General features: G+C 67.4%; 31 protein-coding genes. 14 read left to right on the top strand and 17 right to left on the bottom strand.

Features of this window, described 5'->3' with window-relative positions:
* Positions 1 to 228: 228 nt before the first annotated feature.
* The 4 genes from ADBZ6K_RS24460 to ADBZ6K_RS24445 form a co-directional block, all read right to left on the bottom strand.
* Entirely contained in the window at positions 229 to 1,428 is a 1,200-nt protein-coding gene (locus ADBZ6K_RS24460; RefSeq protein WP_526351584.1) for a cation:proton antiporter domain-containing protein, read from the bottom strand.
* Positions 1,429 to 1,526: 98 nt separating this feature from the next.
* On the bottom strand, positions 1,527 to 2,072 hold the full coding sequence (locus ADBZ6K_RS24455; protein ID WP_526351582.1) for a class I SAM-dependent methyltransferase: 546 nt from the start codon (positions 2,070 to 2,072) through the stop codon (positions 1,527 to 1,529).
* Between the two features lie 25 nt (positions 2,073 to 2,097).
* Entirely contained in the window at positions 2,098 to 3,942 is a 1,845-nt protein-coding gene (locus ADBZ6K_RS24450) for an acyl-CoA dehydrogenase family protein (RefSeq protein ID WP_526351580.1), read from the bottom strand.
* Between the two features lie 406 nt (positions 3,943 to 4,348).
* Complete coding sequence (locus ADBZ6K_RS24445) at positions 4,349 to 4,543, bottom strand: DUF1059 domain-containing protein (RefSeq protein ID WP_526351578.1); 195 nt, start codon at positions 4,541 to 4,543, stop codon at positions 4,349 to 4,351.
* Positions 4,544 to 4,746: 203 nt separating this feature from the next.
* Here ADBZ6K_RS24445 and ADBZ6K_RS24440 point away from each other — a divergent pair, with 203 nt between their 5' ends.
* Complete coding sequence (locus tag ADBZ6K_RS24440) at positions 4,747 to 5,466, top strand: HAD-IA family hydrolase (protein ID WP_526351576.1); 720 nt, start codon at positions 4,747 to 4,749, stop codon at positions 5,464 to 5,466.
* Positions 5,467 to 5,699: 233 nt separating this feature from the next.
* Positions 5,700 to 6,848 carry a M23 family metallopeptidase gene (locus ADBZ6K_RS24435; protein WP_526351574.1) on the top strand — a complete coding sequence of 383 codons (1,149 nt, stop codon included), beginning with the start codon at positions 5,700 to 5,702 and terminating at the stop codon, positions 6,846 to 6,848.
* 9 nt (positions 6,849 to 6,857) lie between these two features.
* Here ADBZ6K_RS24435 and ADBZ6K_RS24430 read toward each other — a convergent pair whose 3' ends face one another.
* Both ADBZ6K_RS24430 and ADBZ6K_RS24425 read right to left on the bottom strand, forming a co-directional pair.
* Positions 6,858 to 7,736, bottom strand: a complete 879-nt coding sequence (locus ADBZ6K_RS24430) for a universal stress protein (RefSeq protein ID WP_526351590.1) — start codon at positions 7,734 to 7,736, stop codon at positions 6,858 to 6,860.
* 189 nt (positions 7,737 to 7,925) lie between these two features.
* Positions 7,926 to 10,235 carry a Tex family protein gene (locus ADBZ6K_RS24425; protein WP_526351588.1) on the bottom strand — a complete coding sequence of 770 codons (2,310 nt, stop codon included), beginning with the start codon at positions 10,233 to 10,235 and terminating at the stop codon, positions 7,926 to 7,928.
* 246 nt (positions 10,236 to 10,481) lie between these two features.
* On the opposite strand from ADBZ6K_RS24425, the gene ADBZ6K_RS24420 reads away from it, so the two are divergent.
* The 3 genes from ADBZ6K_RS24420 to ADBZ6K_RS24410 all read left to right on the top strand — a co-directional run bounded on the left by ADBZ6K_RS24420 (position 10,482) and on the right by ADBZ6K_RS24410 (position 12,046).
* Positions 10,482 to 11,090, top strand: coding sequence for a hypothetical protein (locus tag ADBZ6K_RS24420; RefSeq protein ID WP_526351572.1), 609 nt, complete (start codon positions 10,482 to 10,484; stop codon positions 11,088 to 11,090).
* Between the two features lie 190 nt (positions 11,091 to 11,280).
* Positions 11,281 to 11,643, top strand: coding sequence for a hypothetical protein (locus tag ADBZ6K_RS24415; protein WP_526351570.1), 363 nt, complete (start codon positions 11,281 to 11,283; stop codon positions 11,641 to 11,643).
* A gap of 49 nt (positions 11,644 to 11,692) precedes the next feature.
* Positions 11,693 to 12,046, top strand: a complete 354-nt coding sequence (locus tag ADBZ6K_RS24410) for a hypothetical protein (RefSeq protein ID WP_526351568.1) — start codon at positions 11,693 to 11,695, stop codon at positions 12,044 to 12,046.
* A 54-nt stretch (positions 12,047 to 12,100) separates the two neighbouring features.
* On the opposite strand, the gene ADBZ6K_RS24405 is transcribed toward ADBZ6K_RS24410, so the two are convergent.
* Positions 12,101 to 14,338, bottom strand: coding sequence for an NADP-dependent isocitrate dehydrogenase (locus ADBZ6K_RS24405; protein WP_526351566.1), 2,238 nt, complete (start codon positions 14,336 to 14,338; stop codon positions 12,101 to 12,103).
* A gap of 429 nt (positions 14,339 to 14,767) precedes the next feature.
* Here ADBZ6K_RS24405 and ADBZ6K_RS24400 point away from each other — a divergent pair, with 429 nt between their 5' ends.
* Positions 14,768 to 15,352 carry a VldE C-terminal domain-containing protein gene (locus tag ADBZ6K_RS24400; protein WP_526351586.1) on the top strand — a complete coding sequence of 195 codons (585 nt, stop codon included), beginning with the start codon at positions 14,768 to 14,770 and terminating at the stop codon, positions 15,350 to 15,352.
* A 172-nt stretch (positions 15,353 to 15,524) separates the two neighbouring features.
* Positions 15,525 to 16,901 (top strand): alpha/beta hydrolase-fold protein, encoded by a 1,377-nt coding sequence (locus ADBZ6K_RS24395; RefSeq protein WP_526351564.1) that lies wholly within the window; start codon positions 15,525 to 15,527, stop codon positions 16,899 to 16,901.
* Positions 16,902 to 16,917: 16 nt separating this feature from the next.
* Here ADBZ6K_RS24395 and ADBZ6K_RS24390 read toward each other — a convergent pair whose 3' ends face one another.
* The 3 genes from ADBZ6K_RS24390 to ADBZ6K_RS24380 are packed head-to-tail and all read right to left on the bottom strand — an operon-like array spanning position 16,918 to position 21,150.
* Entirely contained in the window at positions 16,918 to 18,912 is a 1,995-nt protein-coding gene (locus ADBZ6K_RS24390; RefSeq protein WP_526351562.1) for a tetratricopeptide repeat protein, read from the bottom strand.
* 1 nt (position 18,913) lies between these two features.
* Positions 18,914 to 19,852 (bottom strand): glutamate ABC transporter substrate-binding protein, encoded by a 939-nt coding sequence (locus ADBZ6K_RS24385; RefSeq protein WP_526351560.1) that lies wholly within the window; start codon positions 19,850 to 19,852, stop codon positions 18,914 to 18,916.
* Positions 19,852 to 21,150 carry a GlnX family signal transduction membrane protein gene (locus ADBZ6K_RS24380; RefSeq protein WP_526351558.1) on the bottom strand — a complete coding sequence of 433 codons (1,299 nt, stop codon included), beginning with the start codon at positions 21,148 to 21,150 and terminating at the stop codon, positions 19,852 to 19,854. Before ADBZ6K_RS24380 ends, ADBZ6K_RS24385 begins: the two co-directional genes overlap by 1 nt.
* Before the next feature lie 309 nt (positions 21,151 to 21,459).
* Between ADBZ6K_RS24380 and ADBZ6K_RS24375 the strand changes: the two genes are divergently transcribed.
* Genes ADBZ6K_RS24375 through frdD form a run of 5 tightly spaced genes read left to right on the top strand, consistent with a single transcriptional unit; the run spans position 21,460 to position 24,988 of the window.
* Positions 21,460 to 21,693, top strand: a complete 234-nt coding sequence (locus ADBZ6K_RS24375; protein WP_526351556.1) for a hypothetical protein — start codon at positions 21,460 to 21,462, stop codon at positions 21,691 to 21,693.
* Between the two features lie 9 nt (positions 21,694 to 21,702).
* Positions 21,703 to 23,451, top strand: coding sequence for a fumarate reductase (quinol) flavoprotein subunit (frdA, locus tag ADBZ6K_RS24370; protein ID WP_526351554.1), 1,749 nt, complete (start codon positions 21,703 to 21,705; stop codon positions 23,449 to 23,451).
* Between the two features lie 45 nt (positions 23,452 to 23,496).
* Entirely contained in the window at positions 23,497 to 24,240 is a 744-nt protein-coding gene (locus ADBZ6K_RS24365) for a succinate dehydrogenase/fumarate reductase iron-sulfur subunit (RefSeq protein ID WP_526351552.1), read from the top strand.
* Positions 24,237 to 24,629 carry a fumarate reductase subunit C gene (locus ADBZ6K_RS24360; RefSeq protein ID WP_526351550.1) on the top strand — a complete coding sequence of 131 codons (393 nt, stop codon included), beginning with the start codon at positions 24,237 to 24,239 and terminating at the stop codon, positions 24,627 to 24,629. Before ADBZ6K_RS24365 ends, ADBZ6K_RS24360 begins: the two co-directional genes overlap by 4 nt.
* Entirely contained in the window at positions 24,626 to 24,988 is a 363-nt protein-coding gene (frdD, locus tag ADBZ6K_RS24355) for a fumarate reductase subunit FrdD (protein ID WP_526351548.1), read from the top strand. Before ADBZ6K_RS24360 ends, frdD begins: the two co-directional genes overlap by 4 nt.
* A 48-nt stretch (positions 24,989 to 25,036) precedes the next feature.
* On the opposite strand, the gene ADBZ6K_RS24350 is transcribed toward frdD, so the two are convergent.
* From ADBZ6K_RS24350 to ADBZ6K_RS24340, 3 genes are all read right to left on the bottom strand, one after another.
* Positions 25,037 to 25,597: a hypothetical protein gene (locus ADBZ6K_RS24350; RefSeq protein WP_526351546.1), complete on the bottom strand. Its 561-nt coding sequence runs from the start codon at positions 25,595 to 25,597 to the stop codon at positions 25,037 to 25,039.
* Positions 25,594 to 26,178 (bottom strand): hypothetical protein, encoded by a 585-nt coding sequence (locus ADBZ6K_RS24345; RefSeq protein ID WP_526351544.1) that lies wholly within the window; start codon positions 26,176 to 26,178, stop codon positions 25,594 to 25,596. The genes ADBZ6K_RS24350 and ADBZ6K_RS24345 overlap by 4 nt, the downstream gene beginning before the upstream one ends.
* A 280-nt stretch (positions 26,179 to 26,458) precedes the next feature.
* Positions 26,459 to 27,874, bottom strand: a complete 1,416-nt coding sequence (locus ADBZ6K_RS24340) for an amino acid permease (RefSeq protein ID WP_526351542.1) — start codon at positions 27,872 to 27,874, stop codon at positions 26,459 to 26,461.
* A gap of 285 nt (positions 27,875 to 28,159) precedes the next feature.
* On the opposite strand from ADBZ6K_RS24340, the gene ADBZ6K_RS24335 reads away from it, so the two are divergent.
* Complete coding sequence (locus tag ADBZ6K_RS24335; protein ID WP_526351540.1) at positions 28,160 to 28,450, top strand: hypothetical protein; 291 nt, start codon at positions 28,160 to 28,162, stop codon at positions 28,448 to 28,450.
* A 45-nt stretch (positions 28,451 to 28,495) separates the two neighbouring features.
* Positions 28,496 to 30,250: a fatty-acid--AMP ligase gene (locus tag ADBZ6K_RS24330; RefSeq protein WP_526351538.1), complete on the top strand. Its 1,755-nt coding sequence runs from the start codon at positions 28,496 to 28,498 to the stop codon at positions 30,248 to 30,250.
* A gap of 21 nt (positions 30,251 to 30,271) precedes the next feature.
* Here the strand turns inward: ADBZ6K_RS24330 and ADBZ6K_RS24325 are convergent, their stop codons facing one another.
* The 4 genes from ADBZ6K_RS24325 to ADBZ6K_RS24310 form a co-directional block, all read right to left on the bottom strand.
* Positions 30,272 to 31,336 carry a hypothetical protein gene (locus ADBZ6K_RS24325; RefSeq protein ID WP_526351536.1) on the bottom strand — a complete coding sequence of 355 codons (1,065 nt, stop codon included), beginning with the start codon at positions 31,334 to 31,336 and terminating at the stop codon, positions 30,272 to 30,274.
* Positions 31,333 to 32,364, bottom strand: coding sequence for a 3-oxoacyl-ACP synthase III family protein (locus ADBZ6K_RS24320; RefSeq protein ID WP_526351534.1), 1,032 nt, complete (start codon positions 32,362 to 32,364; stop codon positions 31,333 to 31,335). The genes ADBZ6K_RS24325 and ADBZ6K_RS24320 overlap by 4 nt, the downstream gene beginning before the upstream one ends.
* On the bottom strand, positions 32,361 to 35,111 hold the full coding sequence (locus ADBZ6K_RS24315) for an aminotransferase class III-fold pyridoxal phosphate-dependent enzyme (RefSeq protein ID WP_526351532.1): 2,751 nt from the start codon (positions 35,109 to 35,111) through the stop codon (positions 32,361 to 32,363). The genes ADBZ6K_RS24320 and ADBZ6K_RS24315 overlap by 4 nt, the downstream gene beginning before the upstream one ends.
* Positions 35,108 to 44,005: amino acid adenylation domain-containing protein (locus ADBZ6K_RS24310; protein WP_526351530.1), on the bottom strand; the 8,898-nt coding region annotated here is incomplete at its 5' end. The genes ADBZ6K_RS24310 and ADBZ6K_RS24315, both read right to left, overlap by 4 nt.

The raw sequence follows: 44,005 nt of genomic DNA, 5'->3' as shown, positions 1-44,005 counted from the left end.
CAGCCGGTGGTCCAGCGCGGGTTGACGCCGGCGCAGGGTTTCCAGCCGGTCGAGCACGGTGAGTTGCTCGGGGTGGGTCAGGGATTGCAGCGGCAACGCGCCCAGCGTGTCGAACGCCGCATCCAGCGCGTCCAACGCTGTCACCGCCGCCACCAACTCCATACATCGAACACTAGTTCGAGGGTCCGACAAATCTGGCTCTGCACCGCGGTCATCGGACCGCCGCGCTCAGACCGATTCGTACCGGTGCGCCAGGCGGATCCCCAGCGGCGCGGAGATGCTGTGTAGCAGCAGGCTGAGCGTCACCGCGATGACCGTGATCTGGATGATGAGCGGCCCCTGCCCGATGTTGCCTGTGCCGATCACCAACAACCCCAACACCAGGGTTCCGATGCCGCGCGGCCCGAACCATCCCATGAACAGGGTGCTCACGGCGGGCATCCCGGTGCCGGCCAGGGCGATGGCGACCGCCACGATCCGCGCGGCGAACAGGGCCACGAGCGCGAACACCACCGCCCGCCAGTCGGCGTCCCGCCACGCAGGGATGACCGCCGACGCGCCCAACAGCGCGAACACCAGCAGTTCGAGAAGCTGACCGGCGGAATCCGACACCTGCATCGCCATCCGGTCCCCCGCCTTCGCCGACACCATCGAGAAGGTCAGGCCGCCGACGAACGCCGCGACGAACCCGCTCGCGTGCAGGTGCTCGCCCGCCCAGAAGCAGGCCAGCGCCAGGGCGAGCGTCGCCAGTTGGGCCCAGGTGTCGCTCATCCAGCCCTTGGCGCGGGATCTGGTGATCGCCAGCGCGCCGGTCAGGCCGATGACGGCGCCCACCGCGACGGAGACGAAGATCATGCGGAACGCGAACTCCGCCCAGTGCGCCGCCGCGCTGTCCACCTGCAGGGAGGCCAGGGCCAGGGCGGCGAACAGGCCGGCCAGGGCGAATCCGTCGTAGAACCCGCTTTCCACCGACAGCGCATGCCGGACACGTTCGGGAATGCGGTGATCCTCGATCAGCGCGTCGATCAGCGCGACCTCGGTAGGGGCGACGATGACCGCCAGACACACCGCCTCCCACACCGGCAGGACGGGCAGCAGGAGCAGCGCCGTCGCGGTGCCGAGCGCCACTGAGACCGGGATGCCGATGATGAGCAGACGCAGCGACACCCGCCGCCCCCGCCGCAGCGCACCCAGGTCCAGCCGGGCCGCCTGGTTGAACAGGATGACGGTCAGCGCCACCTGCGCCAGCACGGTGAAGCTCTCGGTGTCGGGGTCGATGTCGATCAGACCCAGGGCGTCCGACCCCAGCGCCATTCCGGCGATGACGAATATCAGGGCCGGGGCGAGGTAGCTGCGCCGGACGACGTCGGAGACCACCGCGTAGGCGAACACCGCGAGCGTGAGGACGAAGACAGTCTCGCGGTGCACGGCCGCGCACCTGCCTTCCGGAGTCGCCACAGTGGTTCGGAGTGACCCATGTTCGCACCCCGGGACCGAATGTGCGCACCGTTGCTGACCGGCGTGCGTCAGCCCCTTGCCAGCAGCCAGGCCTCGCCGCCGCCCTCGCCTGCGGTGATGACGGCGAGCCCGGCGAATGCGGTCACCAGTTCGCCTGCGGCCACCCGAAACGGCCCCGGGCCGGCACCCACCTCGCTGAGCACCGTGATCGCCAGCAACCCGCCCGGTGCCAGCCGGCCGACGATCGCCGCGTCGAGGCGGGCGTCCCGGAACCGCTGGCACACGATGACGTCGACGGGCGGCCCCGGGGGAAGCCCGTCGTCGAGATCGACGACACCGAACCGGCAGCGCTCGCCGACACCGCTGCGCCTGGCCAGGTCCCGCGCCTGGTCGACGGCGACCCGCGAGATGTCCACCCCCCACACATCCAGGCCGCGGCGGGCCAGCCACACCGCCCCCAGCCCGCGCCCGCAGGCCAGGTCAAGGGCCCGCCCCGCCGTCGGGAAAACCTCGGCGAAGGGGGCGAACACCGGTGGCGGGCCGTCGGAACCCACCACTGCCGGCGCGCTGCCCGCATATCGCTCGTCCCACCGGGCGCGGTCCCGCTCCGCCACCTCCTCCACCCTCCGGAGCCGGGCCTTATGGCCGCATCTCGTATGCGCCGTCGTAGGCCTTCACACGATCCCAGATCCGGCCGAAGCGGTCCGCGTCGGGCACCGGTTTGCGGATCGTGCCCAGCGCCCAATCCTGCTGGGCCTGAGTCGAACTCGGCTTTCCGTGCAGCGCGACGGCGTAGCCGCTGAAGTCGCGGACCTGGAAATCGAAGATCTGGTCGATCAGGTCGGCATCGGTGGCGGGGTCCAGTCCCCTCAGCGCGGCCTGTTCGAGGATCAGTTGCCCGTACACGATCAGCGAGAACAGGTGGCCCACCGTCAACAGGAAGTCCAGGTCCCGCTGCTGCTCGGCGTCGGGCGCCGCGGTCAACAGGAATGTCCTGAACGCCTGTGCCTGCTCGAAGAACTTCGCGACATTGGGGATGCTCGCGTGCTTCTCATACACCGGCATCCAGTCCGCGAACTGCACCTTCCCGGCCCCGCGTGTCGGTCCCTGATCCCAGAGAAACACGTCGTCGGTCGGGTCATCGCGGGTGGGGATGTCCGGATAGGTGAGCGGGTTGAGCATGTAGTTCGGCATGAACTTGAGCACCAGGCCGACGTTGACGTGGACCGTTCCCTCCAGCCGCGGCAGGGTGCCGATCAGCTGCGCGACCTCACGGAACATCGTGTTCTTCTCGTAGCCTTTGGCGGCGATCACGTCGTGCAGTGCGCGCAGCACGGTCTCGCCTTCCATCGTGACCTTGGCCTTGGTCATCGGATTGAACAGCAGGTAGCGACGGTCCGCCTGGCTGGCGCTGCGGAAGTAGTCCACCGCGCGCCTGCTGAACAGCTTCATCGCGGCCAGCCGCGCGTAGGAGTCGACGAAGTTCGCCCGCACGTGGGCGAAGTCGGTGACGCGTTTGCCGTAGAGGATTCGGTTATGGGCGTGCGTGATCGCCTCGTGGAAGGCGTGCTCGGCCATCCCGATCGACGCCGAGCACAGGTTGAACTTGCCGACATTGACCGTATTCAGCGCCGCCGCAAAGGCTTCCACGCCGGTGTGCAGGATGTCCTCGGCACGCACCGGATAGTTGTCCAGGCGGAACGTGCTGACGTATATCTGCATGTGCACGACGTTGTCGACCAGGTGGTAGTTCTCGTGCCTGCTGTCGGCGACGAAGAACACGTACGCGTCGTCGCGCCCGGCGTCCGCGACGACATTGTCGCGCCGGCCGAACACCGACACCATGCTGGCGACGTTTCCGTTGCCGATGTAGTACTTCTCCCCCGACGCCCGGTAGAGGATGCCGTCGGCGCGATCCTCCTCACTCGCGGGTGACAGGACCATGTCGGTGCTGTAGACGTCGGCGCCGTGCTCGCGTTCGGACAGCCCGAACGCCATCACCTCCCCGGCGTCCAGGTCTCGTGCGGCCCTGCGCTTGGCGTCGACGTTGGCGCTCTGCCAGATCGGCCCGAGGCCCAGGATGGTGACCTGCTCGGTGTACCAGTAGGTCAGCCCGTAGAAGCCGAGGATCTCGGCGAGGGCGGCGTTACGCGCACCGTCCCACCGCTTGCCCCCTTCTGCTTCCGGCCGAGTAGACGCAAATGCACCGGTTTCGGACGCAATTCGGGGACTTTCGCGTCTGCTCGGCGAGTCTGGCGGGGCCATCTCGGACGGGGTGAGGAAGGTGGCGAACAGCTTCTCGCGCTTGACGAACTCGACGAAATCGGCGGGCCATTGCGCGGCCAGGTCGTCATCGAGCAACCGCTTCTTGCCCCGGCTTTCGAACCAGTCGATGGTGGCCCGCAGGAGCCGCCGCGTCTCGGGGTCGAACTCAACCGGGTCGTAGGTGTTCGGATTGAAGAGCAAGCCGTCCGTCTGCGTCATGGGACCTGCTTACCCTTCGCGCGCCGCGCGATCGACGCCAATTGCCGAAATCGCAAGGTTGAGCCGACTACGCTCAGCCCGAGCGACCTCGCACGAGGGAAGTTCTTGCGATGACCCGCGTCCACGGATTTCACCGCATCGGTCGACGTCGGCGCAGGCCGCGCCATCTTCGCGGAGTGCCGCGGCGCGGGATCGCCGACCGTCGTGCCGATCGCCGGGAAGGGCAACGGCGCCGAGGACTGGCTGCAGACCTCGCCCACGGCTCACCGCACTCGGCGAATCCCCGTCATACGTCAGCGCGGGCGCACTGGCGAACTGGGACGCCGACAACACCGTGACGTCCGCTCAGGTGCGAGAGGGCGTGCGGGTGATCGACGCCTTCGACAGGTTCGGCGTGAAGGCTCCTTTAGAGCGCCGAACCGACCTCCTCGGGTTTGAGCAGACCTTCGACCGCTGAGCGGAGCTCCTCCGAATCGGTGTGGCCGTGCGACGAAATCGCATGCGCGACCGCGGCTTTGACCACCTCATCGCGTTCACCGGCGATGGTCAGTGTGCAGTTGATCTCATTGGGCTGGTCACGGCAATCGACGACGTAGCGCATGATGACGGCCCTCCTTCGTGACGTGGTCATTGTCCCGCGCGGTGCCTGTGCGCCGCGGGGTTTCCGGCACGGCCGATCGCGGATCCCGCCCGATGAGCGCGTTCCGTACCTTTATGGTGTGGCTGGGCACACCGCGCGCCAGCCGCCCCAACTCGACACGTCCTGACTACAACACGTCCTGACCACAACACGGAGGCAGCACCGTGAACCTCGCCGACTACGACGCGTTGAGCTTCGACTGCTACGGCACGCTGATCGATTGGGAGAGTGGGATGCTAGCCATCCTGGCGCCGTGGGCCGACGAGGTGGGACTCGACCTCACCGCCGATGGGTTGCTGCTGGCCTATGGCGACAGTGAGGCCGCCGTCGAGCGGGAGAGCCCCACCGCGCTGTACCCGGCGGTACTCGCCGAATCCTTCCGGCGGACCGGAGCCGCACTGGGTCGCAGCGTCTCCGATGAATGGGCCGACAGGCTCGGCTCCTCGGTGCCGGCGTGGCCCCCGTTCCCCGATTCCCATGAGGCGTTGGTGTCCCTGGGCGAGGACTACAAGCTGATCATCCTGTCGAATGTGCACCGCGAGGGTTTCGCCGCGAGCAACGAGCGCCTGGACGTCGCGTTCGACAGGATCATCACCGCCGAGGACGTCGGCGCATACAAGCCGGCGGCCAACCATTTCGCCGCGCTCGATGCCGCGCTGGCCGACTACGAGATACCCAAGGGGCGACTGCTCCATGTCGCGCAGAGTCTGTTCCACGACCATGTGCCCGCCAAGCGACACGGACTCGCCTCGGTGTGGATCAACCGCCGCCACGACCGCACCGGGTTCGGCGCCACCCCTGAACCTGCGGAGGAGTTCAGCTACGGGCTGGAGTTCCCGTCTATGGCGGCGTTCGCCGCCGCCGCTCGGGCGGCACGTACCTGACCGAAACACCGTGACGGGACCGGCGCGCCGAGTAGCTTCGGTCGAGTAACCGCCGGCGTGTCCGCGGTCGCTCGACAAAGGCGGGTGATCACACGATGTGGTGTCGCACCAGTCGAAACCCGGTCCCGCACAACCGGCTGCCGGCCAGACGCCGGTGTGTCGTCGTCATCGCGCTGACGGTGTGCGGGCTGGCGCTGCCCTCCTGTTCTAACCCGCCGGCCCCGCCGGCGGCCATGACCGAATCGGTGGCCGAATCGGCGCCATCCCCTGCTGCAGGCCGGCTCAGCCCGTTGCTCGACAGCGCGCTATCCGCTCCGCGTTGGTTCACCGGCAGCGACGGCAAGGTCCGTCTCGTCTACGAGCTGCTGCTCACCAACGTGGTTCCCGCCGGCATCACGCTCGCCGCGGTCGAGATCGACGACGCCGATTCGGGCGCGACACTGATACGGCTGGCCGGTGACGAATTGCGGAAGGCTACATCACCGGCGGCAACCCCGGATATGCCGACGGACGTGCTGCCCCCGTCGTCGGTCGGCGTCGTATGGCTGGATATTCCGCTCGGCGACACGGCCGTTCCCGCGGCGGTCAGACACCGCATCACGATCGACCCGCCGGCCGGGATGCCACCGTCGGGAATCGCGCTGACCTTCGACGGGGCGACGGTGCAGGTGGACCAGCGGCTGCCGGTGACGATCGCTCCACCGCTGGCCGGGGCGGGGTGGGCCGCCCTCGGCAGCTGCTGCGACGGACCCCACCGGCGCGCCCCTTATCCGATCGACGGACGCTGGTATCTGGCGCAGCGGTTCGCGATCGATTTCAACCAGCTGGATTCGGACAATCGGCCCGGCGTGGGTGATCCCTTGTCTCCCAGCAGCTTTCCCACGTTCGGCCAGCCGGCGTACGCGGTGGCCGACGGCACCGTGGTGGTCGCGGTCGACGGCAATCCCGATCTGCGGGTCGACGAGACCCGCGAGGAGCCGACACCGGCCAATGCCGGCGGCAACCGGGTGGTGATCGACATCGGCGACGGGCGCTTCGCCGTCTACGCACACCTGCACAAGGACAGCATCTCGGTGCGCGTGGGCGATCGCGTCACCCGAGGGCAGCACATCGCCGATGTGGGCAGCTCCGGCACGTCGGGCGGACCGCATCTACATTTTCAGGTGTGCGACCGACCGTCGGTGGTCGAGGCGGACGGAATGCCCTACGTATTCGACTCATTCGAGCTCACCGGTCAGACCCCACCCCTGGCTGACGTGCTGCCCTACTACGACTCCCTGGAGCCGATTCCCATCGCCACCACCAGAACCGGCCCGCGCCGCGACGAGCTGCCGCTGGGGAGCGATGTCGTGACCTTCCCGGCCGTCCGCAACGGCGGGTAGCCGCGGGCGTCAGCCCCGGCGCGCGACGATCACCGGGATTTGGCAGGCCTGGGTGACCGCGGCGCTGACCGAGCCGAGGAGTTGTCCGGTGCGTTCGCCGTGGCCGCGGGTTCCGACCACCACCAGCTGCGCGGATTCGGCCTCCGCGATCACGTGCTGTGCGGGCTGGTCGAACACCACGACGCGGCGCACCCGCACGTCCGGGTAGCGCTCCTGCCAGCCGGCCAGTCGTTCGGCGAGCGCTTCTTCGGCCGTGGGCCGGGCAGTCGCCCACTCCGGTTCGTGGATGCCGAACGGGTCGCTGTCGCACCACGCGTGCACAGCCACCAATTCGACTCCACGCCATGAGGCTTCGTCGAACGCCAACGCAGTGGCCAACTCCGAGACGGGCGACCCGTCGATGCCCACCACCACAGGCGCATCGTCGTGCGGTACCTCGTCGTGGATGACCGCGACGGGACACCGCGCGTGATGAATCATCGCCGTGCTGATCGACCCGAACGACACCCCAGGAAGCACGGTCCGGCCGCGCCTGCCCACGACTATCAACCGCGCCCGGCTCGACAGGTCGACAAACGTGGGTACGGGTGCGCCGATCACCACACTGGTTTCGATGCGTACGCCGCCGGCGGCTTCGTTGGCAACCTTCGCAGCCTCGTCAACCAGGCGCCGGGCGTGATACTCCTGTGCGCGCCGTAATTCCGATGGGGCGGGACCGGTCCAGCTGATCAGCGACGAATCCTTCAACGCCGGTGCGGTGGCGTGCACGATGGTCAGTTCGAGGTTTCGCATCAACGCTTCGCGGGCCGCCCAGCGCACCGCCGCGGCGGATGCGGCCGATCCGTCGTATCCCACCACGACGCCGAAAGGCGCCGATTCGTTGGACATTTCACTCCCCTTACGCTCGTCGGGCGGTGTCACCACCAACGCATGATGCGATGACACGCCGACAACGCTGGGGTCTCGCAGCCAGTGTAGGCATTCGCCCTGTGCGGTGGAACGAGGCGAAGTTCCCAGAATCGGTGGCCGAAATGCCCTATCCGAGGCCTCTTCTGGTGGGTGGATCCGGCCATCGGCTCATCGCCCGAATCCCGCGTCCCGCAGCGCCTGGGCCATCGAGCCCGCGGGAGGGTTCGGCTCACGGCGACCGGTGTTCTTGCCCCGGTCGGGGTTTCGCCGATCGCCCCGGTTGCCCTTGGCGCCACCACCGGCGGCGGCTGGACGTTCGGTCCGCTTAGCCTGGCCCCGCGGTGGCGCGTCACCCAGGCGCAGGCTCAGCCCGATGCGTTGACGCTCCACGTCGACGTCCACCACCTTCACTCGCACCACCTGCCCGGACCGGACGATCTCATGCGGGTCGGAGACGAAGCGGTCGGCCATCGCCGAAACGTGCACCAGGCCATCCTGATGGACCCCGACGTCGACGAACGCGCCGAACGCGGCGACGTTGGTGACCACACCCTCCAGCACCATGCCGACGTCGAGGTCGGCAATCTTCTCCACCCCTGCGGCGAACGTGGCCGTCGTGAAGGCGGGCCGTGGATCCCGGCCGGGCTTCTCGAGTTCGGCGAGGATGTCGGTGACCGTCGGGATGCCGAACCTGTCGTCGGCGAAGTCGGCGGGGCGCAGCATGCGCAGCGACCGCTCGTCGCCGATGAGTTCGGCCAGCGTCAGACCCGACCGATCCAGGATCCGCCGCACCACCGGGTAGGCCTCCGGGTGGACACCGGACGCGTCGAGGGGATCGTCGCCGTCACGGATTCGCAGGAATCCCGCGCATTGTTCGAATGCCTTGGGCCCCAACCGCGGAACGCCCATCAGTGCGCCACGGTTGCGGAACGCACCCTTGCTGTCGCGGTGGGCCACGATGGCTTCGGCCAACGACTCCGAGATCCCCGACACCCGCGCGAGCAGCGGGACCGACGCGGTGTTGAGGTCCACCCCCACCGCGTTCACGGCGTCCTCGACGACGGCACCCAGGCTGCGCGCAAGCGTGCCCGCCGTCACGTCGTGCTGATACTGCCCGACCCCGATCGACTTGGGCTCGATCTTCACCAGCTCGGCCAGCGGATCCTGCAGCCGCCGCGCGATCGACACCGCCCCGCGAAGCGTCACGTCGAGGGCGGGCAGCTCGCGCGCGGCATACGCCGACGCCGAGTACACCGACGCGCCCGCCTCGCTCACCATGGCCGTGGTGGGAGCGGCGGCACCGGCGGCCCTGATGTCGGCGATGAGTTCGCCGGCAAGGGCGTCCGTCTCCCGTGAGGCGGTTCCGTTTCCGACAGCGATCAGCTCGACGCTGTGGCGGGCGACGAGCGCAGCCAGCGTGGCCTTCGCCGCATCCCACTGCTTCTGCGGCGGATGCGGATAGATGGCGCACGTGTCGACGACCTTGCCGGTGCCGTCCACGACGGCGACCTTGACACCCGTACGGAAGCCGGGATCCAGCCCGAGCGTCGTGCGCGCACCCGCAGGCGCCGCGAGCAACAGGTCCTTGAGGTTCTTGGCGAACACCGCCACCGCGTCCTCCTCGGCGCGCAGCCGCAACCGCACCCGCGCGTCGACCGCCGCGGACACCATCAGCTTCGTGCGCCAGGCCGACCGGACGGTGGCGGCCAGCCAGGGGGTCGACGCGCCCGTCGCGGCGACGTTGATGCCGAGCGCCTGGGCGATCATGATCTGGTATGCCTCGTCGTCACCGCTGTCGAAGGTCAGCGAAAGGGCCTCTTCCTTCTCGCCGCGCATGACGGCGAGGACCCGATGCGACGGCATGTCCCGCAGCGGTTCGGCGAATTCGAAGTAATCGCGGAACTTCTGTGCCGCAGCACTTTTCGCTACGTCCTCCGACCATGGCGCCGTCCGCACCGAACCCTCGGCCCAGAACTTCTCCCGCACGGCGCCCACCAGCTCGGCGTCCTCGGCGGCGCGTTCGATGAGGATGTATCTGGCCCCTTCGAGCGCCGCGGCGGCGTCGTCGAAACCCTCGCAGACGTACTCGGCTGCGGCCTGCTCGGGGACCAGCGCCGGGTCGGCCAGCAACCGGTCGGCCAGCGGCTCCAGCCCGGCCTCCCTGGCGATCTGCGCCTTGGTCCGCCGCTTGGGTTTGTAGGGCAGGTAGATGTCCTCGACGCGCGACTTGGTGTCGGCGGCCATCAGCGCGGCGGCCAGGTCGTCGGTGAGCTTGCCCTGCTCCCTGATGGAGGCCAACACCGCCGCCCGGCGGTCATCGAGTTCCCGCAGATACCGTAGCCGCTCCTCGAGGGTCCGCAGCTGGCCGTCGTCGAGACTTCCGGTGGCCTCCTTGCGGTATCTGGCGATGAACGGAACGGTCGCGCCCTCGTCGAGCAGCCGGACGGCGGCGGCCACCTGCGGCTCGGCGACGGCCATTTCCTCAGCCAGACGGGCGTTTACGGATTTGAGTGCATCACTTCCGGTCACATTGCAGGACCCTACCGAACGCGGCTGACAGCGGGCCCGCGTGCGCCCGCATCGCGCCCGCAGCGAACGCCGACTTCTGCGTCCCGGTCGTCGTCACCGCCGCGACCACAGCCCTGATGCGGATCTCGGCGCCGCGCCTGAGCCCGATACCGTGACGGCGTGCCCCTGCAGAATCGGGTGGATCCGGCCGGCGAGTTGATCGCCGCCGACGCCAGGTGCATGTTCATGGGCAATCGTGGGGTCCTGCACGACGAGAACAAGCGGATCGTCCGCCGTTCGCTCAACCTCGCGTGGCTGATCTGCCTGCTCGAGTTCAAGGGCCGCAGACGCACGCCGATGACCCCCAACCGCTACACCGAGCTGTTCTTTCTCGACGAGGCCGTCGCGCTCGCCGCGGGCCATCGGCCCTGTGGTGAATGCCGCCCACAGGACTACCGCGCCTACATCCACGCGGTGAATGCCGGCAGCGACGACCCGATCGCGGGCGCGAAGGATCTCGACAGGCGGCTCAACGCCTCGCGGCGTGAGTCGCACAGACCTGCCGAGATCCGCACACTGCCCGACGGTGTGTTCATCGTCTTGGGTGACACACGCTTGCGGGACTACAGGCTCATCTGGAAAGGCGCACTGCATCGCTGGTCCCCGGGAGGTTATGCGGACGCCGTCGCGCTGGGCGATATCGCAGCCGAGCCGGCGGTGCCGATCACCCCGGAGCTGTCGGTGCTCGCGCTGCGGCACGGCTACCCGGTACGGGTTCATCCTTCGGCAGGCGAGCCCGAACCGCATCACCGATCGCGCGCGTAGTCGAGTACCTGCGCCGGCACCCCTCGGGCGGACGTCAGGGCTGGAGGGTGACCCGCACAGGGCCGGTGATCGGCCGCCCCAGACCTCCGGCGACCGGAAAATGAGGTAGTCGACTACTGCTTTCCTCTTCGCCGGCTCGACGCACGCTGATAGCGACAGGTTCGATCAGCTCGTCCAGAAGGTGGAGGCAATGGAAGCCGCAGTGGTAGCCCAGCGACCGACAGCCGAGATCGATGAGATAGCCGCGGCGGCGCCGGTGCGGGTCAGCGAAGGCGACCGCGACGTCCCACCGCCCGTCACCGAACACGAAACCCCGCGCGCCGCTCGCGCGGCCGCGCCCGTCCTGCCGGGAACGGTGGTGTTCGTCCTGGTTCTCGTGTTCGTCGTCCTGATCGGCATGCTCGCGCCGCGGATTCTCGGCAATGCCACCTATGCACCGTTGCCCACGGGAACGCCCGCAGGAACGCCCGCAGGAACGTCCGCGATATCGGTCGCCACGATCTGCCCGACACCGGACGGCTGCGCCGGCTGGGGGCCGCGGCGGTGCTGTTGAGGCGGCGGCCCACCAACACGAGACGACGCACCAGACGGATGGAATTTCGATGCTCAACATTTCGGCGATCAACACTTCGATGCTCAACAAGGTATGCATCGCCGCGGTCGTCGGCGCATGCGCAGTGCTGACCAGTTCGATACCGGCCCAGGCCAATCCGGCGACCCCACTGCCGACGATCGAGTCCTCGGCAGCTCAGCTGTGCGAATCGATCACCGGCAACCCCACCTCGGACGGGGTGGTGGACGGGATGATCCGCGTGTACGACCGGGGACTCGACGAGATGGACGGCGCACTAGTGCTCATCACGGCGATACACCACGTCTGCCCGCAGCATGAAGGACTGGTGATGGGCGTTGTGAATCCGATCGCGGCCGACGAACTGTGCGGCAAGCCGACCTGACCCACCCGGCGCTCCCTGCGCAGGAGACACCGGGCGGGATCGTCCGTCAGGCGGTCAGCCTTGGGCCGCCGCCAGGGCCTCGTTGAAGGTCTTGCTTGGCCGCATCACGGCCGAGGTCTTCTCGCTGTCCGGTTGGTAGTACCCGCCGATGTCGACGGGCTCCCCCTGCGCCTCGGCGAGCTCGGCGACGATGGTGTCCTCGTTCTCGGCCAGCGCCTTGGCCAAAGGCCCGAAGTGCTCGGCCAGTTCCGGATCCTCGGTCTGCGCGGCCAGCTCCAGCGCCCAGTACATGGCCAGGTAGAACTGGCTGCCGCGGTTGTCGAGCTCACCGGTCTTGCGCGACGGGCCCTTGTCGTTGTCGAGCAGCTTCCCGGTCGCGGCGTCCAGCGTCTTGGCCAGGATCCCGGCCCTCTTGTTGCCGGTCTTGAGGCCCAGGTCCTCCAGGCTGACGGCCAGAGCCAGGAATTCGCCGAGCGAATCCCACCTCAGGTGATTCTCCTCGACCAGCTGTTTGACGTGCTTAGGCGCGGACCCGCCGGCGCCTGTCTCGTACATCCCGCCGCCGGCCATCAGCGGAACGATCGACAGCATCTTGGCGCTGGTGCCCAGTTCCAGGATCGGGAACAGGTCGGTGAGGTAGTCGCGCAGGATATTTCCGGTGACGGCGATGGTGTCCAGGCCCCGGATCAGCCGTTCCATCGTGTACCGGATCGACCGCACCTGCGACATGATCTGGATGTCGAGGCCCTCGGTGTCGTGATCCTTGAGGTACGCGTTGACCTTCTTGATCAACTCGTTCTCATGGGGCCGGTAGGGGTCCAGCCAGAACAGCGCGGGCATGCCGGAGTTACGGGCCCTGGTCACGGCCAGTTTGACCCAGTCGCGGATGGGTGCGTCCTTGACGATGCACATCCGCCAGATGTCGCCGGCCTCGACATTCTGGCTGAGCAGCACCTCACCGGTGTCGATGTCGACGAAATTGGCGACGCCGTCGGCGGGGACCTCGAACGTCTTGTCGTGTGAGCCGTACTCCTCGGCCTTCTGCGCCATCAGGCCGACGTTGGGGACGGTGCCCATGGTGGTCGGATCGAACGCGCCGTTGGTCTTACAGAAGTTGATCATCTCCTGGTAGATCCGGGAGAAGGTGGACTCCGGGTTGACCGCTTTGGTGTCCTTGAGCTTGCCGTCGGCGCCGTACATCTTGCCGCCGGCGCGGATCATCGCCGGCATCGACGCGTCGACGATGACGTCGGAAGGCGAATGGAAGTTGGAGATGCCGCGCGCCGAATCCACCATGGCGAGTTCAGGCCGGTGCTCGTGGCAGGCATGCAAGTCGTGGATGATCTCGTCGCGTTTGGTCGCGGGCAGCGACTCGATCTTGCTGTACAGGTCGGACAAGCCGTTGTTGACGTTGACGCCCAGCTCGTCGAACAGCTCCTGATGCTTGGCGAAAGCATCCTTGTAGAAGATCTTCACCGCGTGCCCGAACACGATGGGGTGGCTGACCTTCATCATGGTGGCCTTGACATGCAGGGAGAACATCACTCCGGTTTCGTAGGCGTCCTGCATCTGCTCTTCGTAGAAGTCGCAGAGCGCCTTCTTGCTCATGAACATCGAGTCGATGACGTCGCCGTCGTTCAGCGATACCTTCGCCTTGAGCACGATCGCCTCGCCGTCGGCTGTCTCCAGCACCATCTTCACGTCGCGGTCGCGGTCCAGCGTCATCGACTTCTCACCGTGGTAGAAGTCGCCATGCCTCATGTGGGCGACGTGGGTGCGTGAGGCCATCGACCACTTGCCCATGCTGTGCGGGTGCTTCTTCGCGTACTCCTTGACCGCCTTCGGCGCCCGGCGATCCGAATTGCCCTCGCGCAGAACGGGGTTCACCGCGCTACCCAGACACTTGGAGTAGCGGTCCCGCAGCGACTTCTCCTCGTCGGTCTTGGGGTCGGCCGGGTAGTCGGGGATCGCGTAGCCCTTGTCCTGCAACTCCTTGATCGCGGCGAGCAGCTGCGGCACCGAGGCGCTGATGTTGGGCAGCTTGATGATGTTGGTGTCGGGATCCTGGGTGAGGCGGCCCAGCGCGGCGAGATTGTCGGGAACCTTCTGCTCGTCGGTGAGGTAATCGCTGAACTCGGCCAGGATGCGCGCCGCCACCGAGATGTCACTGGGCTCGACCTTGATACCCGCAGGCTCGGCGAATGTCTGGATGATCGGCAGGAAGGAGTACGTCGCAAGCAGCGGCGCCTCGTCGGTGAGGGTGTAGATGATGGTCGGCTGATCGGCGCTCATGTGGCTGTACTCCCGCGTCAGTGTCGGTCCGGTATTCGAGAAAGCTCCGCGTTGTAACGACGGCTTACACTATCGCGTCGCCGTCCGCGGCATGCGCCGCACGTAGCTGGGCGGTCTCATCGAGAAAGCGGGCGCGGCACCTCGACCGTTCGGCGCACGTCGTCGGGCTCGCGCAATCTTCGCGCGCCGACTTCCGCGTGGCCTGTGACGGTGCCGATTGCACGACCATCATGCAGACGCCGGCGGGCAAGCCCACCGCGTTCCGGCGGTCGCGGACGCACCGGACTGCAGGCTCGCGATAAGGAGATCGTGAAGTTTGCCGCAGATCCACCACCGCGCCCTTACAGTGCTGTCGTGGGCGCAAAGGGGCCGGCACGTGGCAGGGGGCGCTGGTTGGCTCTCGGGGCGTCGCTGGTCGTCTCCGCGGCGATGTTCTACGCCCAAGTCGTCGAGGTCCCGTGCTGCGCTGAGGACCGGGCGGTGGCGCGCACAGACCCCCGGCCCGCGCCGTCGAGCACCCCGGTGCCCGCCATTCCCGCGGAGGCCGATCTACTCGCGGCGAGCGTGCCCGTCGACCCCCGGATCTTCCAGTTGGAGTTGCCCCCCGGCGTCGCGCCGGAGGGTGGTCTACAGATCAGGACGATCTGGGCGGCCCGCGCGATCAGCGTGATGTTTCCCGAGATCACCACGATCGGCGGCTACCGCCAGGATCCGCTGCGGTGGCATCCCAACGGCTTGGCGATCGACGTCATGATCCCCCGGCACGGCACCGAGGAGGGAATCGAGCTCGGCAATCAGGTGGCCGGGTACGCGCTGGCCAACGCGAAACGCTGGGGCGTTCTGCACGTGATCTGGCGGCAGGGTTTCTACCCCGGCGTCGGCGCCCCGAGTTGGACGGCGGACTACGGCAACGAGACCGCCAACCACTTCGACCACGTTCACATCGCCACCACCGGCGGCGGATACCCGACCGGGCGGGAGACTTACTACATCGGGTCGATGACGACGAAATGAACCCTTCGCGGGTGTCCCCGAACGCCCAATCCGCAAGTCGCGCAACACCTGAGCCGACCGTGGCCGGCGTCGGGCAGCGATCGTCCAACCGGGAGAACCATCCCGAACGCGCGATTACATCCACGACGGCAATCGGTCGTTTACAGTGCTGAAACACCCGGAGGAGTGAACGATGACCAGAACACATACGGTTGCCGCGGGGGAAACGCTGTCGGCACTTGCGTTGCGCTTCTTCGGCGACGCCGAACTCCATCGGCTGATCGCGACCGCCAGCGGGATCGCCGATCCGAACGCGATCAATGTGGGGCAACGGCTGATCGTGGCCGACTACAGTCGCTACACGGCCGCCGCGGGTGACACGCTCTCGGGATTGGCCAGCCGTTTCTACGGCGACGCGGATCTGTCGTGGCTGATCGCCAAGGCCAGCGGGATCGCCGACGCCGCCACCGTCAACGCGGGCCAGCCGTTGATCATCCCGGAGATCACCCGGTACCGGGTGGTCGCCGGCGACACGCTCTCGGGGTTGGCCACGCGTTTCTACGGCAACTCCTCGTTCTATCCCCTGATCGCCTCCGTCAACGGCGTCGCGGATCCTGCCGCAATCGACGTCGGGCGCGAGTTGGTCATCTTCACCGGGCGCAGTGACGGCTTCGGCCTGAGGATCGTCGACCGCAACGAGAACGACCCGCGTCTGTGGTACTACCGGTTCCAGACGTCCGCCATCGGCTGGAATCCCGGTGTCAACGTCCTGCTTCCGGACGACTACCGCACCAGCGGGCGGCGCTACCCCGTCCTCTACCTGCACCACGGCGGCAATGACGATTTTCGCCAGTTCGATTTTCTGGGCATCCGCGGCTGGACCGCCGGCAAGCCGATCATCGTCGTGATGCCCGACGGCGGGCACGCGGGCTGGTGCTCCAACCCGGTCACTTCGTTCGTCGGCCCGCGGAACTGGGAGACATTCCACATGGCCCAACTGCTGCCCTGGATCGACGCCAACTTCCGGACCTTCGCCGAGTACGACGGTCGTGCGGTCGGTGGGTTCTCGATGGGTGGCTTCGGTGCGCTGAAGTACACGGCCAAGTACTACGGCCACTTCGCCTCGGTGAGCGCCCATTCCGGCCCGGCTAGTCTGCGTCGCGATGCCGGCCTGGTCGTGCATTGGGCGAATATCACCTCGGCGGTCTTGGACCTGGCCGGCGGCACCGTCTACGGCGCGCCGTTCTGGGATCAGGCCAGGGTCACCGCCGACAACCCGATCGAGCGGATCCCCAGCTACCAGAACAAGCGGATCTTCCTGGTCGCGGGCACCAGCCCGGACCCGCTCAACTGGTTCGACAGTGTCAACGAAACCCAGGTTCTCGCCGGCCAGCGGGAGTTCCGCGGACGCCTCAGTGACGCAGGCATTCCGTGTGACGCCAACGAGGTGCCCGGCGGCCACTTCGTGCGGCCCGAGATGATGATCCGCGACATCGACGGCATCATCGCGCGGCTGCGACCGGCGGCTCGCGTGGCACCGGCCACCACGCCACCGGAAGTGGACCTGTAACTGGATGGAGTTCGGCTCACATCCAGCTCGGCGGCCTGATCGAGTTCGCCAGGTCCACCAAGCTGTAGCGGTGTCGCCGTCGTGGCGAATGCCGCGCCAGTTCCCGCAGTGCGTCCTCGATGCCCGCGCGCAGGCCGTGCTCGTCGAACGGGTGCCCGCCGATCGGGTCCGGCGCGGCCACCGCTCCGGACCGCAGCCAGTCCAGTGCGGTGGCCAGGACCAGCGCACGGATCTGGACGACGCGCGGCTCGGTGTCGGCGAGCTTGCCGACGCGGCTCGCGGCGTCGCGCAGGTCGGCCTCGACGATCTCGGTCAGCGGACGCCCGCCGACGAGGATCAGCGCCGACGTCAGCTGCGCCTCTCCGTAGTGCCGGGACGTCAGGGGCACCTTGTCGAGCACCGTCAGTGCACCGGTGCGATCGCCACGGGCGACCAGCAGGCGAGCCAGGCCGAACGCCGCGCTGACGATGGAATGGTCGGTGCGCCAAAGGGTTCGGTAATTCTTCTCGGCGCACCGGGTCAGTCCTTCGATATCGCCCGGCGTGTCGCTGTCGAGCTGCAGTTCGGCCGTCGCCGCCACCGCCAGCTTGGGAGCGGCTTCACCAGGCAGCGCGGCGACGACTCGTTCGAAACATGCCCGCGCCGCCTTGGGTTTGCCGGCATCCAGGGCGGTGACGGCGTCCTCCCAGTCCATCCGCCAATCGCTGTCCGGATCATCGGCCGGTGCTGGGGTGGGCAGCGCGCGGGAGACACCGTCGATGCTCAGCCGGCTGCTGTGTCTGCGGCCGTCGCTCAACACATCCGTTGGCCGCAGCGCCAGATCGGCACCGAAGGTCGAGTGCGGCGCGCTGAACAGCACCGATCGCCGCGGGCTGGGCAGACCCGTCTGCTCGGCGAGGACTTCGTGCAGCACTCCCCTGCACTGGTTGGCCATCTCGTCGGCGGATGAGAATCGTTGCGCGGGAAGGGGGTTGGTCGCACGGATCAGCAACCGGTAGAAGGACTCATACCGCTCGAACAGCGCCACTTCGTCGCGGCCCGGGAGCGTCTCGATATGGCGGTCGTCGGTCAGGTCGACGGTCAACGACGCCAGCGTCCGGCCCACGGTGTAGATGTCGGTGGCGATGGTCGGTCCGGTCCGCACGATCTCGGGTGCCTGAAATCCCTTGGTGCCGTAGATGTATCCGAAATCACCGATGCCCGACACCGCGCCCATGTCGATCAGCTCGACATTGTCCTCGGTGAGCATGATGTTGTCGGGTTTGAGGTCGTTGTACACCAGGCCCAGCGAGTGCAGGTAGGACAGCGCGGGCATCACCTCGAGCACGTAGCCCAGCGCCTGCTCCACCGCCATCATCGGCTGAGGTTCACCCTCGGGTGTGGCCGCCCGCTGTTTGGCGAGCACCGCCTGCAGCGTGGTGCCGCCGATGTACTCCATCACGATGTAGCCGATCGGGCGGCCGTCGAAGCCCGGGTGCTCGACGAAGTTGTAGATCTTGACGATGCCGGGATGGTTCACCATGGCGAGGAATTGACGTTCGGCGACCGCGAGGGCCTTCGCTTGCTCGCCGCCGGGCTGCAACAGGCCCTTGAGCACCACCCAGCGGTCGCTCACGTTGCGGTCGATCGCCAGGTAGATCCAGCCGACCCCGCCGTGCGCGATGCACCCCCGGACGTCGTACTGCCCGGCGACGAGCTCACCGGGCTCCAGTTGCGGCGAGAAGCAGAACAGGGCGCCGCAGTGCGGGCATACGCCCTCGCTTTGTCCCGGCTTGCCGTTGGACCCCCTACCCACCGGTCGTCCGCAGCTGGCGCACATCCGTTTCGCTTCGGCCAGAACGGGATTGGTGAGGATTGCGCTCGCGGGCTCGATATCCGCACTGATCGGGATCTCGACCATGCCGTCGCCGATGAGCCGCCGGCCGGTGCGCAACCGGGCGCGGGTGCCTTCGATCTTGACCGGCTCCGATTGCGTCACCAGGACCGCGCGGGTGCCCTCCTCGCCCGACATGTCAGTCCCGGTACTTCGGTTCAGGCGGGTTGGGCGCAGGTCCGAGGACGGTCAGCCAGGTTTGGTATAGCGACAGCCATGTCCCGTCTCGACGCATCCGGTCCAGGCTGGCGTTGACCGCGCGGACCAGATCCTGCTGGTCCCGGTTGACACCGATTCCGTAGGGCTCGGGTTCCAGGCTGGGGCCGACGATGTGTAGGTTGGGATCCTGGACGGCGAGGCCCGCGAGGATGGAGTCGTCGGTGCTGGCCGCGTCGGCCTGGCCCTGCTGCAGCGCGACCAGGCAGTCGTCCCAGTTCGCGGCGCCCAACAGAGTTGCCGCGGGTGCGATCCGGCCGATCGTGGCCAGTGACGTGGTGTCCAGTTGTGCGCACACCCGCTTGCCCGCGAGATCGCCGGGACCCTGCACCGGCGAATCCTTGGGCACCAGCAGGCGCTGGCTGGCCTCGAAATAGACCGTCGAGAACGCGATCTCCTCGGCGCGGGCGCAGCTGATGGTCATCGCGTTGACCACGACGTCAACGGTCTGGTTCTTCAGCGAATCGAGGCGATCACCCGACGTCAGGAGCCGGAATTCGACCTTGTTCGGATCGCCGAGCAGATCCCTGGCGAGTTCGTGGGCGATGTCCACATCGAAGCCCTGCAACTCCCCCGAGGCGGGGTCGCGGAAGCTGAACAAGTTGGTGCTCTGGTCGAGGCCGACGATCAATCTGCCGCGCCTGCGAATCGCCTCGACCGCTGGGCCCGCATCGGTGGACGGTCGCAAACTCGCGGTGGCGTCACAGCTCTCGACGGGCGCGCCGAGCGCCGAGGGGTTCATCACCGTGCCGCTGGGCAGCGGCAGGGTGGTCCGCGACGGCGACACCTCGACCAACGGCTGCACGGTGGCGCAGCCGGCGAGCAGCGCCGCGGCAAGCAGGTGCAGGGCAGCGGCACGCATCAGTGGTACTCGCTCAATCGGGGTGCGATGCCAGCGGCGACGGCCAGTGCGGCGATCACGCCGAGCGCCGCCGCACCCGCAGGAAGCAGGTTCAGTGCGGTGTACGCGCGGGTGATCCCGTCGCGCTGCCGTTCACGCAGAACGGCGATTTCGTCACCCAACGCGGTATTGAGCGCGGTGAATTGGGCCGTCGAGTGCTCGGGGGCGTCGTCGCGGGCTATCGCGACGGCGCCGGCATAGTCGCCGCCGGTCAGCGTGTTCTTGAGTGTGTCGTGTGAGCGGATCCAGTGCTGCAGCGCCTCTTTCGCGCCGCCCACCGGGCGCTCGTCGAGCAGCCACCCGATCTGCGCCGTGCGCTCGCCGAATCGTATGTCGGAGTAGGGATCCGAGCCCCGGGAGAGCAGTCCGACGATCTCATCGGCGCGGGCCTGCTGGGCCAATATCCGCGCGGTCACCGCCGTGTCAAGCGGCTCGCCGCCGTGCGTCCGTGCGGCGGTGGCGGCGTGCGTCGACACCAGCCCTGCGACGATCAACCACACCACGAGAACCGCCATCAGCAGCGACGCGAGCAGCAGACCCGGGTTGAGGCGTCGACGGCTGCGCCGGGCCAGAAAGACCTGAGCGAGCACCAGCGACACGAACACCACTGCGGCGCAGGCGATCACCACGGGTGACAATCGGGTGGAGTCGCCGGCCGCCATGACGGTGTCGGACTGGCTCCGGTACAACCGTTCGGCGGTCGGCAGGAGGGAGCTCTGCATCAGAGAGGACGATTCGCTGAGATAGGTGACGCCGACGGGATGCCCGGCGCGGTTGTTGGCGCGGGCAGTCGCAAGCACCCCGGTGTAGAGCGCCAATTGGTTGGACAGATCGGTGAGCAGCGACAAAGAGTTGGCGTCGTTGGGCGCGACTCCGTTCGACGCCGTCACCAGGCCTGCGGATGCCTGTCCGATGGCGGCGTCATACCGTTCGCGGACTTCCTGCGGATCGATTCCACCGGCGAGGAACCCGTCGGCGGCGGTCGTGTTGGCGAAGGACAACGCACCGTAGATCCGTTGTGCGGCGTCGGCCAACGGCTCGGTGTGCGTCCGCAGGGTCTCCAGCCGCCCGCGCTGATCCGACACCGTCTTCGACGCCACCGCTCCGACGGCGAGCAGCGCGACCACCAGAACGACGGCGAGCAGCGCCAACCGGCCCGGGGTTGATCTGAGGAAGTCGTGAACAGGCCGCTCGGCTTCCTCCTGATCGACGAGGACGGACTCGTCGAGAGTGTGCGTCCTGGGTGAGCCACTGTGCACTCGACATCACCTCGTCGCAGTTGACCCCGGACAGTGACCGGGCTCCATCCAACGCGGATTGACCGCACGGTAGCCCATCGGCAACCCGCTGCGCGGGGAGTTGGCCCACTCGTTATCGGCTCGCGTCGGGGCTCCCCGCAGCCGCGCACCACGCAACACGGGGAGCGACGGCCGTTCGGTCCGGAAGTCACCCGTCGCCGGGGCCGTCTGACCGCCAACCGCATCCACACAATCGCCCGCGCGTGATCCGGTGCGCGCATATCCTGGTGTGATCTAGATCACTCGCCTGATCCTCGAGGAGGCGGGACCATGGCCGCGATCACAACGCACTTCACGAAGCAGAAGGCGCCCTGCGGGCACACGGCAGAAGGCGATCGCCACGTTGAGACCGACGACGACGGATTCGCCTATGACGATTTGACGTACTCCTGCGGCTGTCGTGAGAGCAGGCACATCTACCACGACGGATGCGTCCGCATCAGAACGATTCGGCACGACGGCAAAGTATTGACAGACGAGCACAGTGGCGATCACGAGGCGTGAGCCGCAGCCATGACGGCGACAACCAATGTCCACAATGTTGTGGTGATCGGCGGCGGCGGCGCAGGCCTACGCGCCGCGATCGCGGTTGCCGAGGCGAATCCCCGGCTGAGCGTGGCGATCGTGTCCAAGGTCTATCCGATGCGCAGCCACACCGTGTCGGCAGAAGGCGGGGCAGCCGCCGTAGCCGGTGCGGATGACAGTCCGGACGAGCATGCGTATGACACCATTTCGGGTGGCGACTGGCTATGCGACCAGGACGCGGTCGAGGCGTTCGTGGTCGAGGCCCCCCGGGAATTGTTGCAGCTCGAGCACTGGGGCTGCCCGTGGAGCCGCACGCCCGACGGGCACATCGCCGTTCGGGCATTCGGCGGAATGAAGAAGCTGCGCACCTGGTTTGCCGCCGACAAGACTGGATTTCACCTGCTGCACACGCTCTTTCAGCGTGTCCTCGCGTATCCGGATATCGTGCGCTACGACGAATGGTTCGCGACGACCTTGCTCGTCGAGGAAGGCAGGGTAGCCGGTCTGGTCGCCATCGAGCTGGCGACGGGGCGGATCGAGACGATCCTCGCGGATGCGGTGATCATCTGCACCGGTGGATGTGGGCGAGTGTTTCCGTTCACCACCAACGCCAGCATCAAGACCGGGGACGGAATGGCCCTCGCCTTCAGAGCGGGCGCACCGCTGAAGGATATGGAGTTCGTCCAGTACCACCCGACCGGACTGCCATTCACCGGAATCCTGATCACCGAGGCGACTCGGGCGGAGGGTGGCTGGTTGCTCAACAAGGACGGCTACCGCTATCTGCAGGATTACGATCTCGGCGAGCCAACGCCGGAGCCGAAGCTGCGCAGCATGGAACTCGGACCCCGGGACCGGCTTTCGCAAGCTTTCGTGCACGAGCAGGAAAAGGGGCGCACGGTCGACACCCCATACGGGCCCGTCGTCTACCTCGACCTGCGCCACCTCGGCGCCGATCTGATCGACGCACGGCTGCCATTCGTGCGCGAACTCTGCCGCGACTACCAGCACATCGACCCCGTTACCGAACTGGTCCCGGTGCGACCCGTCGTGCACTACATGATGGGTGGAGTGCACACCGATATCGATGGCGCCACAACGATTCCCGGGCTCTACGCCGCCGGCGAGGCAGCATGTGTGAGCATCAACGGCGCAAACCGGTTGGGGTCGAACTCACTGCCCGAGCTCCTGGTTTACGGAGCCCGCGCCGGCCGTGCCGCGGCGGAGCACGCGACGGCGGTTCGCGGCTCTTCAGCGGCGGCGCAGGCCCAGGCGAGGACCGAGGCGCGGCGGCTGGAACACGAACTGGCTCGCCGCGCCGAGGGCGGTGAACGGCTGGCGGACATCCGCCGCGATATGCAGGCCACGTTGGAAGGCGCCGCCGGAATCTACCGCGACGGACCCAGCCTGACCAATGCCGTCGACCAGATCCGGTCCCTCCAGGAAAGATTCGCGAAGGCGGGCATCGACGACCACAGCCGTACCTTCAACACCGAGCTGACGGCGTTGCTCGAACTGTCCGGCATGCTCGACGTTGCACAGGCGATCGTCGAATCCGCTTTGCACCGAGAAGAATCCCGTGGCGCGCACCAGCGAACCGATTTTCCCAAGCGCGATGACGAGCGCTTCCTGGCGCACACATTGGTCCATCGAGAGCCCGACGGGACGACGCGGATCGCCCACCACCCCGTCACGATCACGCGCTGGCCTCCGGGCGAGCGTGTGTACGGCAGATAAGGGGAAGCAGATGAGGGCGAGCGAAGCGACGGGAGAAACATAGCGATGGCGGACCGAATCGTCATGGAGGTTTCCAGGTATCGGCCGGAGATCGAGATTGTCCCTGTGCTGGAGTCATATGAAGTCCCCGTCAACCGCGAATGGGCGGTCCTGGACGGTCTGAACTACATCAAGGATCAACTCGATGGAACGCTGAGCTTCCGTTGGTCCTGCCGAATGGGCATCTGCGGAAGCTGCGGGATGACGGTCAACGGCGATCCCAAACTGGCGTGTGCGACGTTCCTCGCCGACTACCTGCCCGGGCCGGTACGAGTAGAGCCGATGCGGAACTTCCCGGTGATCCGTGACCTCATCGTCGACATCAGCGACTTCATGGCCAAGCTGCCGACCGTCAAACCATGGATCATCCGTGCGGACGAGCGTTCCATCGAGGATGGTGAATATCTCCAAACGCCAGCAGAATTGGAGGAGTTCAAGCAGTTCAGCATGTGCATCAACTGCATGCTGTGTTATTCGGCGTGCCCGGTGTACGCGCTGGACCCGCACTTCCTCGGTCCGGCGGCGATCGCACTCGGACAGCGTTACAACCTGGACTCGCGCGACGAAGGCGCTGCCGAGCGGAGGGACGTACTTGCCGCGGCCGACGGCGCGTGGGCGTGTACCTTCGTCGGCGAATGCTCGACGGCCTGCCCGAAGGGAGTCGATCCCGCCGGCGCGATACAGCGCTATAAGTTGACCGCGGCAACACGTTCGGTGAAGGATCTGCTACTCCCCCGGGGTGCACGATGACCCCGCCGACCCGCACGTATCGTCAGCCGGTCAGCAGGTACTGGTGGGCCAAGCGGCGGTCTTACCTGCTGTTCATGCTCCGTGAAATCAGCTGCGTCTTCGTCGCCTGGTTTACTGGGTACCTGTTGTTGCTGGTGCACGCGATCGGCTCCGGACCGGAGTCCTACGCACGATTCCTCGCCTGGAGTGCCAATCCCCTCGTCCTTTCGGTGAACGTCATCGCACTCGTTTTCCTTCTGCTGCACGCGGTTACCTGGCTCAACCTGACGCCGCGTGCGCTTGTGCTCCACGTTGGGGGGCGCCGCGTTCGGCCCCTGGTGGTGCTTGCCGGGCACTACGCGGCCTGGCTCATCGTCTCGGCCGTCGTCGCGTGGGTGGTCGTGTCATGACCAGATCGTCGCCTCGCCGATCGGCTGAGCCCTTCGTCTGGCTGCTGTTCAGCGCCGGGGGCATGGCGGCAGCGGTGGTGCTGCCCATCCTGGCGCTCCTGTTCGGAGTGGCCTTTCCGCTGGGGATGCTCGATGCGCCGGACCACGCGCACCTATTGACGGTCGTGCGGAATCCGCTGACCAAACTTGTGCTTCTGGGCGTCTGCGTGCTTGCCCTGTTTCATTGGGCGCATCGCTTCCGATTCACCATCGAGCACGGGCTGCAACTGGGCCGGTTCGACCGTGTGATCGCCCTGTGCTGTTACGGCGCAGCAATATTGGGATCCGTGATAGCGGCTTGGGTGTTGCTCACGGCGTGACGCTCCGTTACCACGGATCCCCTTCGGGTCCAGTCTGGTTGCTTCGCCTCAGACTGCGAGCAACCGCTGAAAGAACTCGCGATAGCGCTTCAGCGCCAGCCGGAGGTCCTCAGTCGATGCCTCCTCACCCCGAGACCACTGCCCCTCCAGCTGGGAACGTGTCTGCGAGAACCCCGCGCTGAGCCGGTCGACAACCTCGGTCACCAGCGTGTCCGCCCGCTCAACACACGTTCTCGGGTCATCGACGAAAGCGGACTGGACATCGTCCCAGCGGTACCGGAATTCCGATAGCTCTCCAGCGGCGAACAGCGATTCGTCGGCTGCCGGGGCGGTCGCGGATCGTGAGGCGCCGGATTCTGCGCGCGCCGAAGGGGTGTCAGGGATCGCCACCGGTTCGACAGCGGGCGTTCCCCGGTCCGAAGCCTCGGCTGCGCTGGGAGTTTCGTTCGTCAGCGTCAGGCCTTCGTTCGTCGGCAACCGGCCTTCGTTCGTCTGCGACGGAACAGTCCCGGCTGGCGTTGGCGAGTCGGTCCTCGTCTCGGGGTCGGTCCACGTCTCGGGGTCACCTGTCGCCGCAACAGCCTCACGCCGTTCATGCTGGGTGGTCATGCTCGTGCCTCCTCTGAGGTGTTCTTCTTCTTGTCAGGGTCTGGCTGGATCATCTTTTCGAACAATGCTCGGTAGTGGACGAATGCGCGACGCTGCTCCTCGGTATCGATGTCACGCTCCTGCTGCGCAAGGTAAATGCCATGTGCGCCGCGGTAGTTCTCGACCACATCGGGATGGTCGACCGAGATGTCGGCGGCACGTTGATCGAAGTCGTCAACCGGGTAGCCGCGCTCACGCATGACCTCGGTGACCAACCTTTCGGCCTCCCCCACCGCGCTCGGCGGGTTATCGACGAAAGCCGCCTGAACCATCCGCCACCTCTCGGCGTACATCTGTCCGGCCCGCGCCGACAACGGGACGATGTCGAGCTTCTTTCGGTCGCGCTCGCGTGCGGTGAGCTCGGCTTCCGCGGCTTGTTGCTCACCGGCCTCGCGCACCGTGCGCTCGTACTCGGGACCAAAGTGGTCCTTCAATCGCTGTGTCTTCCTGCGCTGCAGCGCCGAGCGGCCGAAGACCGTCGCCACCACCACCAATGCGATCACCACGATCGCCGCGATCAGCACCCATCCCCAAACTGGCATTTCTCAGACCTCCTGCTCTCCGACGAGGGATACCCACCCCGCGCTCTCGAAAACGTCAGAGAGTGGTCCTGTCGTGAGCCGTCTCGCCGCCGCGAACCGCGGCGTGGGCGTTTGGCATGACCCCGCTGTTCTTGTCCATGACGGGGTTTTCAACGGCGACAACAACACTGGCGACGGCGTTGCGGGCTGGTGCCCGCCGGCCGACAGCCGGAGGGAAGGCTCAGGACGGCGAGGGAACGCTCAGGAAGGCTAGGGAAGGCTCACGGGATTACCAGAGCAATCACACCCCGCCGTGTTTGACGTGCGGGACGGGTGTGCCCTCTTCGGCGAGCGTCTCCTCCTCGATCTTCATTGTGAGCGGCCTGCGGAAACCACCGGTGACGTAGCCGAGCACGATGATGCCGATCGCGAGCCAGATGGTTCCATACAGGAGGGCATCGAAGTGGAGGTTCGCCCACAGCACACCGGTGAGGCACATTCCGACAAACGGCAGCACGATGTTTCTGAAGATCTCTCTGGGGGTGCGCCGCTGATTATTGCGGTACGCGTAGAAGACGATGACGGTCAGGTTCACGACGGTGAACGCGATGAGGGCGCCGAAGTTGATCAACGCCGAGATTTGTTCGAGCGTGAACTGGACGGCCAGCAGCGACACGGCGCCGACGATGAGGACGGCGTGTGTCGGTGTCAGGAACCTCGGGTGGATGAAGGACAGGAACCGGGCGAAGCCCCCCTTGCCGTTGCGGGCCATGACGTAGATCATCCTGGACACGCTGGCATGCGACGAGAGGCTCGATGCAACTATGGCGGCGAAGGCGGCCGAGACGAACAACGCCTTGAACAACTCACCGCCCACCTTGAGCGCCATCTCGGGAAGCGTGTCGTCGGTGACCTCGAAGCCATCGAGAGTCGGGAAGACGGCTTGGCTGAACCACGCCGCGACGAAGAAGATCGCGCCGCCGATGAGCAGGGCGAGGACGATCGCCTTCGGCACGGCATCCGGCGACTTGGCCTCCTCGCTGTACATCGTGATCGCGTCGAACCCGATGAACGAGAAGCACACCACGGTGGCGCCCGCCACCACGGCCGACATGTGAACGCCCTCGTGGTACAGCGGGTTCATCGTGAAGACCGTGCCCTCGCCCATGCCATTCCGCAGCGCGAGCCACGCCTGGACGACGAACGCAGCGATGAGCACAACCTGGAACACCACGAGGAACCCGTTGATCGTGGACGTTCCCTTCATGCTGAAGAAATTGAGCGCGCTGATCCCCGCGACGTACACCACGACGAACACCCACGACGGGACGTTCGGGAGATACGACTCGAAGTAGATCCGGCCGATGACCGCGTTGACCATCGGAAGCAGCAGATAGTCGAGCAGCGACGACCACCCGACGAGGAACCCGAAGTTCGGATGAATCGTCTCGGACGCGTAGGTATACGCCGATCCCGCCGAGGGGTAGACACGCGTCATCCGGCCGTAGCTGATCGCGGTGAACACCATCGCGACCAGTGCGACGAGATAGCCGAGGGGCACCACCGCGTTCGTCTCACCCGAGACGATGCCGAACGTGTCGAACACCGTCATGGGGGTCATGTAGCCGAGACCCAGGCCGACGATGGCCCACATCCCCAGCTGGCGGGAAAGGTGTGGCCTCGAGGCCTGCGTGGCTGGTTGGGCGCTCTGAGTCACGGTGAACCACCCTCCAAACGACCCTGCGGTCGCGCCGGGCCGAGGTCGGCGGTCCGCTCGGCGGGTGTCGAACGATATAGCGGGCCGGCTTTGATTCACCAGACGGGCGACCTGGGGATTGGCTGTGAGCACGGCGGTCGGTCGGCGTCGCCAGGTCTCCGCGTATCAGCAGGATCGGCGAAAGAGGCTGCTTCTCAGCCATTTTCGCCAGGTCGGAGGCGACGTGGGCATTGTCGCGCGGCAGCCGGGCTGGACTTCAGCGCGGCCGCCGTCAACGCCATCGGTGTGCATTTCACCGTCACGGCCGACCCGCACCTCGCGGTGCCCGATCTGACCCTGAGCCCCTCGCACACCATCGATTTCGTGCACGTCCTGGTTCCCGTCGACGCCGCTGTCACGGGATTGGAAACCAGAGTGACACTGACCGTCGACACCGCCGGCGGTCAGCACGTCATCACCCTCGACCACGATGTCATCGACGAACCCACACTGATCGTCACCAGGTGTACAGGGCAATGCCGGCGGCGTCGACGTCTGGGGTTGTCGAACCGGGGTTTGTCGGTGGATCGAGGCTGAACTCGGTATATTGGTCCGGGCGTCCGCTGGGAGAGGAATTTGCCGATGGTTGAGTCTTCAATTCTCGTCGCCCTGCGCGAGCGTGCGAATGTGCAGCCCAATCATACGGCGTTTACCTTCATCGATTACGAAAAAGATTGGGAAGGTGTTTCCGAAAGCCTGACGTGGGCACAGTTATATCGACGCTCGCTGGACCTGGCAACGCACCTCGAAAGCCGCGGTGCGACGGGCGACCGGGCGGTGATATTGGCGCCGCAGGGTCTCGACTACATCGTTGCCTTCCTGGGAGCACTGGATGCGGGCTTCACCGCGGTTCCACTTTCCGTCCCCTGGGTTGGTATTCACGATGAGCGAGTCACGGCGGTGCTGCGGGATGCGTCGCCGTCGGCAATTCTCACGACATCCGCTGTCGTCGAGAACATCTTGCCCTATGCTCAACCGTCCGAAGGCAATCCAGCGCCGTCGATCGTGGAAGTCGATTCGCTCGGCCCGGCCCCCTCCACCAACGGGTCCGGCGCCCGGCGACCCGGCCCGGCGGACATCGCGTATCTGCAGTACACATCCGGCTCGACCCGCGCGCCGACCGGGGTCATGGTCTCGAATAGCAATCTGTCGACCAATTGGGAACAGATCCTCTCCGGCATTGCTCCCGATAATCGGATGCCGGCATCGACTGTGTCGTGGCTGCCGTTTTATCACGACATGGGATTGATGATGGGTTTCTTCGCCGGAATTTTGGGTGGATGGCCGACTGTGATCATGGATCCGGTGTCGTTTCTCCAGCGCCCAGCCCGATGGATGCAATTGCTGGCACGCAATCCGCAGGTTTTCTCGGCTGGGCCGAATTTCGCTTTCGAACTGACGGCGGCACGAACTTTTGACGCCGATATGGCCGGGTTGGACCTCGGGGACGTGGCGTACATCATGAGCGGGGCAGAGCGGGTCAGCCCGACCACGATCGGCCGCTTCACACGGCGGTTCGCACGCTTCAATTTCCCCGAGTCGGTGATACGGCCCGCATATGGGCTTGCGGAGGCGACATTGTTCGTGGCGGCCGGCGGTTCGGGCCGACCGGACGATTTCGTCCACTTCGACCGCGACGAACTGTCGGCCGGCCGCGCGCTGCGAACCGATTCCGGTACGCCTTTGGTGGGTTACGGTACGGCGCAAAGTCCTGTCGTACGGATCGTCGATCCCGGGACGGCGACTGAGAATCCGGCGGGAACAGTCGGTGAGATCTGGGTGCGCGGCGACAACGTCAGTTCAGGCTATTGGCGCAGACCAGTCGAGACGGAGCAGACCTTCGGGGCAACCATAGCCACCCCGTCGCCAGGCACACCCGAAGATCGTTGGCTGCGAACCGGAGACCTCGGTTTCGTCTCCGAAGGCGAGCTGTTCGTCGTTGGCCGCCTCAAGGACATCTTGATCGTGCGCGGCCGTAACCACTATCCCGACGACATCGAGGCAACCGTCCAGGAGATATCAGGAAGCCGAGCCGCGGCCATCGCTGTGATGGGTGAATCGACGGAAAAGCTGGTTGTGATCGTCGAGTTCAAGAAGCGAGGCGAATCCGAGGGAGAAGCGGCCGAGAAGCTGCGCACCATCAAGGACAAAGTCGCCTCGGCCGTATCGAATTCGCACGGCCTGCGGGCCGAGGACGTCGTGCTGGTGGCCCCGGGCTCGATTCCGATCACCACAAGCGGCAAAGTCAGGCGAGCAACCTGCGTCCAGCTCTATCAAAGCGATGGGTTCCGACGCCTGGGCGACGTGACGCAGGTGAAAACGTCACCGTCCCAATAGAAGTGCGATTCCAGCTCCGGGTCAGCGGAACAGCAAGCTCCAGGTGCGAGGCGGATCGAGCCGAGGGGCGTCACGCGGGAAGAGCGCCACCACCCAATCCTTACCGGGCAACGGCAGGAAGCCGGCAGCCAGGAACGTCCGCGCCGGGGTCATCGAGCTGCGTTGGGCCATCAGCAGGGGGACGCCCTCGGCCCGCAGCTGCCGGCACAGTCCGCCCAGCGCACCCGCCGCCGCGACCGGCCCGAGTCCGGGAGCGCACCACAGGTCGAGCACCCGGGCGTCGATGAGGGACCGGCCCATGAAGCCGATCCGCGCCAGGGAGGCGAAGGCGTCCACGCGCCCGCCGCCGCCGAGCACGAAGGTCTGCACCGCCTCCCCCTGAAGCTGACGCGCCAGCCGCTCCAAGGGCCAGGTCAGCGACCAATCGAAGCTGCTCGTTGTCGCCTCGAGCAGCTGGGCGCAGCGGGGCAGATCCTCAGGCACGAAGGGACGCCACGCCGATGCGCTCCCCACGGACGCCGCAAGCAGCGGTCCGAACGCGCTGGCGCCGAGCCGCTCGTACTGCTCCAGCCCGCCCTGGGCCACAGCGGACGGATCGAGCACCTTCGCCCAGTAGCCGAAGCGGAACAGGAACTGCAGGGTGCCAGGGTTGGCCCGCGCGTAGCTGGTCCACATCCGGTTGGCGATGGCCTCCTCGTCACCGATGACGATGGCCAGCGACATCGCCAGCCCGGCGGCTTCGTGCCGCCGGTCGAGTTCCTCGACGAGCCGCAGGGTCAGGCCCTCGGCACGGGCCTCGGGCGCCACCGAGCACCACCCGGCCAGTCCGATGGGCCAGGTCCGTCCCTGCGCGCGCAGCCAGGCCGGCACGCTGCAGAAGGAACCGACCAGCCGGTCACCGGCATATCCGGCGGCATGCAGATTCGCGTCCTGCGGCGGTAGCTGCCAGCGGCAAAAGCCCTTGTCCCACACCGGATACCACATCGACCCCCGGTAGGCGTCGCTCCAGACACGCGCGGAAAGTTCTGCGACCTCGGAGCCGTCTCCGATCAGGTCGCCGACGACGATGCCGTTCATTCCGGTCACCAGCGAAACACCGCCGATCCCCACGACAGTCCGGCACCGAAACCACACAGCAGGACGATGTCGCCCGGGCGGATCCGCTCGTCGTCCAGCGCCGACCGCAACGCGATCGGGATCGACGCCGAGACGGTGTTCCCGGTGTCGGCGAGGCTACGGACGACGCGGGCGGGGTCCAGGCCGAGGCAGGACGTGAGGAGATCGAGGACCATCGCGCTGGCCTGGTGGAAGACAAACCACCCGACGTCGGGCAGCGCAAGGCCGGCGCGGGCGAGGACGGCGTTGATCGATTCGGGGACGCGGACTCCGGCGAAGGTCAGGATCTCCTGTCCGTCCATCACGATCTGGGCGTCGGAGCGAACGTTGCCGCTGGCGTCGGTCGTTTCGCGTGAACGGATCTCGTCGGTGACGGGTAACCGCGCGCCGCCCGCGGGCACGATGAACGAGGCGACCCCGCCGCCGTCGGTGCCGCAGTCGAATGCGCCGGTACCCCGGGTCGCGTCGCAGCTCCGGGTCAGCCACGTGGCAGCACCGGCATCCCCGAACAAGACGCTGGTGGCCCGGTCCCGCGGATTGATGAGGGTGGAGTACGCGTCCGCGGTGACGATGAGCGCGTCGGTGCCTGCGCCGGCGCGCATCAGCGCATCGACGACGCGCAGCGCGTATACGAAGGCCGAGCACGCATGCGGAACGTCGAAGGCCATCACCCGGCCGGGAAGCGACAGTCGTCCGTGCAGCACGCACGAATTCGGCGGCAGCGGATGATCCGGCGTCTGGGTGCAGAACACCAGAATGTCGATGCGGTCGGCCAGTTCAGGGTGCGCGCCGAACAGGGCGCGGCAGGCCTGTTCACCGAGGTCGAGCGCGGTCTGGCCGGCCGCCACGATATGCCGCTGTCCGACGCCGGTGCGCCGGGCCAACAGGGCGGCCGTCGCCGGCGGCAGGTCGGCCAGCAGTTCCGCGTTCGGCACCGCGCGCTCCGGGAGCGCGACCGCGATGTCGCCGATCACGGCTCCGCCCAGTGGTGGCGTCATGGGGCCATAGCTCCCTCCGGTGCTGTGCTGACGGCGAATCCGTATTCCAGCGCCGCGTGACCGAGAGCGTTGACAGTCGCGGGATCGAGACGGCCGCACAGATGTGGGCTGCGCATCCCCGACAACGCCAGCACGATCGTCTCACTCGCACAGGCGACGACCGTCTCCCCATCGGCGTCGCCGGCGAGGGCGCCGAGCACTGCGTCGCCGGGCGCACGCAGTACCCCGCCACGAATCACCGTGACGTCGGGCCGGCCCGACGTGACAGCGGGGTCAACGTTGTAGGGCCTGGACACATCCACGACGAGTGCGTCGGTTTCCAGATGGTCGGCGGTCACGATGACGTCGGGAGTGTTGGTCGCGGTGAGGACGATCGAGGCGCGGCGCACTTCCTCTGCCTGGTATGCCGCCGTGGTGATGAGCTGTGCCGGGGAATCGGCGGCCAGCATGCGGGCGGCCAGCGTGCCAACGGGGTAGGCGACGCCGGCGGCCGCCCGGTCGGCGACATGTCGGGCGCAGTCCTGCGCGACCGACGCCAGCCGTGCGACTGCGGACGCCGTCGCATTCGGTCGCCCCAGCAACGTCACGTCACCTACCCGCTCCACGCACGCCAGGCTCAGCGCGTGGCCGATGGCGCCTGTGGCACCGACGATCGCCACCCGCGACGACCGCAGGTCGCGATCGTTGTCACGGCAGAACTGCTCCACGGCGGCCACCGCCGCCCACGCGGTCAGGCTGTTGCCGCTGGTCACGGCGACACCTTCGGGGGCCCGAACCGCCAGCCCGCCGTCGGCGACGATCGAGGTGAAGCCCCCCAGACCGACCACCTTCGCGCCCCGGCGAGCCGCCAGATCGACTGAGCGCTGCACCAGGTCGACGGCGTCCCGGCCGGTCATGGCGAGCAGTTCCGCCGCGGTCACCGGGACCATGATCAGCTCGCCGAAAGCCGCCGCGCCGTCGCCGCCGACAACGAGCTGCCCCACCGGGATTGGCTCGCCGAACTCCGCCACGCGGCCCACGAGATCATCGAGCTCCTCGTCGGTGAACGCGCCGAGGCTGTCGTCCGCATAGCGGATGTCGGCGCGGACCAGCAGGTGCACCACGAACGCGAATCGAGCCGTCCGACCTGGGTGTGGACGGCGGCGGGGGGCATCGACCAGTGCCGTCGCACCGGACTCCGACGCCCCGACGAGATGCCCCAGCAGGTGGTAGGCGTCGCCTACCCGCAGGATGGTGCACAGCCGTCGCAACGCGGCGACCAGGTCGTCGCACATGGCGTCGTCGACCACCAGGGGTGGTTGGACACGCAGCACGCATTCCCCCCCGACCGCCCCCGCAATCCTGATCTGCTCGACGTTGAGCAGGTAGCTCGTCACCAGCTGCAGCAGCATCCCCGCCTCGTGCAGACAGGCCAGCAACCCGCACTGCCTGCGGACCAACCCGTCCAGGTCCAGTTCGACGCCGAGCATGAGACCGCGGCCCCGGACGTCGGCGATGACATCGCCGAATTCGCCCTGCAGACTTGCCAATCCGGCGAACAGTCGTGCGCCGCGCCGCTTCACGTCCCCGATGAGGCGTCCGCCGTCTCCGGTCAGCATGTCGACTGCGGCGAGGCCGACCCGGCACGCGAGCGCGTTGCCTGCGAAGGTCGAGCTGTGCCGCAGGTCGAATACGTCGGGGTATGCCGCAGCGGTCGACACACAAGCGCCGATGGGCATGATGCCGCCGCCGAGAGCCTTCGCCACGACGAGGACGTCGGGATGGACGTCCTCGTATTCGCAGGCGAACATGTCGCCGGTGCGGCCGAGCCCGGTCTGCACCTCGTCGACGATGAGCAGGACGCCGTGGCTGCGGCACAGGGCGTGGGCCTGCGCGAGATAACCCGGCGGGGCGACGTGGATACCGCCTTCGCCCTGAATCGGCTCGACCACCAACGCCGCGTAGAAGTCGGGACTGCCTGTCAGCACCTGCTCCAGCGCGCGCAGATCTCCGAACGGAACGAAGTCGAATCCCGGCACCGGCGCCCCGAAATCCTTCCGGTAGAACGGTCGCCCGGTCGCGGACAGCCCGCCGAGCGTCAGCCCGTGGAAGGCGTCGCGCGTGGACAGGATGCCCCGGCGACGCGTGCTCGACCGTGCCAGCTTGAGCGCGACCTCGACGGCCTCCGCGCCGCTGTTGGCGAGGATGACGTGTTCGAGACCCCTGGGGACGATGGCGAGCAATGCTTCGGCGAGTTCCCCAGCGGCGGGAAGTACCGACATCGCAGCGAGATTGGGTTCACCACCGGCGCGAGTCGCGTCGACCGCCGCCCATATCGGCGCCGGGTCATGACCGAATGGCACGGCTCCGTACTGGGCGATGAAGTCGGCATACCGGCGACCCTGTTCGTCGTAGAGGTAGCAGCCCCCACCGCGAACGAACGTTTTGTCGATCCCGAGCCGGTTCAGCACGAAACCCCGAAACGGTGCGACGTGGCGCAGGTAAGGATCGAGACTCGCCTGCGCGGTGCGCCGGACCACTCGCCCGAACTCAGCCCCCGTGATCGGAAGCGTGCGGTCCTCGGGCTCGGCGGATGCCTGTGGTGATGCGGTGAGGAGGGCGATGAGCTCGGGTTTGTAGTGTGCGAGTTGCTCGACGTCCGACGGGTCGAGCGCCCCGCTGCGCGCTCGGTAGCGCAGTCGTGTCCCGTCCACCCATAGCTCGACGCCCTTGGCACGCAGGCGCCCTGCCAGTTCCGCCGCGCTCACAATTCCCCCTCCTCCCAGCCCGATTCGGACGGCGGCACGCCGACAGGCACGCTGTCCGACTCGGTGTCAGACTCCACATCGACGGGGCCACCGACGAGCGAGTGCAGCAGTCGCTGACCCGGCTGCAGGTCGAACGAGCCGGCGATCGCCTCGAAGTCCAGCCACCCGATCGGGCACGTCCGCAGTCCGTACCGCGGCGCGGCGACCTCGAGGATGTGCCCCATCGCCCCGGCCTCGAGCACGCAGAACCGTTGTGCGAGTGAGCCATAGACCGGCTCACAGGCCTGCGGTGCGTCGACGAAGAACACCGCGAACGTCGCCGACGCGTAGACCGGCTGGTTGACGAACGGGTCATACACGTGGGCGCCGATCTCGGCGCCGATCGCGACCGGAACCAGGGTGTGCAGGCGCGGATGGTGGTAGTAGATGCCCGCCGCGCACCCGTCGACGGCGCCGGGCTTGAGGTGGACGTAGGTCTGAACCGGGTACAGACCGCCCGCCGAACCGAAGGCGTGCTTACGTTCGCCGACGGGGCGGCTGCTCGCCAGATGGGCCAGCCACGCGCCGATCGTGGCGAGCGGGACAGGGTGTGCGGCGAAGCGCCGGGTGGCGCGGCGCGCGGCGAAGGCTGCCGCGGGATTTGCTGCGGGACCCTCTTGAGGCAATGTCCGCAACAACGCGATCGACTGCCGTCCCTGTGCGGTATCGCGGATACCGTGCTCCGCTCGCTTGAACGCCTCGCGTTCGTCCGGATCGATGACGGTCGGCAGCGCGATATCCCCAGACACCGATACAGGCACCGACACGGGGGCAGCGACCTGGGCCGTCGACCTGGCCTGGATCATTCGGGCGAGAGCCGCCACGGTGGGTTCGCGGAAGAATTCCTGATACGACGGTCGCATCCCGAAGCGGGACTCGATCTGCCCCACCACGCCGACGACGTCGACCGAACTCACGCCGAGATCGGTCAGGTCGGCGTCGGGTGGCGGAGGGTCGCACTGCATCGTCTCGGCGATGAGCTGGGACAGTTCCGCGACCAGCGACGCGGACGACACGGACGCCCCAGACGATTCTGCGGCGACGGTCGCCGAACCGGTCGCCACGACAGGGTCGGGCAGCTTGTCGCGGTCGATCTTGCCGTTGGCGGTGAGTGGCAGCTCGGGCACGATCTGCACGGTCGGCACCATGTAGCCGGGCAGCCGCGCCCGCAGGTAGTCCACCAGGACATCGGTGGAAACAGGCTCCCCGGATTCGGGCCCGGACAGGACCGTCCATGCGACCAGCCGCACACTGCCCGTCGGTGACGGGCGGACTGCTGCGACGCACTGTCGCACCGCGCCATGCCGTTCGAGCACGGCCTCGATCTCACCGAGTTCTATCCGGTGGCCGCGGATCTTGACCTGGGTGTCGCTGCGACCGAGGAACTCGATGGTCCCGTCACCGCGATAGCGGCCGCGGTCACCGGTGCGGTAGAGCCGCTCCCCCAGCCCAGGGTGGACGGCGAAGCTGGTCGCGCTGCGGTCCGGATCCGCCCAGTAGCCACGGGCCAGGCCGGCGCCGGCGATGTACAGGTCTCCGGGAACGTGATCGGGTTGTGCCCGGCCGTCCTTGTCGAGCACATGCCAACGCTGGTTGGCCAGTGGGCGTCCATACGGAATCGACCGCCACTTGCGGTCGACTGCGCCGATGCGGTGATAGATGGACCAGATCGACGCCTCGGTCGCTCCGCCGAGACTGACGACGTCGACGGCGCCGAACAGGTGACGGATCCGGTCGGGCAGCGTCAGCGGTATCCAGTCACCGCTCAACCAGCACTGCCGCAGCGGGACACCGGGCGGCTCACTCGACTGCTCGAGGTGGGCGATCAAGACCTCCATCAGTGCTGGCACCGAATTCCACAGCGTCACTTGCTCGTTCGTCATCACGGCATGCCAATGGGCGGGGTCGGGGTTGGCCGACCGGTCCGGCAGCACCACGGTGCCGCCCGCGGCGAGCGTTCCGAAGATGTCGAACACCGACAGGTCGAAAGCGAACGACGAGATCGCCAACACCCGGTCGCTGGCATGGACGTCGAAGCGCTCGATCATGTCGGCGATCGTGTTGTGGGCCGCGGCGTGCTCGACGGCCACGCCCTTGGGCGCGCCGGTGGAACCCGAGGTGAAGATCACGTAGGCGAGATCGGACGGCCGCGCGCCGTCTCGGTCACGATTCGCCGGCGCATCGTCTACCGCCGGGTACACCGCCGTGTCGATGTCGACGCAGGCGATCCCGTCCGGCGGGCGCGTTCCGGCGCCGGACTGCACCACGACGCAAGTGGCCCCGCTGCGCCTCACGACGTCGAGCCGGCGCAACGCCGGCCAATCCGGGTCGATCGGCACGTACGCGGCGCCGGCCTTGCTCACCGCGATCGCCGCTTCGACCTGACGATCGTTGTCCTGCACCATGATCGCGACGAGTTCACCGGGTGCCGCGCCGTGCCCACGCAGCGCTGCCGCGAGCCGGTCGGTCCGTTCATCGAGCTCGGCGTACGTCCACCGCCTGGCCGACGTGGTCACCGCCACCGCATTCGGGGCGGTACGAGCGTGGTTCACGAACGGCTGATGCAGCAGCGCCGGCTCGATCACCTGGGTCGTCGCGTTGGCCGTTCGCCGCCGCTGCAGCTGCGCCGCCGGCACGACGTCGCTGGGCTGATCCCACGCCTCGTCGTATGCGAGCCCGCGCAATGCCTCCAGGTGGGCTTCGGCGAGGCCGGCGAGCACGCCGTCGGCGCATCGCCCGTCCCGGTCGTGCCAGATCGTCGACACCCCGCGGGTGTCGTCATACTCGACCGAACAGGACAGCTCGGCCCAATCCACCGCGGCCAACGCGCCGGCCTCCGGCCCCAGTTTCCCGACCGCGATCGCGACGGGCAGCGCGACACCGGCTCCGCAGGCCGGGACATGGTCACGGCGCAGCACGAACTGCACCTCCTGGGCGTCGTAGCCCCGCTGCGCGGCCGTTGCCTGCCATCGGCCGATCCACTCCGCGATCGACGGCACCCGTCGGTCTGCAGCGACGAGACGCCACGGCGAGCGCGCGCGAGCCGTCGGGCGCGAGTGCGACGTGCCGGAGCCGGACAGGCTGATGGCAAGAGCAAACTGTGGTGTGTCGCTCCAGCGAGCGACGGTGTATCCGGCGGCGATCGCCAGGCACGCCGCGGCATCGACGCCGCGGTGCTCCGCGGCGGCACGGACGGCGAGCCACTCCTGCGCGCCCAGCGACGTTCGTACGGTGGCGGCGGGACCGGAACCCGCAGGCAACGTGGGCATTACACCGAGGGGGATGCGGTCCGTGTTCGGGACGGGGTCGAGCCAGACTTCACCGTCGGCCAGCTGGTGCACCAGCGCGAGGTGCGCGTCGCACAACGCGGCGCCGAATCCGTCGGGGAACGCGCCTTCCACCGCATCCCAGTGAAACGCGACGCTGCCATCCGGCATCGGGGCGACCTGATGATCCAGCAGTACCTGCGGCGTCCGGCTCAGCCCGAAACTCAGCGCACCGGGGAATGACTTTGCTTCGGACGCGAAGCGGTGCTGGAGCAGGTTGGTCAGCACCACGGGTGCGCCGGGATCCAGTGAATTTCCGTGCAGCCGGCCGAGGTCACGCAGCACCCGCGCACCGCTGTGGTCGATGTGGGCCAGCGCAACCATGACCTCTCTGGCCAGCTGTGCCGCACGACTCGCGAAGGTGCCTTCGCTCGCATCGGCCGGGACCAGAATGTTCGACGTGTAGTTGCCGTGCGGCACTTGGCCGTCCGCGGGGCGGACGGCGGGAAGCAACACGGGGAGGTTCAGCAGGAATCGCTGGTTCGTACTGTGCCGGGCGATCGTCTCCGAGAACGCGGCGTTGAGCGTCGCCGCCAGGCTCAGCCGATGCTCGGCCGCCACGGCAGCCAGCCGCGCCGCGAGCTCTGCGCTGATCTGGGACCGGTGCCGCACGAACATGGGCGGCGTCAACTCCGACAGGGGCGCCTGCAGCGGCAGATCCGGGGCGGGCGGCAGTTCCGGGATGCGGGTGGCCCACCAGGCCGCCGCGGCCCTGTGCGCATCGGTCGCGCCCGCGGCTGCGAGCTGGATGTCGCGAAAGCTCAGCCGGGTCGCCGGCGGCGGCCCGCCGGCGTAGCGCCGGCTGAACTCGGTGAGCACGCCGTAGACCGCCGCCGCGTCGGTGCCGATGAGGTCGAACTCCGCGTGCAGCCGGGCACCATCGGGCAGGAGGGCCAGTCGCAGATCCCACAGCGGCCAGCTGGCCGGATCGTGGACGCGCCCAGTCATTTCCGACCGCCAGGATGCGCGAATCGCGTCTGCGGCGTCGCTCGTCTCGTGGCGCAGGTCGGCGATCGCGATCGGGCAGTCGTCGGGCATCGGGAGAATCCGCTGGTGCTGCGCGTCGAGAATCACCAGGCGCAGGATGTCCTCGGCGCGCACGACGTCACGCCAGCACTCGATGAACCGGTCGGGGTCGACGGGCGGCAGGTCGAACTCGGAGTAGGTGTGGCTGCCGATCCCGCCCAGCGGAATCTCGGGGTCGCGGCCGAACAGGTACGCGCGTTGCAGATCACTGATGGGAAACGGGTCGTTGCGCCGGTCGGGGTCGGCGACCACCACGCGGCTTGCCGGCTCGAAATACCCTTCTTCGGTGATGGTTTCGAGACTGCCGCCGTGTTCTGGCGTCCCCACGACGGGCTCGTCGAGCCGTGCCGGGCCCAGCGGGAAGGATGTGGCGGTGGACGCTTTCACCTTGAGTTGACCGCAGAGGTACTCGGCGAGGGCGGTGGGGTCGGAGTGGTCGAAGATCAGGGTGGCCGGTAGTTGTATCCCGGTGCTTTGGATCAGTCGGTTGCGTAGTTCCAGTGCACTCAGGGAATCCAGTCCGATCTCGGTGAACGCACGATCGGGGTGCACGGCGTCACCGGAAGGCAGGCTCAGTACGGCCGCGACATGACTGCGCACTTCCGCGAGAAGCACGGTATCCCACTCGGATTCGGCCAGCGTGGCCAACCGCCGCTGCATCGAGCCGCCCCGGCTGGGTCGCCCGGCGGGTATGGATACCAGTCTGCGCAACGGCGCGGGTAGCACTCCCGCGCGTACCTGCGCGCGCAGCGCAGCGATATCGAGCCCGGCGGGTACGAGGACCGGTTCGGATCGGGTGGTGGCCAGGTCGAACAGGTCCAGGCCCGCCGCTGCGGACAGCGGGGCAAAACCCATCCGTGCTATCCGCGCGCGGTCGACGTGTTCTAGAGCGTCGGCCATCCCGCCGACCTCACCCCACAGTCCCCACGCCAACGAGATCGCAGACAGTCCCCGCCGACTCCGGTGTTGTGCCAGCGCGTCGAGGAAGACGTTGGCCGCGGCGTAGTTGGCCTGCCCCGGGCTGCCCAGCACTCCGGCGGCTGAGGAGAACAACACGAATGCCGACAGATCCATCTCGGCGGTGAGTTCATGCAGATGCCAGGCAGCGTCGATCTTGGGCCGCAACACCTGTTCGATTCGATCGTGGTCAAGGGATTCCAGCACCCCATCGCTGAGAACCCCCGCCGTGTGGATCACCACACCCAACGGATGGTCCTCGGGAAGAGCGTCCAACACCGTGCTCAGCTGCGCGCGGTCAGCAACATCGCAGGCCGCAAAACGCACCGTACACCCGCGCTGGGCCAACTCGGCGCGTAGCTGCTCGGCGCCCTCGGCTCGATCGCCGCGACGACTGACCAACAGCAACTGGGTGCACTTGTGCTCGACAGCCAGATGACGGGCGACCACCATACCCAGGCCCCCGGTGCCACCCGTGATCAACACCGTGGCTTCAGGATCGACCACCAGCCCGCCCCGCTCGAACGGGTGGGATGGGGTCGGGACCCGGGCCAGCCGGGGCCCGAGAAGGACTCCCTCGCGCAGGGCCACCTGCGGCTCATCACCCAAAGTCACAGCAGTAAGCAACATTTCGCCTGAAGCCGGGGTGTCGTCGCGATCGACGAGGAGAAACCGGCCAGGGTGTTCGGAGGCGGCACTGCGCACCAACCCGACAATCGGCGCCGCGCCCAGGTCAACGTCATCACCCTCACGCGCCGCCAGGATCCCCCGCGCCACCAACACCAACCGACTCCCAGCCAAGACCTCTGATGCCAGCCAGGCCTGTAACAACCCCAACGTCTCATATATCCCAGCGCGCGCAGCAGACAGCGGATCGCCGCCGACCGGCACGGGAGCCGCCACACACACCACCTCGGGAACGGGCACTCCTCCATCGACGGCGGCGACCAAAGCAGCCAGATCGGGGTAATACGAGGGCGCCCCGGCCGTTTCACCGTGGTCCGCTACCCCCGTACCGATCCAGGCCACGGTGTCGGGATCGGGAGCGGGTGCGGTGATGGGCACCCACTGGACGTGGTAAAGCCACCGGGAGCGTGCCGAGACACCGAACTGGGCAACGTCGACAAGTCGGGTGGTCAACCCATCGACCCGGAGGACCGGGGTAGCGCTCTCATCGACGGCATACAGCTGGATCCCCGCACCATCGGCGACCCGTAGCCGTACCCGCAGCGAGGCGGCACCCGAGGCGCCCAGCGCCACCCCGTTCCAGGCGAACGGCAACGGCAGCCGACCGTCGGCCGGCGCCGCACCGACCACATCGACCAACACCGCGTGCAACGCCGCATCCAACAGCGCCGGATGGATCGCGAAACGCATCGCCTCGCCGAGTTGATCCGTGTCCAGTGCGACTTCGGCGAAGACGTCCTCGCCCCGGCGCCATACCCCCCGCAGGCTCTGAAACGCCGGACCGTACTGAAAACCCACCCCTGCCAGTCGGTCGTAGAGCCCGTCGATCTCCACCACCGACGCTTCCGCCGGCGGCCACGCCCCCGACACCAACTCCGAATAACACTCACCGCCGAGACCGCCGGCCAGATCAGCGCCCAGTACGCCACTGCAGTGGCGAGCCCATTCGGTTGGTGCACCATTGCTTTTCGGGGCACGGGATTCGGGGCGCGAGTAGATACCGAACCGACAGCGGCCGTCCTCGTCAGCGACACCGAGCAGCAGCTGCACCTGCACCACCGCACGGTCGGACAGCACCAACGGGGCCTCCAACAGCAACTCCGCGAGCCCCTCGACACCGGCCTGTGCGCCCGCGGCCAGCGCCATCTCCACCAGCGCCGCCCCCGGAACCAACACCACACCCAACACAGCGTGGTCGGTCAGCCACGGCTGAGTCCCGACCGACAATCGGCCCGTGAACAGCCACCCCTGCCCGTCACCCATCGGCACGCCCGCACCCAAGATCGGATGCACCATGCCGGCCTGCCCTGCCGCAGCCAGCTCACCCCCACCCAAATCCAACCAAAACCGCTGCCGCTCAAACGCATACGTCGGCAATTCCACCCGCCGACAGTCCGGCCCAAACACGGCCGGCCAATCCACGCTCTGCCCGGCGACGAACATCTGCCCCAACGCGGCCAGCGCCGATGCGGATTCGGGGCGGTCCTTCCTCAGCAGCGGCGCGGCAACGAAGTCCGCCGAGCTCAACGAATGCTCGATCGAGGCGGTCAAACCCGCACTGGGACCCGCTTCGATGAATCGGGTGGCCCCCAATGCTTCCACCAGTCGCACGCTGTCCGCGAAACGGACCGGTCGGCGGATATGGTCCATCCAGTACCGGGGCGATCCGTAATCGGGCCCGGCCGGCTCGCCCGTCACATTCGAGATCACCGGCATCTGAGCCTCGCGGACCGAAATACCCGCGGCGACACGGCCGAACTCCTCGAGCATCGGCTCCATCAACGCGGAATGAAACGCATGCGACACCGTCAACCGGTGCACCCGGCGACCCTGCTGAGCCAACCGGCCGGTGACGGTGCTCAGCGCCGCCTCCTCCCCGGAGAGCACCACCGATTCCGGCCCGTTGATCGCAGCGATCTCCACCCCGTCGATCAGCAGCGGCCCCACGTCTTGTTCACCGGCCGCTACTGCCGCCATCGCTCCGCTCGCCGGCAACGCCTGCATCAACCGGCCCCGGGCAGTCACCAACAACGCCGCATCCGCCAGCGTCAACACCCCGGCCACATGCGCAGCCGACAACTCGCCCACCGAATGGCCCATCACGAAGTCTGGGCGAACACCCCAGTGCTGCAACACCGTAGACAACGCCACCTCGATGGCGAACAACGCGGGCTGCGCGAACTCGGTGCTTTCGAGCAGACCCTCGTCGCTGCCCCACAACACCTCCCGCAACGGCAACCGCAGGTGCCGATCCAGCTCGCGGGCCACCATGTCGAACGCCTCGGCGAACACCGGGCAGTCGTCCATGAGCTGCGCGCCCATTCCCAGCCACTGTGAACCCTGGCCGGGGAAAACCAACACCGTCTTCCCTGCGAGCTGGGTTCGACCCATAACGACCCCGGGGCCGGGCCGACCCCCGGCCACTCCTGCCAGCCCGCTCGTCAGCGCGTCGCGATCGGCGCCGAGCACCACCGCCCGATGCTCGAAAGCCGACCGAGTAGTCGACAGCGACCACCCGACATCCGCCACCCCGACATCGGGGTGTTCGGCCACCCACGTCGCCAACCGGCGCGCCTGCCCGGCCAGCGCCTGCACCGACTTCGCCGAGATCACCCACGGCACCACCGGCAACCCGTCACCGGCGGGCCCATCGGTGAGGGTGGGCGCGTCGGTGGGTGCTGGGGGTTGTTCGAGGATCACGTGGGCGTTGGTGCCGCTGATGCCGAACGAGGACACCCCGGCGCGGCGTGGGCGTCCGTGTCGGGTGGGCCAGTCCCGGGTTTCGGTGAGCAGTGACACCGCGCCGGCCGACCAGTCCACATGCGGGCTGGGCGCATCCACATGCAGGGTTTTGGGCAT

It is taken from the genome of Mycobacterium sp. (assembly GCF_044223235.1).
GTDB lineage: Bacteria > Actinomycetota > Actinomycetes > Mycobacteriales > Mycobacteriaceae > Mycobacterium.
Note: the sequence above shows the minus strand (reverse complement) of the source record. Positions and strands in the feature narration are given on the sequence as shown.

Bases quoted from the DNA above. Each gene is read 5' to 3' on its own strand.
- ADBZ6K_RS24390 (WP_526351562.1), bottom strand. From the start codon at position 18,912: ATGTCGGGCGAGGAGGGCACCCGCGCGGTCCTGGTGACGCAATCGGAG.
- ADBZ6K_RS24375 (WP_526351556.1), top strand. From the start codon at position 21,460: ATGGCCGCGATCACAACGCACTTCACGAAGCAGAAGGCGCCCTGCGGG.
- ADBZ6K_RS24430 (WP_526351590.1), bottom strand. From the start codon at position 7,736: ATGTCCAACGAATCGGCGCCTTTCGGCGTCGTGGTGGGATACGACGGA.
- ADBZ6K_RS24395 (WP_526351564.1), top strand. From the start codon at position 15,525: ATGACCAGAACACATACGGTTGCCGCGGGGGAAACGCTGTCGGCACTT.
- ADBZ6K_RS24445 (WP_526351578.1), bottom strand. From the start codon at position 4,543: ATGCGCTACGTCGTCGATTGCCGTGACCAGCCCAATGAGATCAACTGC.
- ADBZ6K_RS24415 (WP_526351570.1), top strand. From the start codon at position 11,281: ATGGAAGCCGCAGTGGTAGCCCAGCGACCGACAGCCGAGATCGATGAG.
- ADBZ6K_RS24385 (WP_526351560.1), bottom strand. From the start codon at position 19,852: ATGCGTGCCGCTGCCCTGCACCTGCTTGCCGCGGCGCTGCTCGCCGGC.
- ADBZ6K_RS24425 (WP_526351588.1), bottom strand. From the start codon at position 10,235: ATGGCCGTCGCCGAGCCGCAGGTGGCCGCCGCCGTCCGGCTGCTCGAC.
- ADBZ6K_RS24365 (WP_526351552.1), top strand. From the start codon at position 23,497: ATGGCGGACCGAATCGTCATGGAGGTTTCCAGGTATCGGCCGGAGATC.
- ADBZ6K_RS24330 (WP_526351538.1), top strand. From the start codon at position 28,496: ATGGTTGAGTCTTCAATTCTCGTCGCCCTGCGCGAGCGTGCGAATGTG.
- ADBZ6K_RS24350 (WP_526351546.1), bottom strand. From the start codon at position 25,597: ATGACCACCCAGCATGAACGGCGTGAGGCTGTTGCGGCGACAGGTGAC.
- ADBZ6K_RS24450 (WP_526351580.1), bottom strand. From the start codon at position 3,942: ATGACGCAGACGGACGGCTTGCTCTTCAATCCGAACACCTACGACCCG.
- ADBZ6K_RS24345 (WP_526351544.1), bottom strand. From the start codon at position 26,178: ATGCCAGTTTGGGGATGGGTGCTGATCGCGGCGATCGTGGTGATCGCA.
- ADBZ6K_RS24435 (WP_526351574.1), top strand. From the start codon at position 5,700: ATGACCGAATCGGTGGCCGAATCGGCGCCATCCCCTGCTGCAGGCCGG.
- ADBZ6K_RS24405 (WP_526351566.1), bottom strand. From the start codon at position 14,338: ATGAGCGCCGATCAGCCGACCATCATCTACACCCTCACCGACGAGGCG.
- frdD (WP_526351548.1), top strand. From the start codon at position 24,626: ATGACCAGATCGTCGCCTCGCCGATCGGCTGAGCCCTTCGTCTGGCTG.
- frdA (WP_526351554.1), top strand. From the start codon at position 21,703: ATGACGGCGACAACCAATGTCCACAATGTTGTGGTGATCGGCGGCGGC.
- ADBZ6K_RS24410 (WP_526351568.1), top strand. From the start codon at position 11,693: ATGCTCAACATTTCGGCGATCAACACTTCGATGCTCAACAAGGTATGC.
- ADBZ6K_RS24320 (WP_526351534.1), bottom strand. From the start codon at position 32,364: ATGACGCCACCACTGGGCGGAGCCGTGATCGGCGACATCGCGGTCGCG.
- ADBZ6K_RS24360 (WP_526351550.1), top strand. From the start codon at position 24,237: ATGACCCCGCCGACCCGCACGTATCGTCAGCCGGTCAGCAGGTACTGG.
- ADBZ6K_RS24400 (WP_526351586.1), top strand. From the start codon at position 14,768: ATGTTCTACGCCCAAGTCGTCGAGGTCCCGTGCTGCGCTGAGGACCGG.